The sequence below is a fragment of the Halomonas sp. hl-4 genome (assembly GCF_900215475.1).
GTDB lineage: Bacteria > Pseudomonadota > Gammaproteobacteria > Pseudomonadales > Halomonadaceae > Vreelandella.
In genome coordinates, this window is sequence record NZ_LT907845.1 from 51487 (window position 1) to 109157 (window position 57671).

Annotated in this window: 47 protein-coding genes, 4 tRNA genes and 1 rRNA gene (2 of these 52 only partly in view); 38 read left to right on the top strand and 14 right to left on the bottom strand. The window is 55.4% G+C overall.

Features of this window, described 5'->3' with window-relative positions:
* The 6 genes in view from CPH17_RS00385 to CPH17_RS00410 are tightly spaced (at most 17 nt apart) and all read left to right on the top strand, a layout consistent with a single transcriptional unit that may run on beyond the window.
* On the top strand, nt 1-242 hold the 3' end of the coding sequence (locus CPH17_RS00385; protein ID WP_096297779.1) for a hypothetical protein. The gene continues 247 nt to the left of window position 1, outside the view; the window shows 242 of its 489 coding nt (coding positions 248-489); the start codon falls outside the window, past its left edge; its stop codon occupies nt 240-242.
* A complete protein-coding gene (locus CPH17_RS00390; RefSeq protein ID WP_096297781.1) occupies nt 239-886 on the top strand; it encodes a hypothetical protein in 648 nt (215 codons plus the stop codon). Before CPH17_RS00385 ends, CPH17_RS00390 begins: the two co-directional genes overlap by 4 nt.
* Before the next feature lie 9 nt (nt 887-895).
* Nucleotides 896-1372, top strand: a complete 477-nt coding sequence (locus CPH17_RS00395; protein WP_096297783.1) for a hypothetical protein — start codon at nt 896-898, stop codon at nt 1370-1372.
* A complete protein-coding gene (locus CPH17_RS00400) occupies nt 1369-1629 on the top strand; it encodes a bacteriocin (protein WP_096297785.1) in 261 nt (86 codons plus the stop codon). Before CPH17_RS00395 ends, CPH17_RS00400 begins: the two co-directional genes overlap by 4 nt.
* 9 nt (nt 1630-1638) lie before the next feature.
* The gene (locus CPH17_RS00405) at nt 1639-2970 is read left to right on the top strand and encodes a hypothetical protein (RefSeq protein WP_096297787.1); all 1332 of its coding nucleotides are present in this window, start codon (nt 1639-1641) and stop codon (nt 2968-2970) included.
* Between the two features lie 17 nt (nt 2971-2987).
* A complete protein-coding gene (locus tag CPH17_RS00410) occupies nt 2988-9956 on the top strand; it encodes an LPD38 domain-containing protein (protein WP_096297789.1) in 6969 nt (2322 codons plus the stop codon).
* Here CPH17_RS00410 and CPH17_RS00415 read toward each other — a convergent pair.
* The 9 genes from CPH17_RS00415 to uvrY form a co-directional block, all read right to left on the bottom strand.
* A complete protein-coding gene (locus CPH17_RS00415) occupies nt 9935-10507 on the bottom strand; it encodes a hypothetical protein (RefSeq protein ID WP_096297791.1) in 573 nt (190 codons plus the stop codon). The genes CPH17_RS00410 and CPH17_RS00415 overlap by 22 nt on opposite strands.
* 104 nt (nt 10508-10611) lie before the next feature.
* Nucleotides 10612-11184, bottom strand: coding sequence for a hypothetical protein (locus CPH17_RS00420; RefSeq protein ID WP_157742933.1), 573 nt, complete (start codon nt 11182-11184; stop codon nt 10612-10614).
* 148 nt (nt 11185-11332) lie between these two features.
* The gene (locus CPH17_RS00425) at nt 11333-12568 is read right to left on the bottom strand and encodes a tyrosine-type recombinase/integrase (RefSeq protein ID WP_096297795.1); all 1236 of its coding nucleotides are present in this window, start codon (nt 12566-12568) and stop codon (nt 11333-11335) included.
* Between the two features lie 161 nt (nt 12569-12729).
* A tRNA-Leu gene (locus CPH17_RS00430) sits at nt 12730-12816 on the bottom strand.
* 32 nt (nt 12817-12848) lie between these two features.
* A tRNA-Cys gene (locus CPH17_RS00435) sits at nt 12849-12922 on the bottom strand.
* Nucleotides 12923-13010: 88 nt separating this feature from the next.
* Nucleotides 13011-13085: transfer RNA gene (locus CPH17_RS00440), tRNA-Gly, on the bottom strand.
* Between the two features lie 85 nt (nt 13086-13170).
* Nucleotides 13171-13719 carry a CDP-diacylglycerol--glycerol-3-phosphate 3-phosphatidyltransferase gene (gene pgsA / locus CPH17_RS00445; protein WP_074395922.1) on the bottom strand — a complete coding sequence of 183 codons (549 nt, stop codon included), beginning with the start codon at nt 13717-13719 and terminating at the stop codon, nt 13171-13173.
* Between the two features lie 95 nt (nt 13720-13814).
* Nucleotides 13815-15629 carry an excinuclease ABC subunit UvrC gene (gene uvrC / locus CPH17_RS00450; protein ID WP_096297798.1) on the bottom strand — a complete coding sequence of 605 codons (1815 nt, stop codon included), beginning with the start codon at nt 15627-15629 and terminating at the stop codon, nt 13815-13817.
* A gap of 46 nt (nt 15630-15675) precedes the next feature.
* A complete protein-coding gene (gene uvrY, locus CPH17_RS00455; RefSeq protein WP_074395924.1) occupies nt 15676-16326 on the bottom strand; it encodes a UvrY/SirA/GacA family response regulator transcription factor in 651 nt (216 codons plus the stop codon).
* A 244-nt stretch (nt 16327-16570) separates the two neighbouring features.
* Between uvrY and CPH17_RS00460 the strand changes: the two genes are divergently transcribed.
* Nucleotides 16571-16646, top strand: a tRNA-Ala gene (locus CPH17_RS00460).
* 93 nt (nt 16647-16739) lie between these two features.
* Here CPH17_RS00460 and argF read toward each other — a convergent pair.
* Entirely contained in the window at nt 16740-17660 is a 921-nt protein-coding gene (argF, locus tag CPH17_RS00465) for an ornithine carbamoyltransferase (protein ID WP_096297800.1), read from the bottom strand.
* A 181-nt stretch (nt 17661-17841) separates the two neighbouring features.
* Here argF and grxD point away from each other — a divergent pair, with 181 nt between their 5' ends.
* From grxD to CPH17_RS00505, 8 genes are read left to right on the top strand one after another with little or no spacing between them, the layout of a single operon-like run.
* Nucleotides 17842-18192, top strand: coding sequence for a Grx4 family monothiol glutaredoxin (grxD, locus tag CPH17_RS00470; protein ID WP_074395926.1), 351 nt, complete (start codon nt 17842-17844; stop codon nt 18190-18192).
* Nucleotides 18193-18249: 57 nt separating this feature from the next.
* Entirely contained in the window at nt 18250-20142 is a 1893-nt protein-coding gene (gene dnaX, locus CPH17_RS00475; protein ID WP_096297802.1) for a DNA polymerase III subunit gamma/tau, read from the top strand.
* A gap of 36 nt (nt 20143-20178) precedes the next feature.
* Nucleotides 20179-20505, top strand: coding sequence for a YbaB/EbfC family nucleoid-associated protein (locus tag CPH17_RS00480; protein WP_074395928.1), 327 nt, complete (start codon nt 20179-20181; stop codon nt 20503-20505).
* A 3-nt stretch (nt 20506-20508) separates the two neighbouring features.
* Nucleotides 20509-21114, top strand: a complete 606-nt coding sequence (recR, locus tag CPH17_RS00485; protein ID WP_096300867.1) for a recombination mediator RecR — start codon at nt 20509-20511, stop codon at nt 21112-21114.
* A 50-nt stretch (nt 21115-21164) separates the two neighbouring features.
* On the top strand, nt 21165-22298 hold the full coding sequence (gene rnd / locus CPH17_RS00490; protein ID WP_231898055.1) for a ribonuclease D: 1134 nt from the start codon (nt 21165-21167) through the stop codon (nt 22296-22298).
* Nucleotides 22295-22603 carry a YcgL domain-containing protein gene (locus CPH17_RS00495; protein WP_074395930.1) on the top strand — a complete coding sequence of 103 codons (309 nt, stop codon included), beginning with the start codon at nt 22295-22297 and terminating at the stop codon, nt 22601-22603. The genes rnd and CPH17_RS00495 overlap by 4 nt, the downstream gene beginning before the upstream one ends.
* Nucleotides 22600-23193: an acyl carrier protein phosphodiesterase gene (locus CPH17_RS00500; protein WP_096297806.1), complete on the top strand. Its 594-nt coding sequence runs from the start codon at nt 22600-22602 to the stop codon at nt 23191-23193. Before CPH17_RS00495 ends, CPH17_RS00500 begins: the two co-directional genes overlap by 4 nt.
* 10 nt (nt 23194-23203) lie before the next feature.
* On the top strand, nt 23204-23659 hold the full coding sequence (locus CPH17_RS00505) for a YcgN family cysteine cluster protein (RefSeq protein WP_074395932.1): 456 nt from the start codon (nt 23204-23206) through the stop codon (nt 23657-23659).
* A 46-nt stretch (nt 23660-23705) separates the two neighbouring features.
* Here the strand turns inward: CPH17_RS00505 and CPH17_RS20025 are convergent, their stop codons facing one another.
* Nucleotides 23706-23861: a hypothetical protein gene (locus tag CPH17_RS20025; RefSeq protein WP_172822094.1), complete on the bottom strand. Its 156-nt coding sequence runs from the start codon at nt 23859-23861 to the stop codon at nt 23706-23708.
* A 208-nt stretch (nt 23862-24069) separates the two neighbouring features.
* Nucleotides 24070-26151 (bottom strand): S9 family peptidase, encoded by a 2082-nt coding sequence (locus CPH17_RS00510; protein ID WP_074395933.1) that lies wholly within the window; start codon nt 26149-26151, stop codon nt 24070-24072.
* A 62-nt stretch (nt 26152-26213) separates the two neighbouring features.
* Between CPH17_RS00510 and CPH17_RS00515 the strand changes: the two genes are divergently transcribed.
* From CPH17_RS00515 to arsJ, 16 genes are all read left to right on the top strand, one after another.
* Nucleotides 26214-26639, top strand: coding sequence for a hypothetical protein (locus CPH17_RS00515; RefSeq protein ID WP_074395934.1), 426 nt, complete (start codon nt 26214-26216; stop codon nt 26637-26639).
* Nucleotides 26640-26658: 19 nt separating this feature from the next.
* Entirely contained in the window at nt 26659-27444 is a 786-nt protein-coding gene (locus tag CPH17_RS00520; RefSeq protein ID WP_074395935.1) for a class II glutamine amidotransferase, read from the top strand.
* Nucleotides 27445-27584: 140 nt separating this feature from the next.
* Nucleotides 27585-29261, top strand: a complete 1677-nt coding sequence (locus CPH17_RS00525; protein ID WP_096297808.1) for an AMP-binding protein — start codon at nt 27585-27587, stop codon at nt 29259-29261.
* Nucleotides 29262-29461: 200 nt separating this feature from the next.
* A complete protein-coding gene (gene hrpA, locus CPH17_RS00530; RefSeq protein WP_082934319.1) occupies nt 29462-33373 on the top strand; it encodes an ATP-dependent RNA helicase HrpA in 3912 nt (1303 codons plus the stop codon).
* Between the two features lie 96 nt (nt 33374-33469).
* The gene (locus CPH17_RS00535) at nt 33470-34591 is read left to right on the top strand and encodes a beta-ketoacyl-ACP synthase III (protein WP_096297811.1); all 1122 of its coding nucleotides are present in this window, start codon (nt 33470-33472) and stop codon (nt 34589-34591) included.
* 41 nt (nt 34592-34632) lie between these two features.
* A complete protein-coding gene (locus CPH17_RS00540; RefSeq protein WP_082934211.1) occupies nt 34633-35406 on the top strand; it encodes an MlaA family lipoprotein in 774 nt (257 codons plus the stop codon).
* An 8-nt stretch (nt 35407-35414) separates the two neighbouring features.
* Complete coding sequence (locus CPH17_RS00545; RefSeq protein WP_096297813.1) at nt 35415-36605, top strand: PP2C family protein-serine/threonine phosphatase; 1191 nt, start codon at nt 35415-35417, stop codon at nt 36603-36605.
* Nucleotides 36595-37110 carry an STAS domain-containing protein gene (locus CPH17_RS00550; RefSeq protein WP_074395939.1) on the top strand — a complete coding sequence of 172 codons (516 nt, stop codon included), beginning with the start codon at nt 36595-36597 and terminating at the stop codon, nt 37108-37110. The genes CPH17_RS00545 and CPH17_RS00550 overlap by 11 nt, the downstream gene beginning before the upstream one ends.
* A 170-nt stretch (nt 37111-37280) precedes the next feature.
* A complete protein-coding gene (locus CPH17_RS00555) occupies nt 37281-38474 on the top strand; it encodes a multidrug effflux MFS transporter (RefSeq protein ID WP_074395940.1) in 1194 nt (397 codons plus the stop codon).
* A complete protein-coding gene (locus CPH17_RS00560) occupies nt 38471-39205 on the top strand; it encodes a sulfite exporter TauE/SafE family protein (RefSeq protein WP_074395941.1) in 735 nt (244 codons plus the stop codon). The genes CPH17_RS00555 and CPH17_RS00560 overlap by 4 nt, the downstream gene beginning before the upstream one ends.
* Before the next feature lie 140 nt (nt 39206-39345).
* Nucleotides 39346-40356, top strand: coding sequence for a substrate-binding domain-containing protein (locus tag CPH17_RS00565; RefSeq protein WP_074395942.1), 1011 nt, complete (start codon nt 39346-39348; stop codon nt 40354-40356).
* Nucleotides 40357-40531: 175 nt separating this feature from the next.
* Nucleotides 40532-41782, top strand: coding sequence for a phosphate ABC transporter permease subunit PstC (pstC, locus tag CPH17_RS00570; RefSeq protein ID WP_074395943.1), 1251 nt, complete (start codon nt 40532-40534; stop codon nt 41780-41782).
* Between the two features lie 18 nt (nt 41783-41800).
* Nucleotides 41801-42967: a phosphate ABC transporter permease PstA gene (pstA, locus tag CPH17_RS00575; RefSeq protein WP_074395944.1), complete on the top strand. Its 1167-nt coding sequence runs from the start codon at nt 41801-41803 to the stop codon at nt 42965-42967.
* A gap of 26 nt (nt 42968-42993) precedes the next feature.
* Nucleotides 42994-43833, top strand: coding sequence for a phosphate ABC transporter ATP-binding protein PstB (gene pstB, locus CPH17_RS00580; RefSeq protein WP_074395945.1), 840 nt, complete (start codon nt 42994-42996; stop codon nt 43831-43833).
* Nucleotides 43834-43973: 140 nt separating this feature from the next.
* Nucleotides 43974-45005, top strand: a complete 1032-nt coding sequence (locus CPH17_RS00585; RefSeq protein WP_074395946.1) for an ArsJ-associated glyceraldehyde-3-phosphate dehydrogenase — start codon at nt 43974-43976, stop codon at nt 45003-45005.
* Complete coding sequence (gene arsJ, locus CPH17_RS00590; protein WP_074395947.1) at nt 44998-46233, top strand: organoarsenical effux MFS transporter ArsJ; 1236 nt, start codon at nt 44998-45000, stop codon at nt 46231-46233. Before CPH17_RS00585 ends, arsJ begins: the two co-directional genes overlap by 8 nt.
* Nucleotides 46234-46236: 3 nt before the next feature.
* Here the strand turns inward: arsJ and arsB are convergent, their stop codons facing one another.
* A complete protein-coding gene (gene arsB / locus CPH17_RS00595; protein WP_074395948.1) occupies nt 46237-47307 on the bottom strand; it encodes an ACR3 family arsenite efflux transporter in 1071 nt (356 codons plus the stop codon).
* 183 nt (nt 47308-47490) lie between these two features.
* Here arsB and CPH17_RS00600 point away from each other — a divergent pair, with 183 nt between their 5' ends.
* Together CPH17_RS00600 and CPH17_RS00605 are read left to right on the top strand one after the other, a co-directional pair.
* Nucleotides 47491-47904 (top strand): arsenate reductase ArsC, encoded by a 414-nt coding sequence (locus tag CPH17_RS00600; protein WP_074395949.1) that lies wholly within the window; start codon nt 47491-47493, stop codon nt 47902-47904.
* A gap of 25 nt (nt 47905-47929) precedes the next feature.
* Nucleotides 47930-49627, top strand: coding sequence for a methyl-accepting chemotaxis protein (locus CPH17_RS00605; RefSeq protein WP_074395950.1), 1698 nt, complete (start codon nt 47930-47932; stop codon nt 49625-49627).
* 84 nt (nt 49628-49711) lie between these two features.
* Here CPH17_RS00605 and CPH17_RS00610 read toward each other — a convergent pair whose 3' ends face one another.
* Entirely contained in the window at nt 49712-50899 is a 1188-nt protein-coding gene (locus tag CPH17_RS00610) for an acetyl-CoA C-acyltransferase (protein WP_074395951.1), read from the bottom strand.
* Nucleotides 50900-51024: 125 nt separating this feature from the next.
* Here CPH17_RS00610 and CPH17_RS00615 point away from each other — a divergent pair, with 125 nt between their 5' ends.
* The 5 genes from CPH17_RS00615 to CPH17_RS00635 form a co-directional block, all read left to right on the top strand.
* Nucleotides 51025-51588, top strand: a complete 564-nt coding sequence (locus CPH17_RS00615; RefSeq protein ID WP_074395952.1) for a TetR/AcrR family transcriptional regulator — start codon at nt 51025-51027, stop codon at nt 51586-51588.
* Nucleotides 51589-51777: 189 nt separating this feature from the next.
* A complete protein-coding gene (locus CPH17_RS00620) occupies nt 51778-53442 on the top strand; it encodes an AMP-binding protein (protein ID WP_074395953.1) in 1665 nt (554 codons plus the stop codon).
* 26 nt (nt 53443-53468) lie between these two features.
* Complete coding sequence (locus tag CPH17_RS00625) at nt 53469-54236, top strand: SDR family NAD(P)-dependent oxidoreductase (protein WP_074395954.1); 768 nt, start codon at nt 53469-53471, stop codon at nt 54234-54236.
* Between the two features lie 240 nt (nt 54237-54476).
* A complete protein-coding gene (locus tag CPH17_RS00630; protein WP_096297815.1) occupies nt 54477-56282 on the top strand; it encodes an acyl-CoA dehydrogenase C-terminal domain-containing protein in 1806 nt (601 codons plus the stop codon).
* A 557-nt stretch (nt 56283-56839) separates the two neighbouring features.
* A 16S ribosomal RNA gene (locus CPH17_RS00635) occupies nt 56840-57671 on the top strand; it runs 701 nt beyond the window's last position.

A 57671-nucleotide genomic window follows, 5' to 3' on the forward strand; every position in this document is an offset into this window, starting at 1 on the left:
ACTGGCGCGATAGCGTTTGCTTCGAGCGCACCGACAGCCATCACCTTCGCTCCGTCGCCTTTGTGTTGCGCGACCAGCTCGCCACGCTGCTCATTCAGTGCGCCTATCTGGTGGGCGGTTACCAGTGGATGAGCGAGGTCAGCGTGCCCGTGCGTCAGCATATCCACGAAGACACGCTCGGCGACTACATGGCATCGCTCAACACTCCACCCGAAAATGATAGCCAGGAGGTGAGCCAATGAGCGGCGGCGGTGGCGGCAGCAGTGATATCAAAGACACGCCCGAACAGCGCGAGCTGGCGGCCGTAGCGGCGGACAAGTGGAATTACGCCCAAGAAAACTTGGCGCCGCTCGAAGATGCGTACATGAAGCAGGTCGGTGACATGACCGGCGAAGGCAACATGCGCTACATCGCCGGCCGTACGATGCAAAGCCAGCAGCAGGCGGGCAGCGAGGTAAGTCAACAGGCAGGCCAGCAGCTTCAACAAGGCGGCATCAACCCTAATAGCGGGCGTTACCAGGGCGAAATGGAAGGCCTCAGCATGGATGTCGCCCAGGCAGGCGGCGAGACGCTGGGACGCGCCCAGTTCGAGCAGGAGAACCAGCAGATTCAGGGCCTGCAAAACATTGTCTCTATTGGCCAAGGCGAGTCTGGCCAGGCACAGCAAGGGCTGGCAGGCATCGCCGGCCAGTCAGCGGCAGACGCCCGCCAGTCGGCCACAAAGCAATTCAACCGGCGCAGCTCCAATCTTCAGTTGCTTGGCCAAGTGGCTGGTGCAGGCGCCTCGTACGGCATGAACGGATCGTCAGCTCCCGCGACGGGCGGGGCGGCTACGCCGGGTTACCAGCAAGGCCAAGGCCTGGACCTATATGGCAGCGGCATCTAAGGAGGCGTCATGCAATATCAACCCACCCTCGGCCAGGTGAATTACGCGCCGTCACAAGTGGCTCAGCAGCGGGTAAATCCAGGGCAGGCGTTCGAAGGCGACCAGGGCGCGTCCAAGCTGTTGGGTGATCTCAACCGCGCCCAATGGAATGACTGGAAAAGCCGGTTTTCGCCTTATGTTGACCGGCTGGCCGCCGTTGCTCAAGACGGCGACGCCTCACAGAAAGCGGCCGCCAACGCCAGCAGCGCGATGGGCCTTTCTTTTGATGCCAACCAACAAGCACAGGACCAAGACCGCCAGAGCTTTGGCGTTAACCTGTCGCCACAACAGGAAGCCGCGCAATCTCGCCGGAACAATGTTCAGCGCAGCGCATCGATGGTGAGCGCCGGTAACCAGGCCCGCATATCCGCACAAGATCGACAAGGCGCGATTCTTGCCGGCGGCATGGGCCTTTCCAATATCCCTGACCAGGTAATGAACCAATGAGCTACGGACTAATGGGGCTTCGTCAAGAAATGGAAGGCGAGGCCATGCAGGGCCTTTCGGACTTAGCTGGTCAGCAACGCGAAGCCGAGCGCCACGAAGATCGAATGGAGCAGGCTGAAAAGCAGCAGCAAATGAGCGCCGTCGGCACGGGCGCAGCCGTTGGCATGGCCGCCGGCGCGCAAGCCGGTAGCGTAGGCGGGCCCATGGGCGCCGCTATCGGTGCAGGCATCGGCTTGCTGGCCACGTCGGTATTCTAGGAGATCATCATGGCAGGACTTGATACGCGCGGACTGGCGAGCGGCTTTGCACAAGGCTTTGGCTTGATGAGCCAACACCAGCAGCAGCAAAAACAGAACGAACGTGCTGACCAGCAAATGGAAATGCAGGCTGAGCGCTTCGATATGCAAAAAGAACAATACGAAGGGCAGAAACAAGAGGCGGCGCGCGCCCAGGAAATGGAAGCCTTGCAGTTCACGCTCGGCAAGATAAGCAGCGGCATGGACGTTGACGAAAGCGAGATCGAGTTGCTGCGCAAAAACCCCAAGTATTGGCCCGCCCTGGACCCCGATACCGACGCCTCGATTGAGCAAGCACAGCAGGTCATCGACCCCAATACGGAGGTTGATGCCAACGACCCGAAAAGCCTGGCAGCGCTCAACCAGATGTTCGGCGCCGAGATCAACAAAGGCGACGGCGGGCAAAAGCGAGTGGTCGGCATGTACCCGGGCACCGATGGCGAGAGCGTGATGCTGGAGCTGGAAGTGCTCGGCGAAGACGGCAGTCGTTACAACGCGCCGATGACCAGAGGCCGCAGCAATACCGAAGACGACGATACGGTGATGCAGATTCCTGTTGAGCGCATGGTGGAGCAAACCCAAGGCATGCGCATGTTGCGCAATACCATGCAGGGGCCCGAAGCACAGCGCCAGGCCGCCAGCGTGCTCGGAATTTTACGCGGCGACAGCAATGAGTCGTGGGAGCTTGAAGAACACCCCCGCCTTGGCGCCATTCAGCGCAATACCAAGACCGGCGAGATCAAACCTATTCGCCCGGGGGCGGGTAGCCCGCATGACAAGAGTGGTGGTAGTGAAAATTATTGGAACCGGCCGACCGCGACACAAAAAGACATTGAATACATGGTAACGAACGGACTGGCGCCTGATCGTGAAGCTGCCTGGGAAATGCTGCGTCAGGGCAGCGGCGACAACAGCTATTCGCGCTCAGAAGATCGCATCGACGCACTAAGGAACCGCGCCGAAGACTTAACCGCTACGATTAACGGCGAGGGCGCGACCATCCCAAGCGAAGAAGAGCTGGAGCAGGCACAAGAAGAGCTTCGCTCGGTACAAAGCATGATAAGGGATACTGAAAACAGAACGTACGGAATCGACATGTCGAACGGTTCTGACCAGCAAGGCTCTACTTCGCAGCGACGCTCTGGGACAGAGGGAAGAGGCAACGGCGGAAATAGTAGTGAAGGTAATCGAGAGGCAGAAAGCAAGAGGAATGGCGAAAGAGGGCTGAGGCCCGGACCGAAGCCTGAAGAAGACAGAGACATCAACACCGATGCTGACGCCATCCTGAATAAGTACTTCTAAGCACAAAGGAGCCGCGTGTGAACGCCGCCGACCAAGAAAGCAAAACGCCCAAATGGACTGACGTCGCCCGCGATCCTGATTTCCAGGCATCTGATTGGCAAACCAAGCAGCGCGTTCGCGGCGAATTTTACCGCCGAGCCATTGAGCCCAATACGCCAAAAGAAATGCGCAGCAAGGTGCAGAGCGAGTTTTTCAACCGCACCGCGCGGGATGTTTTTGGGGAGCAAGAAAGTAACGAGCGCGAAAACCTGAAAGATAGCGAAAGCCTTAACGCGGGCTATGGCGGCGGGCTGACTGACCAGCGCGCACTTGAAGAAAAGCGAAAAGGCCGCGGCATAAAGCCTAGTGATGCCGGCTTGTCGATCCCGGATGAAATGATGGGGGAGGATGATTCGCCAGGATTGGCGGGCAACGCCATGCGCAATGCCGGCGAGCGCGGATTTGATCTTGCAGGCAATGCTCTCCAGTTCATCGGCAACATGGCCGAGATGGGCGAGGAAATGCTCACTGAGCACCTGGGCGGCATTAATCCAGGCGTTATCGGCGGGCAGTCCGAGGCCATGCGTGATCGCGGTTATGAGCCAGACGTTGAAGTGGCAGGGTATGGTCTTGATTTCACTACCCGAGCAAACCCACAAGACACCAATACCGGCATGGTCGAGGCAGGTCAGGCCGTCGAGGACGTCGAGCTTGGGTATCGGCCCAACTTTACGATTGACCGCGCGCTAGATAGCCCCAGTATTAAAAACCTAGCAGGCGCGGCGGCGGAGCAGGGTCCGGCGGCGCTTGCGGACATGGCGGGCCTTGCAATTAACCTGCCCGCTTATCTGGCCGCCCGCACCCAGGAGATTGGCGAAGGCCGGGTCGAAAGCGATAACCGTGAAGGCATGCCCGAAGGTCGGGATTACGCCGTTTCTGGGCCAACGGCGGCGGCGTCGGTCTTACTGGATCGTTTTGCGCTCGGGCGTTTGCTGCCAGGCGGGGAAAATGCAGTTAGCCGCGCGCGGGAAATTCCTGGCGCCGTTGGTCGCGCCGGGGTTACCGAGGCCACTACAGAGGCTATTCAGGAAGGCGGCATTGAATACGCGGGCGAATCAGTCGGTACCGAGCTAGGATGGAACGCCTCCGAGGCCGGGCGACGCTCTGCCGGGGGCGCTATTGTGGGCGGTCCGACAGGCGCCGCCGTTCGCGCGGGAACTGCCGCCGTCGAGGCAGGTGGTGATGGACAGCGAGCAACCGGCCAAGAGGAGGCAGGCGACACAGAAAGCGAGTCTCAGCCAACAGCCCAAGACGAGGCAGCCTCACCGGAGGCTGAAGCAGCTAATTACGAAGCAGTGGGCGCGGCGGCTGAGCTTATTGCCAAACCCAGGTTTGAGCTGTCATCAGCCGAAAGAGAAGTGCGCGACTCCATCAGTTATGGTGATGCCTTCAAAGCCCTGCGAGCTGAAGCCGAAGGGCGAGGCGATAATGACGCTGTGGCTGAGCTTGACGCAGTTAGTGGCGAAGTATCATCCGCACTAGAAGCAGAAACCATGGCGCGTGCGCGCAACGATAGCGAAGCTTTTGCGCCTATCCGTGAGCAGTTACAAAGCGCATCCGAGCGCTTCACGCGCGTAATGGATCGCCTTAATGCCCCCGAGACTGAAAGCGAAGCCACCGCGTCAAATGCTAACGAAGATGGCAACTCCCAGTGGGAAGAGGCGTGGCGCGACCAGGCGGCAGAAGACGGCATTGCAGATTACGATCCCAGCGTCGACCTTCCTGATACTGAGATTGATATTGATGGCGAGCAGCAAACGGCCGAACTGGCGCAAGGCTCAGAAGCGGTTGAAGCTGGCGTAATGGAAGGCAGCCTCAGTGAGGCCCCCGCCAATAACGACGATGGCGTTGGTGCGTCCGCCGATATTGATCGTGCTGCCATGGAGACCAACCCCGATCCCACTCCAGCACAGGCGGAAGCAGGCAACTACCGAAAAGGTAAGGTTCAGCTTAACGGCTTTGATATTGCCATTGAGAACCCCAAAGGATCTACGCGCCGCGGCACAGATCCTGAAGGGCGGCCATGGGAGAGCAGCATGGCTCACCACTACGGCGACATCAAAGGCACCAAGGCGGCAGATGGCGATAACCTCGATGTGTTTGTGGGCGACAATCCCGAATCTCAGCGCGCATACATCATTGATCAGGTCGATGCCGACGGAAACTACGACGAAGCCAAAATCATGCTGGGCTTTGACTCGCTTGAGCAGGCTCGTCAAGGCTATCTCGCCAACTATGATGAAGGCTGGAGCGGACTGGGTAGCATCAATGAAATGCCCGTGGACGAACTCAAAGTATGGACGCGGGAAGGCGCGACAGATAAGCCCTACGGAGATATCCAGGTCCGGCCCAATATCTCATCAGTGGAAGGCCGGCAGGAAGGCGAGGCCGTTGCCGCGAAGACGCCAGAGCCAATGCTAAAAACTGACGGCACGCCCTTTCAGACCCGCCGCGCCGTCGAGCTATCGCAGCGTTTCCGCAACACGCCCAACGCACAGCCCGTTGAAGTGGATGGCGGGTGGGGCTTTGCGGCGCAGCAGTCGCCCGAGCCGGGCTCTCAGGGAGAGGCGGAATCCGTCAGCGTGGACGACAGCACTCTTGACATGGAAGCCCAAACTGAAGAGAGCCTGGCGCAGCGCGAGCAGCAAACGCAGCAGGCCGAGCAATTCGAAGCCGAGCAGCGCCGCCAAGAAGAGCAGCGCGCCCAAGCCGACCGTGATGCCGATGACTTTGTGCTCAGCGGTAGCAGCCGGCCTAATGATATCGCCGAGGCACGCGGGCAGACGGATATTTTGGGCGCGCAGCCAGCAGAAAGCGCCCAGACAGAGCCTACGCCGACTCCATCACGGGCACGTAAGCCACGCAAGCCTGAAGCGTTAACGCCTCGTCAGCAGCGGGTAAGTGACGCGTTTGGAGGCGCGGCCACCGGTGACACGATCAGCCTTTTGACCGACGTTGGTTATTCTAAGCCCGGGAACACTTACACCATTGATTCGATCAACAAAGATGGCACGCTTCAGGCCACTAATGTTGAGCGCGGCAGCTCGGTATTGATCAGCCAAGGGGAATGGACGTCGGCAACTCGGCGCACCAAAGCCCCTGTAGCAGAGGTGGTTAGCAAAGCCGCCTCAGACGATACCCGCTATTCAATGGCCGGTGAGGGCGCCGCTGTGCCACAAGCGCCCCGCGCGGCTGACATAACAGCAGCGCTAAAAGGAAAGCCTGAGCTTGCAGATACTCAGGTGGTGCAATCTGCCTCTGAGCTTCCGCAAAACGCACTCATGGGTATGATGCTGCGCGGCATTGGCCTGGGCGATGTTCGCGGCATATTTGTTGGCGGCGAGCTGTACGTTGTTGCCGATAACATGGCTAGCGTTGACGAAGCTGTGCGCACGGCCGTTCATGAAGCAGTCGGACACAAAGGCATGCGTGGCGCGCTGGGTAGTGAGCTGGAACCTCTGATGCTTGAGGTATACAAAAGCCACACTCGATCACAGGCAGGGCGAGAAAATATCGCCGCTATCCAGGAAGCGTATCCGTTTATCGATGTAACGAACCAAAAAGGGAAAGTGACGCTTGCCGAAGAGCTCGTGGCTCACTATATCGAAGACAGCAATGGCAGCCCAGCGCTAAGCCAGCGCATCAAGTCCACTATTCGCCGCCTGCTTAGGAAGTTTTTCCCCAACATTGAATGGCGTACAAGTGACATCCTGGCATTAGGCGAGCAGTCCCGTCGCTGGCTGCGTCGCCAGCAGGCGAAGCAAGATATAGGGGAGCAGGATGGCGCGCTATACAGCCTAATGGAGCGGCAGTCCTCACTCAGTGCGCGCGATATTGCCAAACAGTTGCGCGACGAGTTTCCTGGACTAAAGCTGGATATGGCGGGGCGGAAAGATCGAGCCACGATTTCACGCATCGTCGCTCCTACGCAAAGCGAAGGCACCGGCTCAGCTGTTATGCGCAAAATTACTGACTGGGCAGATGCCTCCGGCAAGACGTTAGCGCTTACGCCATCCAGAGACTTTGGCGGTAGCGAAAAACGGTTAAGTGATTTTTATAAGCGCTTTGGCTTTGTTGAGAATAAGGGTAAAAACAAAGACTACGAGATCAGCGAGACCATGTATCGCGAGCCAGACCCGGGCGCCGGCGAGATGCGTTTTAGCATCAAGTCATCAAAAGGCACGCCTGGCGGCAAGTTTTCCTCGACCGATAGCACTAACTTCGGGATGCCTGATGAGTCTTTGGCAGATACTGCTCTCAGAAAGATGGCCGACAAAATGCGTCCGCTCAAAATTCTTGAAGACGCAATGCGCCGAAGTGGTCGTGAAATTGAAGAAGAGGCAGACGCCTATTTAGCTGAAGAATTGTTCCACGGCAAGGCTGAATACGACCTTCGACAGCTTCGCGAAAACTATGTTGAGCCGCTTGCTCGTGGTCTCGCCAGCTCTAAAATAAGTCAGTCCGAGCTGGATAATTACCTTTATGCGCGCCACGCCCCGGAGCGTAACGCAACCATCGCAGAGCGGAACCCTGATAAGCCCGACATGCAGGATGGCGGATCAGGTATGACCAATGCCCAAGCGGCTGAAATTATCGATAAGGTGGCTAATTCCGGCAAGCAGGCGGATTACGACCGCTTGGCCAAAATCGTTTACGACATGACGCGGTTGCGTCGCGACGCAATACGGGACGGCGGCCTAGAAGACGACTCAGTCGTGAACGCGTGGGAGTCCAGCTGGCAGTATTACGTTCCGCTCAAGGGAAATGCGGCTGACGAGCCAGGCCGGCCAAGGACGGGACGCGGCTTTGAGGTTAGTGGTCGCGAATCGCGCACTGCGGCAGGTCGCAAAAGCATTGCTGACTCACCCTCCTCTCAGGTAATTGTTGACGTAAACGAGTCGCTTATTCGCCGGCGCAAAAACGAAGTCGCGCAGTCGTTGCTTTCGCTGGTGACTGATCACCCAAATCCCTTGCTCTGGGAAATCTTTACTGACAGCAACCCAGACACGCAGCGCACGCCGGTAACCATTACTGACCCCGATACAGGCAAAAACCGTATTGAGGTGCAAGAGCGTCCCGTCAATATGCAGGGCAACGATAAGTACTTCAAAGTGAAGCGGGCAGGGCGCGCCTACTACCTCAAGATTCATGACGAACGATTGATGAATGCTATGCGTAACGTGGGGCCCGAAAGCAACGGCCTACTGATTCGCTCGGCTAGTGCGGCTACTCGCGCATTGTCAGCCATGATGACCAGCTATAACCCTGAGTTCATGCTGAGCAACTTCACCCGCGATGTTCAAACAGCACTACTGAACCTGACCGCCGAACAGACGCGCGACGACGGCAAGATCAAGGGTGAAGCCATTGTTCGCCAGACCGCACGCGACATTGGGCCTGCGATGAAAGCGGCATGGAGGGGCCTGCAGAATAAATCGAGCAAAAACGATACCGGGCGAGAATGGGACACCTGGTTTAAGGAATTCCAGGAAGACGGCGCCAAAACGGGCTACTTCGACATGAAGGATATTAGCTCTCAGGCCAAAGAGATCCAGTCCATGGTGCGTCGCGCTGACGGCACCACATTGTCCCACATGCTGAAGGCGCGAAAGAAAACCGCCGACTTTGTTGAGAACATGAACGGCGCGGTTGAAAACGCGGTGCGTCTTTCTGCCTATGCTAACGCGCGCCGCGCTGGCATATCTCGCAAGCAGGCGGCCAGTCTGGCCAAGAACATGACGGTCAACTTCAATCGCCGCGGCGAGGCCGGTACCGCCCTGAACGCCGCCTACATGTTTGCCAACGCCTCCATACAAGGCACCATGAATTTCGCCCGCACCATGGTGACAACCAAAAACACGCCTGAAGGCAAAAGCCCGATGAACGTATGGGCACGCGCTAACATGGCTCAAAAAATCGCTTTTGGCATGGCGTCAGGCGCTTTTGCTTTAGGCTTGCTCAATCGCTGGGCGTCAGAAGAAGACGAAGATGGCGTGCTGTTCTATGACAAAGTCCCTGATTACGTCAAGGAGCGCAATATTGTCATTATGAGCAGCCTATGGGGCGGGGAGCCTGACGACTACGTCTCGATACCACTGCCCTACGGGTATAATTTCTTCTCGGCCATCGGCACGCAGGCGGAATCAGTTGTTGCGGGCACGACGGACGCGACCGAGGCGGCCAAAAATTTAGGCCTAGCTATTATGGGTAGCTTTTCACCTATCGGATGGGAAGACTCAGATAGCGCCACCGGGCTGCTCATGAAGAACATTACGCCAACGCTTGTTCGGTCATTCGCCCAAGTAGGCTTTAATGAAGATTTCGCAGGCAGGTTGATCTACAAAGATGACTTGCCGTTTGGTACGCCAACGCCAGACAGCTCTCGCGCCATGCCGAGTACGCCAGAGCCTTACAAAGCGATCGCTGGCTTCCTTAATGAAGTGAGCGGAGGCAGCGAATACCGAACCGGTAGTGTAGATATAAACCCCGATGTCATGCAGCACTTGGTTAATTATTACGGGGGTGGCGCCTGGGGCTTTGTGGAGAAGACATCAAGCTTTGCGGCACGCACTTTCTCAGGAGAAGAAGTGGAGCGGTACCGGATACCGTTTGCCGGCCGATTTGCCAGCAGCACTTCGCCTTACCGCGATCAAGGGTTGTTTTATGATCGCCGTGATGAGCTAGGGCAAATCGCCAATGAAGCGGATGCGCTAAAAGGGCGAGAACGAATAGACTTCCGGCGCGACAATATCGAAAAGATACGGTTATTCAACCGAGCCAAGAATATCGAAAAGCAGCTGCAGGAGGATCGCAAGCGGAGAGACCGCGTCCAGGAAACCGAAACGCTCAGCGAAGAGGCTAAGAAAAACCGTATAGAGCTGATAGAAAGGCAGATGAAGCGACGTGTTGATGAGTTCAATCGGCGCTATAACGATCTTTCTGATTGACGCTTGCTTGCATATTCGTGGCCAAGGAAGGCTGCTATTAACCACCAGGAAAGCATCAGGAAAACAAATACCCATCTGGTGATGGCGTACTGCAACAACAAAGGCGAAAGCGAAAATATAGCGACATAGCCTGCAAGCATGAATATCAAGCTGCATGTCGTCGCATTGAGGTGGGCTATGTGTTTATCAACTCTATCTGAAAAGCGCATAGGCTCAACCAGCGGGTTTATATCAAAGTGGCCACCGCCAGATCGAGCGATTGCCGTGGGCAGCCACTTTTCTTCCCACTGCCGGAAATCTCGCCACTCGACCGCGTGCCAAGCGTAAAGCCCTGCGGCTATACCTGCTGGAAAGGCGCCGTATGCCGCATAGCTATGCATCCAAGACTGCTGCCCGCTCCATGGGTACTGGATAAAGAACACGGCTATCGTAGTCATAAGTCCAACGAGCACGCCCAGGCCAGTTCGATATTCAATGAGTGATCGGCTGAAAAGGATTTTTCTTTTTTCATGCTCATTGAACAAGAAGAGCGTGCACGGGTTTTGATACATACCATCCTCGGCGAGCGGCGTGAATTTGAATAATTCTCTTCATGCTAGCTGAAACGCAGAGAACAGCGAGGGCCTAATAGCAACCTTTTGATATTTAAACCGTTCTAGCACCCGGAAAGATTATCGAAGCAGCTATCGTTCGGCGCGGTGCGCAGATGGCCTTCCACTATCGTGCCGTCTTCCCTTAAGTAGGGCTTGATATACTGATGGCGAGGCGGCTGCCCATAATTGAGGCTACCGGAAGCAAGCCCCATTCCTATAGCGGCCTGTAGGCCGCGCATCCTTTCCTGGTGGTTGCTAAACCCTTGGGCCGCCACATGGTAATCCATAAGCTCTAGTCGATTCTGGCGAAGCCACTCCGACGTCTTCATCGGCTGTGCGGCTCCAGAGCTTTCCATCATAGCCCACATGCGCGCACCGTAACGCTTCGCGCAGTTCGCCAGCCAAGCCTCGGCATCCTCCATCTTGCGCTTAGCGGTCAAGATGGGCGCGGTGCTAGTGCCGCCCTCTGATAGTCTTCCATCCATTTCTTCAAGTACGTTGGCGCGAATCCTTATGAACCCACCTCCGCAATAGCTCATGGCGTCATCGGCCCCAGGGTGCTCAGATGGCGAGATAGATACGCTGTTAAGCTGGTATTGGCTCAACTCATCAAGCCTTTTTTTAGAGGCCTCCATGCTGTCTCTGAATTGCGCTCCGGCACACCCTGCCAATAAAACCGCTGAAGCTATCACTAAGGCCTTGCGCATCATTCCCTCGCTATTCGTGTTTTCTCCACGATAGCCGAATGAGGACGGGTGTGCGAGGGTCTGGGAGGGCTGGCCGCTAAGGCATGACCTGATCGCGGAAAGCTTGCCTAGCTTCTTCGTCCATGCCGTCCGCCAGCGCATCCAAGTAGTCGCAGTACCACTGCATCATCACTTGGCGCTGCGCAAAGTAGGCCGCTTGGTTGTAGACGCCAGCAAGCCCCGCTTCCTTGTGGGCGAGCTGCGCCTCGACATAATCGCGATTCCAGCCGTGCTCGCGCAGCAGCGTGGATGCTGTGTGACGTGATCCGTGGCCAACCATCCTATCCTTGTATCCCACCAGCTTGATCACCTTGTTAAAGGTGGCGTCGCTCATGATGGTATTGACGGCGCCCTGCCCGGGAAACACCCAGCGCTGCCGGCCTGTGACTTCATGCACTTCGTTTAAAAGCTGGATGACCTGGCGCGGAAGCGGCACCAGGTGATCGCGCCTGGCCTTCATTTTCTCGGCCTCGATCGTCCATACGCCGTTATCAATATCAACTTCCGACCATTCCATGTGCCGAACCATACCAGGGCGTGAAGCCGTATAAAGGATGATCCAAACCGCCTTCACCACAATGCCACGGCTTTTTGATTGCCTGAGTGCGCGCAGGAAGTCGGGCAGCTCCGGTTCAAGAAGGTGGGGGTAGTGCTTGGCCTTGGGCGGCTCGGCGGCAATGTGGCGAAGCTCACTGGCTGGGTTGAGCTCGCATTTCCCTTGCGCAACAGCGAGTGAAAATATCTGACTCAACCAGGAGCGCACTTTGCCGGCGATAATGTGAGCGCCGCGGTTCTCAAAAGAGGCCTGAACCGCGGCGCAGTCGCGCCGCGTGATCTCATCCAACGCCTTGCCGCCAAGGGCTGGCAGAATATCCTTGTCGAGGTAGAGGCGCATTTGTCGCGTGGTGCCATGGGCACGACCAGCATCTAGCTTACGCTGATACCAGTTTTCGGCCGCTTCAGAAAAAAGCGGCTTTTCTTGTATCCGGTCCGTGTATCCCTTGATGTCGTGACCATCGGCAAACAGCTCGAGCAATTCCTGCGCTTTCTTGCGTGCCAGCTTTCCTGAAACGTCAGGAAAGGCCCCGATGCCGTGCCAAGCCCACTTGCCATCAGGGCGCTTGTAGCGAAGGTTCCACGATTTTGAGCCATTGGCGCGCACGCGAAAGTAGAGCCCCTTGCTGTCCTTCTCCTGATAATCTTTATCTTCCGGTTCAAGCGATGCAAGAACGGTGTCCGCAAGCGGGCGGCGCTTTATCTGGGTGCGCTTCATTATTGTCTCCGTGTATCCAATATTCTGCAGGATACAACCGAGGATACACAATACAAGCTATTTATCTGGGTGTATTTGGTTAGATATGGGGAGAAGCAGAAGGGAAATAATAGCGCTTTCAGTCGCTTATGATGGATTTGGGTAGATATGGTTTGCTGGGATGGTGCCCGGAGCCGGACTTGAACCGGCACGGGGTTGCCCCCGAGAGATTTTAAGTCTCTTGCGTCTACCTATTTCGCCATCCGGGCAGCGCAGCGATGGGAATCGGTGCACTTAAAAATGGAGGCTGGAGTCGGAATCGAACCGGCGTACACGGAGTTGCAGTCCGCTGCATAACCACTCTGCCATCCAGCCTCATTGAGTCGTTGGAGCGGGGAAGTAGATTCGACCGGGCTGGCGTTCCAGCTCCCGACCCTCACCTGATTTTCCACACAATCCAAAATGGAGCGGGAAAGGAGATTCGAACTCCCGACCCTCGCCTTGGCAAGGCGATGCTCTACCACTGAGCTATTCCCGCTCGACTCGAGGGCGAATTATACGCAACGCATTTCGCTTGTCAATCAAACATTTCCGGCACTGAGGCGCGTTTAAGAATCAGCGACTTACATGGAGCGACTTAAATGCGGCCAAGCGGATTTGAGGTATTGAATCATCGACCAGAGCGTTAAGATAGCCGCTGCATAAAGTATCACCACACCTAGGTGTGCTAGGGGGTTGTCGGGGGGGAAGGCGAGCAGAACCAACAAGGCGACCATTTGTAGGGTCGTTTTTAGCTTACCTATCCAGGATACCGCCACCATACCTCGCTTGCCCATTTCCGCCATCCATTCGCGTAGCGCTGAAATGACGATTTCGCGTCCGATAATAACCAACGCGGGAAGCGTTAATAGTAGCGTATCAAAGCGCTCTATTAGCAGCGCTAGCGCGACGACCACCATCAGTTTGTCGGCGACCGGGTCTAGGAAGGCCCCGAACGGCGTGGATTGATTCCAGCGGCGTGCCAAATAGCCATCGAGCCAGTCTGTCACTGACGCAAGGCCAAACAAGCCAGCGGCGATGGGCATGCTCCAACTGAAGGGCAAATAAAATAGCACCACCAGCAGTGGAATAAACGCGATTCTAGCGAGCGTTAAGAGGTTGGGTATATTCATCGCGAACTGCGATCCTTGCCGTGGGGTCATGGAAACAAAATGGTAGGTGTCATTCTATCTGCCTTGGCCGATGGCATCTATGTTAACGATGCGTTTTATCGGTGAAGAGCGCTATAAATATTCTCGGCCAGTGCTTCGCTTATGCCTGGAACGCGGGCTAGCTCGGCGCGGCTGGCTTTTTGTACGCCTTGTAAGCCACCAAAAAAGCGCAGTAGTTCACGCCGCCGCTTGGGACCGACATTGGGGATATCCTGCAGCGTCGACGTACGTCGTGCCTTATCACGCTGGGCACGGTGGCCAGCGATGGCAAAACGGTGGGACTCGTCGCGAATATGCTGAATAAGATGCAGCGCTGGTGAGGCTGGGTCGAGCGGCAATGGATGATCTGGCGTATCGATAAAAACGCTTTCCAGGCCGGCTTTACGGGTGGTGCCTTTAGCCACACCGAGCAGCGTGATTGTGTCGATAGCCAGCGTGCTCAATACCTCACGGGCCATATTTAATTGTCCTTTACCACCGTCGACAATCAAAATATCCGGCGCTATGGCTTCGCCATTTTTAATCCGCTTGAGGCGGCGCGTTAGCGCTTGTTGCATGGCGGCGTAGTCGTCACCTGCTGCGACCCCTTCTATACGGAAGTGGCGGTAATCGCTTTTGCGAGGACCCTGCTGATCGAACACAACGCACGAGGCAACCGTTGCCTCGCCGTGACTGTGGCTGATATCAAAGCACTCCAGCCGCTGGGGAGTTTTCTCTAGCCCCAGTGCCTGTTGCAAGGCGCTGAAGCGCTCGCTCAGTTGGCTTTGATTAGCAAGCTGCGAGGCTAGCTGTTGTTCTGCATTGGTCATGGCCAAGTGCTGCCATTGGGCGCGGTGGCCGCGAACCTGACTGGTGACCCGGATGCGTTTGCCGGCGTGATGCGAGAGGGCATCCGCCAGCAGGGCAGTATCTTCGAGCGGGTGGCTGGTGATCACTTCGTTTGGAATGTTGTGCGGCTGGCCGAGATAGTACTGGCTGACCACCTCGGTGAGTAGCAGCTCCGGCGTCAGGTCGAGGTCGTTCTTGGGCATGTGGTGGCGCGCGCCGAGTAACCGCCCGTCGCGCACGCTTAGCACCGAAATGCCCAGTGCACCTGGGCGCTGGGCCAGTGCGAAGATGTCCGCATCACCGCTTTCGGTGTCGACAAACTGGCGCTGCTGGAGCTGGCGAAGCTGCTGTATCTGGTCGCGAAAGCGTCCGGCTTCTTCAAAATCCAACGCTTGGCTTGCCGCCTCCATCGATGCGGTCAGCTCCTGAGTGACGTGCTCGCTTTTGCCTTCCAGACACATCACGGCATGCTCAACGTCGCGACGGTAATCTTCAGCGGAGATGTAATCGACGCAGGGGGCGCTACAACGCTGAATCTGATACTGCAGGCAGGGGCGCGAGCGGTGAGCGAAAACGCTGTCTTCGCAGTTACGGATGCGAAAGATCTTTTGCATCAGGGCAAGGCTTTCGCGTACCGCGCCGCTGCTGGGGTAGGGGCCGAGGTAACGTCCATCGCCACGTCGTTGACGGGCGCGTTTGTATTCGAGAGCGGGGTAGGGGTGTCGGTCGCTGACAAACACGAAAGGGTATGATTTGTCGTCGCGCAACAATATGTTGTAAGGCGGGCGCAGTTCCTTGATCAGGGTCTGTTCGAGCAGCAGTGCTTCCGTTTCACTGCGCGTGACAGTAACTTGAACGTCCGCGATGCGCCCGACCATGGCCTGGGTTTTGGTGTTGAGTTGGCCACGGAAGTAACTGGCTAAGCGAGCTTTTAAACGCTTCGCCTTGCCGACATAGAGGGTGTTTCCTGAGCTGTCTAGCATGCGATAGACGCCAGGAGATGTACTAACCGTGCTTAAAAACTTTTTGGCATCAAAGGTCATAGTCAAGCGTTACTGCCTTTATTGCGGCTCAATGGCTAACGGGAAATTAACCTTCCGCTCGATCAAACCCTTCTACCAAGCCATGGCGTAATGCAAGGTGCGTTAGCTCCACGTCGGTGGCTACTTGGAGCTTTTCAAACAGGCGGTAACGATAGGTATTGACTGTTTTAGGGCTTAGATGCAATCGGTCGGAAATATCCTGAACCCGCTGGCAGTTAACAATCATTAGCGCTATTTGCAGCTCGCGGTGCGACAGTTGGGTGAAAGGGCTGTCTTCGGTGTGAAAGTGTAGCATGGCAAGACGCTGGGCAATCTCTTGGCTGATGTAGCGTCGGCCATGAAACACCTCGCGAATAGCGTTGACCATTTCAGTGGCGTCGGTGCCTTTGCTCAAGAACCCGGAAGCGCCCGCTTCCAACATGCGTCTGGCAACGTTATCTTCTAGATGGCCGGTTAGGATCAACACTTTGATATCTTCCATACCGCGATGAATGCGGCGGGTGGCTTCCAGGCCGCCAATCCCCGGCATGCGGATATCCATCAATACTATATCGGGTCTCAATTGGCGACACTTGGATACGGCACCTTCACCGTCGTCCACCTCACCTACAATATGAATATCACACTCATCATTCAGTAGGTGGGCAATACTTGTTCTCACCAGGTGGTGGTCATCGGCAATTAAAACGTTGATCAAGGGACTAGCTCCTGCATTGAAACGTCACAATACGTAAGCGGTGGGTTCAGAAGCCGGGTCGGTGTCGCGTACACCCCATCGTCCGCCAAACAAGCAGGCTAAATGTGACTATATGACCCTGTTAGTCCTATAGAGTGCCACAGCTATCGCCAAAGGAGAATTAGTAACCTGTGAAATACGTAAAACCTTGACCCGTAGCATATGGCATCGTAGTATGCGCCTCGCTGTTGCAACGACAGCATGTGGGGCCTTAGCTCAGCTGGGAGAGCGCAACACTGGCAGTGTTGAGGTCAGCGGTTCGATCCCGCTAGGCTCCACCAAGCATATTATAAAAAACGCCTGACCGATTTATCGGCCAGGCGTTTTTTTATGGCGGTTTGTCAAGGTGTTATGAACAAACAATGCGTCTGTTGTTAATCACTTACTTTGCCCAGCAGCAGGAATTCGATAAGCGCTTTTTGAGCATGAAGGCGATTGCCGGCTTCTTGCCATACGACGGCACGTGGGTCGTCTAAAAGGGTGTGGCTAATCTCTTCACCGCGATGGGCGGGCAGACAGTGCAGAAACAGTGCATCTGGCTTGGCGCTATCAAGTAAAGCTTCGGTGACCTGAAAGCTGGCAAAGTCAGCTGCACGTATGGCCTGTTCTTCCTCTTGCCCCATGGACGCCCAAACATCGGTGGTGATTAGATCGGCACCGTCGGCAGCCGCTTGCGGGTCGTGGAGTAACGTTACGTGGTCGCCAGCCGCTGCCATGATGTCAGCACGAGGCTCATAGCCCTTGGGGCAGCAAACTCTTAGATGAAAACCGAATTGACGCGCGGCATTGATCCAGGAGTGGCACATGTTGTTGCCATCGCCAATCCATACCGCAGTGCGGCCTTTTACGCTGCCGCGCAGCTCGGTCCAGGTCATGACGTCGGCGAGCAACTGGCAGGGATGGTAGTCGTCGCTCAGCGCATTGATCACGGGAACGTCGCTGGCCTTGGCGAAGGTTTCCAGCCCGGCGTGGGAGAAGGTGCGGATCATTACCGCATCGACCATCTCGGCCAGCACACGGGCGGTGTCTTCGATGGGCTCGCCGCGGCCCAACTGCGTATCACGGGGAGATAGAAACAGCGCATGGCCACCAAATTGTGCCATGGCAGTCTCGAACGACACGCGCGTACGCGTGGACGATTTTTCGAAAATCATCGCCAGTGTGCGGTTAGGCAACGGCGTGTAGCGCGGCCCTTGCGCCTTTAGGTTGCTCTTAATGGTGATGGCACGCTGGATTAAGTAGTGTAACTCGTCGGGCGTTAAGTCAAGTAACGTCAGGAAATGGCGTGTCGCCATGAAGGTAGTCTCCGCGCAAAAACCCTATCCTAGCGATGCCCTGGGGGATGCGCAACGTGGTTGGCACGCGTAGAATGACAAACACCGAATAAGGTTGAGCAGTACGCTCGGGTATTTCATTATGTCGCCGAATGCATGCTGCACGACGAATTAATCGCCTTGATCAAGACTAGGAGACTGTATGAGCACAACAGCCGAAAACATCCAGCGTCAAATCAGTGAAAATCCCATCCTGATTTATATGAAAGGCACGCCTCAACTGCCGCAGTGCGGCTTCTCGGCCCAGACCGTTCAGGCACTGATGAGCTGCGGCGAGCGGTTTGCGTTCGTCAATGTGCTGGATAACCCGGATATTCGTGCCGAACTGCCGAAAATTGCCAACTGGCCTACCTTCCCGCAGCTGTGGGTTGAAGGCGAGCTAGTGGGTGGCTGCGATATCGTTATCGAGATGCATCAGAACGGCGAGCTGGAAACGCTGGTAAAAGAGGCGGGGCAACGCGCCGCCGCCAATGAAAGCGGTGATAATGCCTAATCAGCTTGTTAAGCACGTTGGATAGACAAACCACTCCGCCTAAGGATGTTATGCTCAATGAGCTATCAGGTTCTGGCCCGTAAATGGCGGCCGCGTACATTCCACGAACTTGTGGGCCAGGCCCATGTTCAGCGCGCCCTGGTCAATGCGCTTGACCAGGGGCGCTTGCATCATGCGTACCTGTTTACCGGCACGCGGGGCGTGGGCAAGACCACGCTTGCGCGCATATTGGCCAAGTGCCTTAACTGTACGTCCAATGGGCGCGGCGATGAGGGTGTCACCTCAACGCCCTGTGGTCAGTGTGATAGTTGCCAAGCCATTGACGAAGGGCGTTTTGTCGATCTAATTGAAGTGGACGCTGCCTCGCGGACCAAGGTTGAAGACACCCGCGAACTGCTCGATAACGTGCAATATGCTCCTACTCAGGGGCGCTACAAGGTGTACCTCATTGATGAGGTGCATATGCTCTCGACGAGCAGCTTTAACGCGCTGCTGAAAACCCTTGAAGAGCCACCTCCCCACGTCAAGTTTCTGCTGGCTACCACCGACCCACAAAAGCTACCCGCCACAGTGCTCTCGCGCTGTCTGCAATTCACGCTAAAGCATATGCCGCCAGAGCGGGTGGTGACCCACCTGACGCATATCTTAACGAGTGAAGGTGTCGCGTTTGACGAAAGCGCGCTTTGGCTGTTGGGTAAGGCAGCTGAAGGCTCGATGCGCGATGCCATGAGCCTGACCGATCAGGCCATTGCTTTTGGCCAGGGAGCCGTAAGGCATGCTGATGTGGCAGCGATGCTGGGGACGCTGGATCACCGTCACGTGATTGCTCTTATCGAAGCGCTGGCCGAGGTCAATGTGCCGCGCTTGCTTTCAGAAATTGGCCAGTTGGCCGAGCAAAGCCCTGATTTTGCCGCTGTGCTGGACGATGTCACCGGAATGCTACACCGCCTGGCGGTGGCGCAGATGGTCCCCGATGCGGTGGACAACAGCCACGGTGATCGTGACGTCATCCTTCAGCTGGCTTCGCGCTTCAGCGCCGAGGATATCCAGCTGTACTACCAAATCGGTATTCAGGGCCGTGGTGATATGCAGCACGCCCCCGATTTACGCAGTGCGCTTGAAATGACGCTGCTCAGGATGCTGGCGTTTCGCCCGCAAGGCGTGCCTAAACCACCCACGACCAAGCTACCGCTTCAGCCTGAGGCCACGCCAACCGCTGAGGAAAGCGGGCAGCCCGAGGTAGAGGTAGCTAACTCAGCCTCGCCACCCCAGGCGTCGGTGAGCCAAGACGAAGAAGCGAATAGCGTAGAAATACCTGATAGCGAGGAAGCTTCCGTTAGTGAGGAGCCCTCTGCTAACGAAGAGGCAACAGTCGCCCCGCCTTGGGCGCTTGACGAGCCGCAAGAACCGCCAACACTGAGCTCAGAGCCAGAGCCAGAGCCAGAGCCAGAGCCAGAGCCAGAGCCAGAGCCAGAGCCAGAGCCAGAGCCAGAGCCAGAGCCAGAGCCAGAGCCAGTTGCGCAAGCCAGCGCCTCAGTGTCGCTGGTTGAGCGTTGGGATCATGGTCAATGGCTTGCGCAGTTCGATGCCCTGGGTCTTGGGGGGCTAACGCGCAGCCTAGCGGCCAACTGCCAGCTAGAGAGCGATGATGGGCATACGCTAACGCTGCGATTGGCGCCTAGCCAGGCGGCAATGCAGGCTGACATTCACCAAACGCGTATTCAAGATGCATTGGCTGAACTCGGGGTATCCCGACGTATTGTGTTTTTTGTAGACGATCTATCCGACGCGGTGGAAACGCCACGTCAGCGTGAAGTGCGTTGCCAGGCGGAGCGTCATGCCCAGGCGGTTGATGTCTTGCAGCGCGACCCCCATGTAGTAGAGTTAAAGCAGGCCTTCGGCGCACAGCTTGTCGAAACCAGTGTCAAACCCGTTGATGAGTCGCGCTAACGCTGTGCGATCAACTAATGAATGGAGAGTTCTACCATGATGAAAGGCGGCATGGGTAACTTGATGAAACAAGCCCAAGAAATGCAGGAAAAAATGCAGCAGGCCCAAGAAGAAGTCGCCGAAGCCGAAGTGCTGGGTGAGGCGGGGGCTGGCATGGTGAAAGTGACCATGAATGGCCGCCATGACGTGATTTCAGTCGATATCGATTCAAGCGTCATGCAAGAAGACAAAGAGTTGCTGGAAGATCTGCTGGCCGCCGCAGTAAATGACGCGGTTCGCAAAGTCGAGATCAATTCGAAAGCTAAAATGGAAGAAGCTACTGCCGGGCTGAACCTGCCCCCTGGCTTCAAAATGCCATTTTAAATGATGCGGTTTTCTCCGCTTGTCGAGCAGTTAATGGAAGCCTTTCGCGTCTTACCAGGGGTAGGGCCGAAAACCGCACAGCGTATGGCTATGCACTTGCTGGAGCGGGAGCGGCCTGGCGGTAAACGGCTGGCCTCCGTCATCCAGCAGGCAATAGAAGAAGTTGGTTATTGCCGTCGTTGTCGAACCCTTACCGAAGCCGATGTTTGCGCGTTATGTGAAAGCCCCCGTCGTCATGATCATTTGCTCTGTGTGGTGGAATCGCCTGCGGATCAACTGGCGATTGAAGAGGCCGGTGGCTTTCAGGGGCGCTATTTCGTGCTGCATGGCCACCTGTCGCCTTTGGATGGCATCGGGCCTGATGCCATCGGCCTTGATTTGCTCGAGGCTCGCGTTGCGGAAGGGCTAATAACAGAAGTAGTGCTTGCTACCAACCCAACGGTTGAAGGCGAGGCCACTGCACATTATATCGCAGCGTTGCTGGCTGACCACGGGGTGACGCTTTCGCGGCTTGCTTACGGCGTTCCGATGGGCGGCGAACTGGAATACGTAGACGGTGGTACGCTAAGCCGCGCATTCAACGGCCGCCAACCGTTTAGTAGCGAATAACTTATTTTAAGCAAGCGCTCAGGCGGTTGTCATAACAGGGAATTTGTCTTTTGTCCTCATTTCAACCCGCTGATATCAGTTGGATTGCTTCGCCTCAAGCGCTTGATCAAGCCTGTGCGCAGGTGGCTGATGCGTCTGTCATTGCGCTGGACACCGAGTTTTTCCGCGAAAATACCTTTTTCCCTGTACCGGCACTGATTCAGTTTAGTGCCGGTACACAGGCGTTCCTGGTAGACCCGTTGGCAACGCCTTGCACCGATGCTTTTCGTGATCTGCTGCAAAATCAGGCGATAAAATTGCTGCATGCCTGCAGTGAAGATCTGGAGGTTTTCCAGCTTTGGGCAGGCGTGCTGCCAAGCCCCTTGATCGATACCCAGTTGGCGCAAGGATTTCTCGGTGACAACCCTGGCATGGGGTATCAGAAACTTGTCGAGGCGTGGGTAGGGACATCGCTGCCCAAGGAAGAAACGCGCTCCAATTGGCTGGAGCGCCCGTTGACAGCCGCTCAGTGTGAGTATGCTGCGCTAGACGTTATTTACCTGTTAGAGGTGTGGGCTAAACAGCGCGAAGAGCTCCAGAGGCTTGATCGTTTGGATTGGCTGGAGAGCGACTGTCGCCAACTCATCGCTCAGGCAGGGCGTAGCGATGACAACGACACGCAGTGGTACACCCGCCAGCGCCAGCTATGGCGCCTCACAGCGCCTCAGTTAGCAGCGTATCAACTAATGACCACTTGGCGGGAAGGGGAGACGCGCCGTCGCGATTTGCCGCGTAACTGGCTAATCAGCGATAAACGCTTGATGGCAATTGCCGAAGCGATGCCGACTAACCGCTATGAACTTGCCCGCGTTGAAGGTATGACTCCACCGTTGGTCAAAAAAGAGGGTGATGCGTTGCTTGGGTTCGTCAAGCAGGCGACGCATCTGCCAGTCGAAGCGCTGCCTACGCCCTGGCCTGACCCGATGCAGCCAGCCTTCAAGCGTCGTTTCAAGGCGTTAAAGAAGGTCATCAACAGCCACGCTACCGAGTTGGGGGTTGCACCTGAGGTTCTAATGCGCCGCCGTGACGTGGAAGCGCTGGTCATGCAATCTCTGGCGGGGTCGCCCTTGACCTTGCCTCTAGGCTGGCGAGGCGAACGGCTTAATGTTGATCTAACCAAGGCGTTGGAGGAGCAGGCAGAGTGAGCGATAAACTGCTGTGTGAAATTTATAAAAGCCCGCGTAAAGAAGAAATGTACCTTTATGTTAATAAGCGTCAAGGGTTGGAGCATGTCCCCGAGGCGCTATTGGGGTCGTTTGGTAAACCCCAGCCATTGCTAACCATGATATTGACCGCTGATAAAAAGCTGGCGCGTGCTAATACTGCTGAGGTGATGGAAGCAATTGAAACGCAAGGATTTTATTTTCAGATGCCGCCTGGTAATGAAGCTGACCTGTTGACCGAACATCTCGCCCAACAGCGTTCGCGCAACAACTCGCCAGGCGAATGAACTTTCTTGCCCACGCTTGGCTTGCCCGCGACGGCAGCGATGATTTTCTTTATGGCAATCTGATTGCCGACGGCGTTAAGGGGAAAGATCTCTCAGCTTGGCCTGATGCAACCGCGCTGGGTATTCGTCATCATCGCCAGGTGGATGCCTGGGTGGACAGTCATCCGCTTGTCAAATCAGTGTTACGCCGGTCTCCTCCTGCGCAGCGACGTTTTGTTGGCATTGCGCTGGACATTGTCTGGGATCATTTTCTTGCCCTTGAGCACCATGCTGATCACTCGCAGCAAGTATTGATTGAGCGCTGTTATCGACTGTTGAGTGAACGCTCAGCGCCTAACCGCCTGGCGGCCATAGTAGAGCCGTTAGTTACTCATGATTGGCTGCGCCGCTATGCTGATTTTGACTTTACCTGCCAAGCGATTGCCGGTGTGGGCAGGCGGCTTTCAGGCCCCAATCGGTTGGCGGAGCTTGTTCCATGGCTACATGATGATTACGCTCATTTGAAGGACGATTTTGCGGAGCTATGGCCAGCGCTTTACGATGCGCTAGGTAGCGAGCGCCGTTTCCCAACGCACACAAGTAGCAAGTGAAGGTGATTTGATGACAAGCGCATTACGTGAGCGCTTTTGGGAGCGTTATACGCTGGAAGAGTTAACACCCGGCGAGTGGGAAGCGCTTTGCGATGGTTGCGGGCAGTGCTGCCTGCTAAAGCTTCACGATGAGGATAGCCAAGAGCTTGCTATTCTCAATGTAGCGTGTCGTCTTTTGGATACGCACAGTTGTCAATGTAGCGATTATGTGAATCGGTTTGATTTTGTCCCTGACTGTACCCAACTGACGCCAGCGCTGGTCAAGGAATTCACTTGGTTACCGCCTACCTGTGGCTACAGGCGAGTGGCAGAAGGACGCAAGCTTGCCGGTTGGCACCCTTTACTGAGCAACGACGCTGAGCGTGTCCATCGGAAAGGGGTCAGCGTGCGTGGCTATGCAATCTCTCAAGACGATGTGCCTGAACATCAACTGGAATCCCACATCATTGCGGTTTTGCCTATGTAGTGTGCCTTCCTTGGCCACGTGATGAGTCAGCAATCGCATGATTCAGTTAAGCCGCTTTACCCGTTGGCTTGTCCCAAATCGATAAAAACGCTTCTTTGACCGGTTTTGCTACTTGCGTCACAGCGTGCGCAGGCGACGCTTTGCGCTCGCGTGGCTGACGTGGGGTGTCCCAAATAGTGGGGAATTGATCACGGTATGACATGGTATCTCCTTGATGGTGTGTAGAGCTTGTCTGTACGACTAAGGGATAACATGCCATACAATTTTATTTTATGGAAATATTTTCCATAAAATAATTTGCTGCTTTTGCAGCTCGGGTATTTTCAACACATCCACTCTTGGCCCAAATCAGCCGCGCCTCGCACTTGCCGTGACTATGCCAATGCTTTAATCAGCAAGGGCGGTTTTAGTTAAGCCGTTAACCCAAGCGCCCAAAGAATAAAGGCATCTTGGCGGGCGGCGTCACGCCAGGCTTTAAAACGCCCGGATGCGCCTCCGTGGCCGCTGCTCATATCGGTGTGCAGCAATACCGGGGCGGTACCTTGCTGATGTTGGCAAACGCGAGCATAGAATTTCGCTGGCTCCCAATAGTTCACTCGGGTGTCAAACCAACTGCCTTCTAGCCATAGGGCGGGATAGTGTTGGGCGGTCACATTATCGATGGGCGAGTAGTGGCCAATTCGCTTGGCTACTTCTGGGTCGGCTGGGTTGCCCCATTCACTGTATTCGGCCGTCGTCAGCGGCAAGGACGGGTTTTGCATGGTGCGCAGCACGTCAAGGAACGGCACCTCCAAAACAGCGGCGCAAAAGGACTGAGGCGCGCGGTTAACGCAGGTACCGACCAAGAGCCCTCCGGCGCTGGCACCGCAGGCGACAATGCGTTGTGAGTCGCTCAGTCCTTGCTCCACGAGGGCGTCGCGGGCGGCTAGAAAGTCGTCAAAGCTGTGCTCTTTATAGGCCATTTTGCCGTTTAAATACCAAGGTTCGCCGCGTTCGCCGCCTCCTCGCACGTGCGCGACGGCAAAGGCGACACCCCGCTCAAGCAATTCCAAACGAGCAATGGAAAACCATGGGTCAAGGGGTTCACCGTAAGCGCCGTAGCCATACAGTAGGGTGGGTAGCGGTTGACCCGCTAAGTCGCTACGCGTGACCACCGATACCGGAACGCGTTCACCATCGGCGCTGGCAGCCCAAATCCGTTGGCTGACTAATTGCTCTGGGGGCAGGCTGCCATACACCGGTACGCGTTTTAGCAACGTACGCTCCCCAGTCGTTAAATCCAGGGCATACCAACTGGGCGGGCGGGTGAATGATTCTTCCCTTAGGCGCAGCACTTGCGTATCAAAATGAGGTGCGTCTTCAAGCAGTTGCGAGCAAAGTGCCTCGGGCTGGGCGAGGTAGTCGTCCTGGGTGATTTGTTGGCAGGCATCAATTTCGAGGCGGCGTAGCCTTACTTGCGCTTGATCATGATCGCGTTCAGCCAGCATTAGGCCCCATGAGAAGGCGTCTACACCCTCCAGGGTGGCGTCTTCCCGTGCCGCGACCAATGGCTGCCAAGCGGGCGAATCATTATCTAGGGCCTCAAGGGGGATAACATCCAACTGGAAGTGAGTGCTGGTTTGGTTGTGCAAACGATAAAACACGCCTGGTCGGTGGTCTATCGTATACTCCACGCCCGGTTGGCGGGGTTGAAGGCAGCGGGGTGTCTGTGTTGGTGTTCGGGCAGGCACCACATGGACTTCGCTGGTATCTTTTGAAGCGCTTTCAAGTATCAGCCATTCCCGGGAGCGGGTTTTGCCCATGCCCAGCCAAAATTCCGGATCGTTCTCACGCAGCAATAATGTTGCGGGTTGGGGTTGCGGTGTCTGGCTAAAGGCAATGGGCAGGCACCAAATGCTGTCAGGGCGTTGAGTGTCGTCAAAGCGTGTGAACAATAGCGATCCACTATCATGCGTTTGGTCTTCCGCCCAGCAGAGACTGGGGCCAATATCGCTCAGCAGGTGTATTGGCTGGCCGTCGGGTAGGCGTTTCAGCCACAGGTTAAAACGCTCGTCACCCTGGGTGTCGTCGGTCCAGGCGAGCCATGATTCATCAGGCGACAGGGCCATATCGCCCATGTCGTAAAATGCCTGTCCTGCGGCGAGGTCAGGCACCGCTAGTATGCATTCAGTGGCTTCGCTCTGCCCGTTAGGGTGTCGCCACCAGCGTGGGTATTCCTCGTCGGCGGCGGTTTCGCTCCAGAACGTAAAGTGGTCTAGCGTTGTCGCAAGGCTAGTGACCGACAGTTCGCGGCGACTAAGATGACTTTCATAAAGGGCATCGGCAAGCGGAGCCAATGGTTTGAACCAAGCGTCGTGCTGCTGATTGGCAGCGGCTAAAAATGTGCTGACATCCTTATCGTTGCGCTGCTCTAACCAGTGCCATTGGGGATCATCTGGGCGATAATAGGTGGTAACAGGGTGGCCATCGTGTAGGGCTGGCTGTGCTTTCATAAATTGATAGGTACCATAATGGGAAATCTAGACTGGGTGGGTTCACCCTCATAAGGAGTATTATGCTGTTTGCAGATTCAATGTCACTGTTGTGGTTGAGTTATTACGGGCTGTCGCTAGTGGTGTTTGTGGCAGTTTATTTTGCGTTTGCCTTTTTACCCAGGTTACCGCGCCTGCTGCTGACATGGTGCGTTGGCGGGGCGATGTGGGCGCCCGCGCCGTTTCGCTTGCCGCTGATAGAGGAAGGCGAGTTTTACGCAGGTTGGGCTCCTTCTGCCATGGTCGCTGCCGTAGGGTTTTTAGAAAGCAATGGCGGTGCACTGCGTAACGGCCTGCTGTGTGTGCTGCTTGGCGTGGCCATTGGGGGTGTTGTAGGGGTTGCGCTGTGGTGGCGGGGTCGTACCAAAGCCGACGACGCGCCTGAGGTGGATGAGCGCCCAGCCAACGACCCCGATGAAACGCGCCGCCGTGAACCGGTGATCGGCTAATCCCAACAGGAGGGCCGCGATGTGTGAGCTGTTGGGGATGAGCGCTAATGTGCCCACCGATATCTGTTTCAGCTTCGCAGGTTTTTTACACCGCGGGGGTGGAACGGGGCCTCACCGCGATGGTTGGGGCATCGCCTTCTATGAGGAAGGTGGTTATCGGGAGTTCCGCGACCCTCACCCCTCGGTTGACTCACCCATCGCACGGCTAATTTGTGATTATCCCATCAAGTCCACCGTGGTGATTAGCCATATTCGTCAGGCCAATGTGGGTGGCATTGGATTAGCCAATACTCACCCGTTCACACGTGAAATGTGGGGGCGTCCATGGTGCTATGCCCATAATGGCCAGCTTAGCGGCTGGCAAACGCTATCGCTTGGCTTTTATACCCCAGTGGGTAGTACCGACAGTGAGCACGCCTTTTGCTGGTTGATGAGCGAACTGAGGCGTGCGTTTCCAACGCCACCAGAGGCGCAAGCGCCCTTATGGCAAACCCTACACGGGTTATGCGAACAGTTACGAGCGCTGGGTGTATTTAATTTGTTGCTTTCTGACGGTACATATCTCTATACGTATTGTTCAACTAAGCTTGCTCATATTACCCGTGCCGCGCCTTTTGGTGAGGCGGAGCTGTCCGACGCCGAACTTACCGTCAATTTTGCCGAACACACTACGCCCAATGATGTAGTGTCGGTGATTGCCACCGAACCGTTAACTCACAACGAAAAATGGCAGCGGATGCAGCCGGGCGAGCTAGTGGTATGGCGGGATGGGTGTATTCAAGCACGTTATTTAAGCCATGCTTAATACAATGCTAGATCTAAAGTTGAAACGAAAGTTTCAATCGATCGTTTTACAGCGGTAAACCAGTCGTATATCGTTGCGTTTTCGTGACACGACAACAACAAGGTCGGTGACGACATCGACATGGAAACTGGAGATTGCCCATGAGCGAACAAGTTGATGCCCCCATTTTGCGTGGTCCTGCGCTTGAAGGGTTAGACCAGTACGCTGCCGTTACCGACGTGTTTCACGCGGCGGTGGCGCGTTTTAAAGACAAACCGGCGTTTAGCTGCATGGGTAAAACGCTCAGTTTCGCTGACCTGGACCGGTTATCGGCTAATTTCGCGGCCTGGTTACAGCATGAAACCGACCTGGAGCCCGGTGATCGTATCGCCATTCAACTACCTAATGTACTGCAGTTCCCCGTTGCCGTGTTTGGCGCGTTGCGCGCTGGATTAGTTGTGGTTAATACCAATCCGCTATATACCGAACGCGAAATGGCGCATCAATTCAAAGATGCCAATGCCAAGGCGATTTTGATTTTAGCCAACATGGCGGACAAGCTTGAACGGGTGCTTGATAAAACCGAGATCAAGCATGTCGTGGTCACCGAGCTTGCCGACCTGCACGACTTCCCCAAGCGATTGTTAATCAATAGCGTTGTCAAGTACATCAAGAAAATGGTGCCCCGCTATTCGCTGCCCCAGGCGGTGAGTTTGCGCGATGCTTTACATAAAGGGCAGGCATTGAGTCACCGTGAGGTCACTCGCCAGCAGGAAGATTTAGCCGCGCTTCAATATACCGGGGGGACCACTGGCATGCCCAAAGGGGCGATGCTGACCCACCGCAATCTTGTCGCCAATATGCTGCAGGCAAGACAGGCCATCGGCGGTAACTTAACCGATGGAAACGAGCTGGTGATTGCGCCGTTGCCCGTCTATCACATCTACACTTTTACCGTTAACTGTCTGTTTTTGATGGAAACCGGCAACCACTCAGTATTGATTACCAATCCGCGTGATCTGGATGGCTTTATCAAGACATTGAAGGGCATGCCGTTTACTGCCTTCATTGGCCTCAATACGCTGTTTAATGCCTTGTGCAACCGTGATGACTTCAAACAGCTGGATTTCTCAAAGCTGCACTTGACCATTTCCGGTGGTATGGCGCTGACCAAAACCTCTGCCAAGCGTTGGCAAGAGGTCACAGGTTGCCCCATTTCGGAGGGCTACGGGCTGACGGAAACATCACCGATTGTCAGCTTTAATCCAACGGATGCCATTCAGCTGGGTACTATTGGCAAACCCGTCGCGGGCACGGCGGTCAAAGTGGTCAATGCCGACGGCCAGGATCTACCGCTAGGTGAACCCGGCGAACTTTGTGTACAGGGGCCCCAGGTGATGAAGGGCTATTGGCAGCGCGAAGAGGAAACGCGCAACTCCATTGATGATGATGGTTGGTTCTATACGGGGGATATAGCCGTGCTGCAGGACGATTGCTATATCCGCATTGTGGACCGTAAGAAAGATATGATTTTGGTGTCTGGGTTTAACGTTTACCCAAATGAAGTGGAAGACGTGGTCGCTGGTCACCCCGACGTGCTGGAATCGGCCGCGGTGGGCGTTGCCGATGAAGCGGCGGGGGAGGCGATCAAGCTGTTTGTGGTCAGTAAAAACCCCGAGCTGGATGCCGAAACATTACGTCACTGGTGTAAAAGTGAGCTGACGGGCTATAAAGTGCCCAAGTACATTGAGTTTCGCGATGAGCTACCCAAAACCAACGTAGGTAAAGTACTGCGCCGTCAGCTGCGCGACGAAGATAGCGGTAACGCTGCTTCATAAGAGGTGGCGTGATTTATGCGCGTGATAAGTGAACGCGTTACAATGGTCTGCCCGTTCTGATGAGCGGGCAGATTTTTTTATACGTGCCACCCTGTAGGGACCAATAGGATTTGGATCATATCGTGACCAACGACACGCCACTCGCACCGGCCGCTGATGCACAACGCCTCAAGACGCTAACGTCCGCCGCAGGTAACATGATGCGGCGGGATGCTCAGCGTTTCGAACGGCGTTTATCAGGCCTGTCGCGTCGCCTGCATGAGGGCAAGCCGATTGGTCGTGGTCTGAACGAGCTGGAACCCGAGATGGTCCGTGCCCAGCAGCTACTTCTCAAGCGCCAGAACCAGTCGTTTGACTGGAATTATCCGTCCGAATTACCCGTTGTCGAGCGCCGCGAGGATATCCTTACAGCGCTGCGCGATCATCAGGTAGTGGTGGTCGCGGGGGAAACCGGCTCGGGGAAAACCACACAATTACCCAAAATGTGTTTGGAACTAGGTCGTGGGCGGCGTGGCCTGATTGGCCACACCCAGCCGCGACGGCTTGCCGCGCGCAGTGTCGCTAGCCGGCTTGCCGAAGAACTTACGGTGCCGCTGGGCGAGCAGGTGGGCTATCAGGTTCGTTTTGCCGACCAAAGCAACGAGAACACCCTGGTCAAGCTAATGACCGATGGGATCTTGCTGGCCGAAACCCAGCATGATCCGCTGCTGCTGCGCTACGACACGTTGATTATTGACGAGGCCCACGAGCGCAGCCTAAATATCGATTTCCTGCTGGGCTATCTGAAACGTCTGTTGCCCAAGCGGCCGGATCTGTCGATTATCATCACCTCCGCAACCATCGATGTGGCGCGATTTGCCGCCCACTTTGGCAGTGCCCAGCGGCCTGCGCCGACGGTCGAAGTCTCCGGTCGTGCCTATCCCGTTGAGGTGCATTATCGGCCGCTAGTGCGCGACGGCGAGGACGAAGAGGATCGTACGCTGCAAGAGGGCATTCTCCACGCCGTGGAGGAGATTGAGGGGCTTGAGCGTGAAAAAGGCTGGCAGCATGGCCCCCGTGATGTGCTGGTATTCCTACCCGGCGAGCGGGAAATCCGCGAAACGGCGGACACGCTGCGCCGTGCTGATTTGCGCGACTGCGAAGTACTGCCGCTGTACGCGCGGCTTTCCAATGCCGAACAAAACAGGGTGTTCGCGCCGCACCGTGGGCGGCGTATCGTGCTGGCAACCAACGTCGCCGAAACGTCGCTGACCGTCCCCGGTATCCGCTATGTGATCGACCCGGGACTGGTACGCATCAGCCGTTACAGCTACCGCTCAAAAATCCAACGCTTGCCGGTGGAGCCGGTGAGCCAGGCAAGCGCCAATCAGCGTAAGGGACGCTGCGGGCGTATTGCTGAAGGCGTATGTATTCGTTTATACGACGAGGACGATTTCCTGGCGCGCCCGGCGTTTACCGACCCCGAGATCCAGCGCACCAACCTTGCCTCAGTCATTTTATCCATGCTGGCGCTTAAGCTGGGTAATATTGAAGATTTTCCATTTGTCGACCCACCCGACAGCCGCTTTGTCAAAGACGGCTTCCGGCTTCTCTTTGAGCTTGGGGCTGTCGACGAAGGCCAGCGATTAACACCGCTTGGCCGCAAACTCGCGCGGTTGCCGATTGACCCCCGGCTGGCGCGTATGGTGCTGGCGGGTAACGAACAGGGCAGCTTGCGCGATGTATTGGTCGTGGTCTCCGCGCTGGCGATTCAAGACCCCCGTGACCGCCCGGCGGACAAACGCCAAGCCGCCGATCAGGCCCATCAGCGCTGGCACGATCCCGATTCCGATTTCGTGGCCCTTTTAAACCTTTGGCACGGTATCGATAACGCCCGTGAGGCGATGTCGGGCAATCATCTGCGCCGCTGGTGTCGCGACCGCTACATCAATTACCTACGGGTGCGTGAGTGGCACGATACGTTTCGTCAGCTACGTCAACTGCTGCGCGACATGGACATCGAAGTGCCGGCGCCCAAGCCCGCCACTGAGGATGAAAGTGAAGAACAGGCTCGCCAGACGCGGCGCAAAACCTCCGGCGCTCTGCACAAAGCCCTGCTGACTGGGTTGCTGTCCAACCTGGGCACGCTGCTCGAGAATCGCGAGTATTTGGGCGCGCGTAATCGTAAATTTATGATTCACCCCGGTTCGGGGCTGGCGAAAAAGACGCCTAAATGGTTGATGGCGTTTGAAATGGTGGAAACCTCCAAGCTGTTTGCCCGCACCGTAGCGAAGATTGACCCGCAGTGGATTGAGCCGCTGGCGTCACATCTCGTCAAGCGCAGTTACAGCGAGCCCCATTGGGAGATGAAACGTGCCCAGGTGGTGGCGTTTGAGCAGGTGACGCTGTTTGGTTTGCCTATCGTCACCCGGCGACGCGTACATTACGGCCCGATTGCCCCTGTCGAGTCGCGTGAGCTGTTTATTCGTCGTGGCCTGGTAGAAGGTGAGTTTCACACCAAAGGGGAATTTTTTGCCCACAATCGGGCGCTGATTGAAGAGGTCGAATCACTAGAAGATCGTGCCCGTCGGCGCGATATCCTGGTCGACGAAGACAGTTTATTTGCGTTTTACGACGAACGGCTTCCCAGCGACATTGTCAACGGCAAAGGGTTTGAGCACTGGCGCAAGCAGGCCGAGCAGCAAGACCCGGCGCTACTCAAGTTTGATATCGAGGCGCTCAAGGCCCGCGACGCCGAAGACGTTACCCAGGCGCAGTACCCGGATCACCTGACCCTGGCAGGGGTTGCCTACCCGTTGAGCTATCATTTTGACCCCGAGGCAGAGGACGACGGCGTGACGCTGACCGTCCCCGCGGCGATGCTGCCGCAATTGCCTGAATACGCCCTGGAATGGTTGGTACCGGGTTTGCTGCGGGAAAAATGTATTGCCTTGATGAAAGCCTTGCCCAAGAGCATACGCCGCCAGGTAGTACCGATTCCCGACTGGGTCGACGCGGCGTTGGAAACGCTGGTGCCTGACCAGCGGCCGTTGACCGAGGCATTGGGCGAATTTATTCGTCAGCGCACGGGAACGCGTGTGCACCCCGATGATTGGCGCCTCGATACGCTGCCTGATCATTTGGTGATGAACATCCGGGTTGTCGATCATGCCGGTAAGACGTTGGGGCAGGGCCGCTCGCTGCGTGCTCTGGAGGCGCAGTTTGAAGCGGCGGCCAAAGCGGGGGCTCAAGCGCTTGCCGCTCAGGTAAGCGAAGCACCTGACTTATCGGGCCTACCCGATGAGCCTTTGCCGGATTCCCGCGTGACTACACAGGCAGGCATACGGGTAGAGGCTTATCCAGCGCTAATCAACGAGGGTAATGCCTTCAAGGTGATGCTGTTTGATCATGCAGCAAAAGCCCAGGCGGCTCATCAAATGGGTGTGGCGCGTTTAGCGATGCAGCAATGCCCCGCCCAGGTCAAAACAATCAAGGCACTGCCCGCGTTGGAGAAATGCGCGTTGCTGTTTGCCAACGTGGGTAGTAAGCAGGCGTTAATTGATGATGTGTTAGTGGCAGTGTTTACCCAAACGGCGGCACAAGCGCCTTTGCCGCGCTCGGCAGCCGCACTGAACGACCGACTGACAGCGGTTAAAGGCGATCTTGTACCCCATGCCGAGCAGTTGCTGGATCAGGTAGCAACTGCCCTGAAAGGCCACTTGGCGGTCAGCAAGGTATTAAAAGGCAAGCTCAATTTCGCGTTGGCGCTGGTGTATAGCGATGTGAAAGCGCAAATGCAGCGCCTTGTATATCCAGGATTTATCACCCAGGCAGGAGAGTGGCTAACTGAATACCCGCGTTATACCGAGGCGGCGTTGATTCGGTTGGAAAAAGCGGCTCGAGAGCGGGGCCGCGATCAAATGCTCATGCAAGACGTCCAGGCGATGGAGGAAAAATTCGATACCCGTCGCGACAACGAACGTCGCGGACGCGTTGAGGACCCATCGCTGGTCGAATTTGGCTGGTGGCTGCAGGAGCTGCGCGTGTCGTTATTTGCCCAGCAACTTGGCACGCGGATGCCTGTTTCGGTAAAACGGTTGGAAAAACGCTGGCAAGAGATAATTAACGTTTAGACGCAGGCTGGAAAAAAGCGCTTTAAACGCACACAGTAATGGTATCGGCGGGCTTTATTAGCTTTCTGGCGCAAGCAGCCGAACAAGGAGATTTGCATGACACATGTGGTGATTACCGGCACGGGACTCTATACACCGGAACACGCCATTGATAATGCGTCGTTAGTTGCCGCATTCAACGCCTGGGTGGACCAAGAGAACGCCCGTCATGCCGATGCGATTGAGCAGGGCCAGCGTGAACCGCTTGCTCACTCAAGCAGTGAGTTTATTGAAAAAGCGTCAGGTATCAAAAGTCGCTATGTGTTAAACGCTGACGGAATTCTTGATCCGACGCGCATGCGGCCCAAATTGCCCCAACGCGAAAATGATGAGCCGTCGATCCAGTGCAGTATGGCATTAAGTGCTGCGCGTGATGCATTGGAGCGCGCCCAAGTGGACGCTCGCGATATTGAACTGGTAATCGTCGCTTGCTCTAATTTAGAACGAGCTTATCCAGCCGTTGCGGTTGAACTTCAGCACGCGCTAGGCGCAGGGGGCTATGGTTTTGATATGAATGTGGCCTGTAGTTCGGCCACATTTGCGATCGAAACCGCCGCCAACGCCATCGCCTCGGGTAGCGTTAAACGTGCGCTAGTGGTTAATCCTGAGATATGCTCGGCACACCTTAACTTTACCGACCGCGACAGCCACTTTATTTTTGGCGATGCATGTACTGCAGTGGTGCTGGAAAGTGCAGCCTGTGCGACCGCTGACGAGGCCTACGAGATACTGGGTACCCGATTAGCAACCACTTTTTCCAACGCGATTCGAAACAACGCAGGATTTTTGAACCGTGTGACCGATAGCGATCCGCTGGCGGTGGATAAATTGTTTGTACAGGAAGGTCGTCGTGTTTTCCGCGAGGTGTGCCCTATGGTGGCCTCCCTGATTACCCAGCATTTGGCATCGTTAGAATTACAGGGGAGCGATGTGAAGCGCTTGTGGCTGCATCAGGCAAACCGTCATATGAATGATCTGATTGCCCGTAAAGTGTTGGGGTATGACCCTAGCGAAGCGCAGGCTCCGATTATTCTTGACCGCTATGCGAATACGAGTTCGGCGGGGTCTATTATTGCGTTTCATTTGCACCGTGAGTCGCTGGCGTCAGGAGACATTGGCGTTATTTGCTCATTCGGTGCAGGCTACAGCGCAGGCAGTGTGATCGTCAGGCGTCAATAACCGCCTGCAAAAAATCAAAATGCATAAACGAGGAATGCAGTATGCCTAGTATAGGGACATGCCTCTTTAAGAATTGCACTGCTGGGGGGCTCGCTTTTGTGGTGGCGTTAGCGCTTAGCGGCTGTGCAAGCACTGGTTCGCAAACATCACAGGAGCCACATCCGGACGATCCTTGGGAAGGCTTCAACCGTAAGGTGTTCGTGTTTAACGATGTGCTCGATCGTTATGCACTGAAGCCAGTAGCGACGGGATACCGCACCATTACGCCTGAGCCACTACAGCTGGGTGTGGGCAATTTCTTCAGCAATTTGGGTGAGCTTCGCACTACGGTAAACAGCTTGCTCCAGGGCAAGCCAGCCAATGCCGGACGTTCAACCTCGCGGTTTTTAGTCAATACAACCATGGGGCTGGGGGGGCTATTTGATATGGCCTCGCATATGAACGTTGACGCCGATCAAGAAGACTTTGGCCAAACGTTGGCGATTTGGGGATGGGAAGACTCTCGCTATCTAATGTTACCGCTATTGGGGCCGAGTACGCTGCGTGATACGTCGGGAATGCCCGCCGATATGGCGGCTTATCCAGTGACGTACGTAGAAGACGATGCGGTGCGGGCGGGTCTGACGGCGCTTAATATCGTCGATACTCGTGCAGGCCTGTTGGATCAGGAAGATATGATCCAGGGGGACCGCTATCGGTTTATCCGTGATGCCTATCTTCAGAGTCGTCAGTTTGAAATTAGTGACGGTGAGCTAGGCGATGATCCCTTTGCAACAGACGATTTTGAATACGATGATGCCGACTTCGCCGACTGAGGCTTGCCATGGCGCATAAGCAGCTGATTGCGGTGATCGATGAGCCTGGGCAAGAGCGTGATGCTCTGGCCGAGGCGATTACCTGCGATGGTATGTGGGTATATGCAGCGGACAATATCGAGCATTTGCCGGCGGACACGGCATTGATCGTGGCTCACGCCAGGTCGGTTCCCCGCCAGCAGTGGTCGCAACTAACTCATCGGCTACCCACGGTGGTAGTGAGTGACTCGCGCCAGGATGCCGATTTGATCAAAGCCGTGGACGTAGGGCTGGTCGATTACATTGTTCATCCCTTGCGTCATGCTGAATTACTGAGGCGTATGATTCGCAAGGCGATCGAACTGGATGCGCTTGAAAAAGCCCGTGCCCGCGACCATGAGCGCTTAGCCGAGCTCAACGAGAGTTTAGAGACTCATCTTGCATTGCTGCGCATGGACCAACAAAGCGGGGGGCATATCCAGCGGAGATTGTTACCGGCGCACCCCAAAGTCATCAATGGGGTTTACTATGATTACTGGTTTGCGCCTTCGCTTTACTTGTCGGGGGATTTTCTCGATTATCAACGCTACAATGCGCGTTACAGCGCCTTCTATTTTGCTGATGTCTCAGGCCACGGTGCCTCCTCGGCCTTCGTTACTGTTTTGTTAAAATATCTTTGTAACCGCTGGCTTGGAGAATGGGACGGTACTTCGCCCGATCAGCTTCCCCAGCAATGGTTAGCTGCAATGAACCGTGAGTTACAGGGAACCGATATAGGCAAACACGCCACGTTATTTGTTGGCGTTATTGACCATGAAGCGCATACTCTGCACTATTCGCTCGGAGCACAGCTGCCGATGCCGCTATTAGTCTCGGGTGACCAACTGACAAGGTTGCCAGGCGAGGGCATGCCGGTGGGGTTATTTCCCGATGTAGAGTACCCCGTACTCAGTTGTGAATTACCCACTGAATTTCGGCTGTGGCTGTGCTCAGACGGCGTATTGGAGTGCTTGCCGGGTGATTCGCTCGACACGCGGCTCAGGGAACTTGAGCAACTTATAAGCGTGAGTGTCACGCTTGAACAGCTTTGTGATCGGTTGACCAACAACAACGCACTGTTAAGTAAACAGCGCGCTGAGGATGAGGCCAGCTCCGATCGCGATGCTTTGCCCGACGACCTGACAATCATGATGGTGAGCGGATTTGGTCATGCTGATTGAAGAAGGCCGCTTAAAAGCGGCGTTCGACTCTGGTGTTTTTGTTTTAAAATTGTGTGGCGACGTACGCTTAACACTTTGCGCCACCTTGGATACCCAGGCCCAGCGCTTGGCCGAAACGCCGGGCTTGCGGGCGGTGATGATCGACCTGCGTGAGGCGACGAATGTCGACTCAACGGCGCTCGGTTTTCTCGCCAAAGTGGCCATGGCGGTTAAAGGGCGTTTGGAACAACCGCCTACGATAATCGTGGATAACCAAGATGTACGCCAAATGCTTGACGTCATGGGGTTTGCACGTTTTTTTACCCTCATGGAGGCGCCACTCCAGCCGACGGCAGGACTGAATCGTGCCTTGAAAGAACTGCCCGAAGTGCCGGCAGATGAGCAAGGCCTGCGCGAGCGGATTTTAGAAGCCCACCGCATTTTAATGCATATGAACGAGCATAACCGCGAGCAGTTTCAGCCGCTGGTGGACATGCTTGAATCGCAAGAGGCGGCCCATCATTAACGGCTCCCCGCGTTTGTTTTAGTCGCTATTTATCTCTCCTATTGTCAGAGTTTTATTAGCTCTTTGACGGTTTGCAAGTCGCCATGGCCGACAACTCAGCGTAAAAGGCATATAATTAGCCGCCTACCTTTTATGCTGCTGGTGTAACTGTGGCCACCTTAAGGAGAGACATGGAACTGAATCCCCGTCGCGTCGCCATTCTGGTGGCTGCTAATACCGCTTTGGCCCCTTTTGCGATTGATGCCTATTTGCCCGCAATGGGCGCCATTGCCGAAACGGTTAATGCCAGTATCCACCGCACTGAGCTATCAATTAGTATCTTCTTGTTCGGTTTTGCATTGGGACAGCTGTGTTTTGGGCCTTTGTCCGACCGACTAGGACGCAAACCGGTGCTGATGAGTGGTCTGGTGGTGTTCTTATGCGCCAGCTTGATGATCACGACGGCTGATAGCCTTCCTTCGCTGCTTATTTGGCGATTTGTTCAAGCCTTGGGAGGAGGCGCGTGCGTGGTCAATTCGGCTGCCATAGTGCGTGATTGTTTCAGTGGTCGAGAAGCAGCGAAAGTCATGTCGACCATGGCTATGATTATGATGCTTGCGCCTTTGGTTGCACCGGCAGTGGGGAGCCTGCTGTTGCATTTGGCTGACTGGTGGTTAATTTTTGTGTTTCTCGCCGTTTATGCCGGATTTCTCCTCTGGTTGTTGGGCTCACGTTTGCCCGAAACCCGCGACATGTCGTTGCCAGCCGCGTCGCCACGTCAGGTGATTCGCAACTATGCCAGTGTGTTGCGACACCGCGAGGGGATGGGGTATATCTGCGCAGTGGCCGCTTCATTCGCTGGCCTGTTTGCGTTTGTGACGGCCTCGCCTTTCCTCTACCTCGATTACTTTTCGCTAAGCCCAGGGGTATATCCCTTTGTCTTCGGCGTCAACGTGGTGATGATCGCTTTTTCAAACCGGGTGAATATTTATTTATTGCGTAAACGCACTCCCCAGCAGAATTTACGCTTTGGCCTGGCCGTGCAGCTAGTAGCCGCTCTGGGTTTAGTCGCTGCTACGGCGCTCAATATCGCCTCTCTAGCAGTGGTCGTGCCGCTGATTATGCTATTTACCGGCATGATCGGTTTGATTACGCCTAACGCCATTTCTTCTCTGCTTGATCATTTTGGTCATATCAGTGCGACGGCAACCGCCCTGTTAGGCGGGATTCAATTTAGCTGTGGCGCGCTGGCGGGTGCCATAGTGGGCTTTTTTGAAGTCGAACACCTTTGGCCGATGGTGCTGACCATGTTAGCGGTAGCCCTATTGGGTAATGTCGGGGTGCGCTTATTAACGCCCGCAGCGAAGGACGCGCCTACCGCATGATAGATGCCGCCTTCACATGGTTGGACATGCCGCTTACCACTTGGACGGGGTGTGCACTGATCTTAGCGCTGGGCGCCTTTGTGCAGCGTGCCACCGGTTTTGGCTTGGCGGTTATCGGTGCGCCACTATTGCTGATGATAGAGCCGCGTCTGGTGCCTGTGGTGTTGGTGCTGTTTGGGCTCACCGTTTCACTGATGATGGTGCGTGCCTATTGGCACGAGGTCCGCTTGGGGGCAATGGGCATGGCGTTGGTGGGGCGTTTGCCCGGCAATGCGCTGGGGCTGTGGCTGTTGGTAGCGGCCCCCATGGCGGTGTTGGAAAAGTTAATTGCCGCGATTGTGCTGTTTGCAGTGCTCGTCACGCTATGCCGCGTACGGTTGCCGGTAAATCGCGTGTCGCTATTTGGCGCTGGGGTGCTATCGGGTATTTTCGGTACTGTTGCCGCCATTGGCGGGCCGCCGATGGTATTACTGATGCACGGCTTTGCACCTGATCGTCTGCGGGGTAATTTAGCCGCTTTCTTTATTATCACGTCATTGTTGACGCTTGTCACGCTGGCGTTGGCCGGGCGGGTGGGGCTATGGCAACTGGGTGTGGCGGCGACCCTTTTGCCTGCCGTGCTGCTGGGGAATGCACTGGCGGATGTCGTCGCGCACCGTATCGACAGGCAATGGTTGCAGGCGGCGTCGCTGTCCCTGTGTACCTTGGCAGCGGTAGGGCTATTGCTGTAATGCCTTTAGCTTTATGCGAGACGTGCTAAAAAAACCAAAAAAATTATTGCATGACTTTGCTTGTCATGAAGTTGTCATTGAAGCGATGCAAAGTAACTCCTGCGAAGGCCAGATACCTTATACCAACAGGAGTAATTCGCATGAACCGTATTCTTAAAACCACCGTCATCGCAGCTGCAGTAATGAGCGTTGCTGGTGTTGCACAAGCGCGTGACCAAATCCGCATTGTCGGTTCCAGCACGGTTTATCCGTTTGCCAGCTACGTAACCGAAGAATTCGGTGCGGTAAGCGATTATCCAACGCCGGTAATTGAGTCTACGGGGTCAGGCGGCGGTTTGCGTCTGTTCTGTAACGGCATTGGCGACGGCACCCCAGACATTACCAACGCATCGCGTCGTATGAAGCCCTCTGAGTTCGAGCGTTGTGAAGAAAACGGCGTTAACGATATCACTGAAGCCAAGATCGGCTCTGACGGTATCGTAATGGGTCAGTCTAACGAAAATGACGAGCTTGATCTGACCCTCGAACAGATCTTCCTGGCGGTAGCCGCCCAGGTGCCTGAAGACGGCGAACTGGTCGATAACCCCTACGAAAACTGGAGCGACATCGATTCCGATTTACCGGATCGTGAAATCTCCATCTACGGACCGCCCACTACTTCGGGTACCCGCGATGCCTTTGAAGAGCTGGTCATGGAAGCTGCTTCAAGCGAGATGGACGAATACGAAGAAGCTTACTCCGATATTCGTGACGACGGCGCTTACATCGATGCCGGTGAAAACGACAACCTGATTGTTCAGCGCCTGCAGGAAGACACCGGTGCTTTCGGTATCTTCGGCTATTCCTTCCTGGCGGAAAATACTGACACCTTGAACGCAGCGAGCATTGAGGGCGTCGAGCCTGAGCCAGAAGCCATCAGCGCTGGCGACTACCCGGTTGCACGTTCACTGTGGTTCTATGTGAAGAACCAGCACGCTGACGAAGTGCCGCCTATGTACGATTACACCGAAATGTTCATGGAAGAGCAGATGATTGGCGAAGATGGCTACCTGAAGGATATCGGCCTGATCGTGCTGCCGGAAGAAGAGCGTGAAGAGTGGCGCCAGAAGATGGCTGACCGCACACAGTTGGAACTCTCTGATCTGGAATAACAGAGATACTGGTTGATATTTAGATGATGGCCGACAGCGTAAGCTGTCGGCCTTTTGCTTTGTGATTGTCGTTGCCACACCGGCTTTTTGATTTGGTGCTTGTCACATAGCTGTAATGTTTCTGATGCAAAGTACTTCCAAACCCGATTTCATTAGGTAATGCGAGAGAGATCAAATGCAGACCAACCAGCTTGTTTTGATTTTCTGCAGTGCGTTATTGCTGCTTGGGCTGTTGGCCTTTTATGTGGGCCGCGCCAAAGCTGCACGCGTGCGCAGCGCTGGTGGCAGCATGTTTGCCCAGCCCGATCAGTATGCTTGGTTTGCCGTGCTTTCTACGGCAGGTCCGGCAATATTGGTGGGTGCAGTAGGTGCTTTCGTGATGCTGCTGTTAGGGGCGGATATCCCCACTTTTTACCTCTTGGCCGCGAGCCTGGTGGTGGCCGCAGCAGGGCTTGTGGTTGGCTTGGCGCAGGTGCGGCCTAACTTCCATGCCCGTCAGGCGATTGAGCGGGTGATTCGAATGGCGCTGGCCTCGGCAGCGTTGATTTCGATCTTTACCACTTTCGGCATTTTATTTTCGATCATTTCCGAGGCGGTGAGTTTTTTCCAGATGCACAGCTTCTGGGAGTTTATCACCGGTACCACCTGGAGCCCCGGGGACAGTTTCTTGGCCTCTGCTGGTCGCGGCGATGGGGAAGGTGCGCAATTTGGCTCGGTACCGCTATTTGCCGGCACCTTTATGATCACCGCGATTGCGCTGTTTGTTGCGGTGCCTGTCGGGCTGCTGTCGGCAATTTATATGTCCGAGTATGCACCACAGAAAGTACGCACTGTAGCGAAACCGATACTCGAGATTCTCGCCGGTATTCCCACCGTGGTGTACGGCTTTTTCGCGGCGATTACCGTGGCGCCTATCATCGTTAATGTTGCCGGTTTTTTCGGTCTTGAAGCGTCCTACAACAATGCGGTAGCCCCGGGTGTTGTGATGGGTATCATGATCATTCCGTTTATTTCCTCGCTTTCCGACGATGTGATCAATTCAGTACCCGATACCATGCGCCAAGGGTCGCTGGCGCTTGGCATGACCAAAGGCGAAACCATTCGCGACGTAGTGATTCCCGCTGCGCTACCGGGCATCATCTCAGCCGCGCTATTAGGGATGTCTCGGGCGCTGGGAGAAACCATGATTGTGGTCATGGCCGCCGGTATGCGCCCCAATCTTACCGCTAATCCGTTAGAGGACATGACGACCGTGACAGTGCGCATTGTCGCGGCGCTTACCGGTGACCAAGAGTTTGAAAGTGCCGAAACGTTGTCGGCTTTCGCGCTTGGCTTGGTGCTGTTTGCGGTAACGCTGACGCTTAATCTGGTCTCGGTGCTGATGATCCGCCGATTCCGTGAAAAATACCGCGTGAACAATCTGTAACGCCGAGGAACTGATTCGATGAGCCACTCTTTTGATGACATCAGCCAGCAGCTCAGGCGGCGTCACCGCAAGTCCGCACGCTTAAAGTGGATTTCCATGGGCGCGCTAGGCCTTGCTGGGCTATTTCTAGTACTGTTCTTTGCCGACATGCTGAACAAGGGGTTGCCCGCGTTTCAGCAGGCGTATATCAACACCGAAGTGACTTACACCGAGGAGGCTGCCACCGACGCCCGTCAGGCCATTGCGGAAGATTTAGTGCCTATCGTCAGCCGTACTGAAATTCGTGAAATACCCAAGGAAATCCGCAACGACGAAGACTTGATTGGCACCTCCGAACAGAAGTGGTTGTTGGTCAATGGTGAGGTCGATCAATACCTGAAAGGCAATCGCAACAAGCTTACCGAAGAGGAGCGTGAGGCGATTGACGAACGGGTAGAGTCCGGCCAGGTGGAGCTTGCGTTCAACCGCACCTTCTTCAGCCAGGGCGATTCCAAAACCTCCGAACGTTCGGGCATCTTGGCTGCTGTAGTGGGCACTGTCATGACGATGATCGTGACCCTTGCGATCTCATTCCCGATTGGTGTGATGACGGCGATTTACCTGGAAGAGTTTGCCCCGGATAACCGTTTGACCCAGGCGATTGAAATCAACATTAATAATCTCGCCGCCATCCCATCGATTTTGTTTGGTTTGTTGGGCCTGGCGATTTTTATTAATTTCTTTGGCGTACCCCGTTCATCGCCACTTGCCGGTGGTATGACCCTGGCGTTGATGACATTGCCGGTGATTATTATCTCGACCCGCGCAGCACTGCGGAGCGTGCCGGACTCGATACGTCACGCTGCTTTCGGTGTCGGCTGCTCGCGGTGGCAGGTAGTGCGTGACCACGTACTGCCGTTGGCTATGCCGGGCATCATGACGGGTTCGATCATTGGTCTTGCTCAGGCGATGGGCGAAACGGCCCCGCTGATCATTGTCGGCATGGTTGCCTTTATTCCCGATGTTGGAGCATCGTTTACCGAGGCGGCAACGGTCATGCCTGCGCAAATATTCACTTGGTCCGGCGAGCCAGAACATGCGTTTGTCGAAAAAACGGCGGGCGGCATTTTAGTCCTCCTTGCCGTGTTGATCTCGTTAAACGCCTTTGCCGTGTTACTGCGAAAGAAATTTGAACGTCGCTGGTAAGCCAGCGCGTCATATAGGATACCGTTATGAATAGCCAAGCACCTGTAGCGACTGAACAAAACATCCCGAATGTAGGCCAGCCGTACACGCGCAATGAAAAAGCCTGTCACGATCTGAGCATTCGGGTGCGCGACTTAAACCTCTGGTACGGTAAAAACCAAGCATTGAACGGTTTGAATATCGACCTGTTTCAGAAAAACGTGACGGCCCTAATCGGGCCTTCCGGCTGCGGCAAGTCGACATTTCTACGCTGTTTAAATCGTATGAACGACCTGATTCCTGGCGTTCGTACAGAAGGACTGGTAGAGATGGACGGCCATGACGTAAATACTGCAAAGATGGACGAAGTAGCGCTGCGTCGTCGCGTAGGGATGGTCTTCCAGAAACCCAATCCGTTTCCCAAATCGATTTTTGAAAACGTTGCTTACGCGCCCCGTATGCACGATATGGTGAGTCGTAAGGCCGACCAGGATGAACTGGTAGAGCAGGCGTTGCGCGACGCGGGCCTTTGGAACGAAGTAAAAGATAAGCTGCAAGAGCCGGGCACGTCACTATCCGGTGGTCAGCAACAGCGTTTGTGTATTGCTCGGGCGATTGCCGTGCAGCCTGATGTGATCCTAATGGATGAGCCCACATCGGCACTTGATCCGATTTCTACGGCAACCATTGAAGACTTAATGGATCGCTTGAAAGAGAAATTTACCATCGTCACGGTAACGCACAATATGCAGCAGGCGGCCCGCGTGGCTGATTACACGGCGTTTTTCCACCTGGGGGAAATCATTGAGTATAACGATACGAAAGTGATGTTCTCAACCCCGGCAAAAAAGAAAACCGAAGACTATATCTCAGGCCGGTACGGCTAAATACTGCTAGCCAACCAGGCTCACCATCGCGGTGGTGGGCCTGGACGGTAGTAGTAGGCAGTGTTTTTTTGGCTATTCATATATGTTTTAACGCATATGATTATTTTGTTTTCATGCACCAGATTACTTAGGAGACCCCCATGACACTGCGTATTGGTATAAACGGTTTCGGTCGCATTGGTCGATTGGCAGTGCGGAGTTTATGGGCGCAGGTAGAAGCAGGTGAGGCTGAGGTGGCGCGCATTAATGATCCAGGCGGTGACGCCGCGACCTTCGCACACTTGCTCGAGTTTGATTCCGTTCATGGGCATTGGTCACCGGGTGGAGGGATTTCTGCGAGTCAAGATGCCGTGTTGATCGACGGCGATGCCATCGCGTTTAGTGCCAACAAGGAGATTATGGATAGCGATTGGTCGGGTTGTGACGTGGTTATTGAGTGTTCGGGCAAAATGAAAACCAGCGCTAAACTTCAGGCGTATTTTGACCAAGGTGTTCAGCGCGTAGTGGTTAGTGCTCCGGTGAAAGAAGAGGGGGTGCTAAACGTGGTCGTCGGCGTGAACGATCATCTGTATGATCCTGAGCTGCACAAAATCGTAACCGCCGCCAGCTGTACGACCAACTGTCTGGCGCCGGTGGTTAAAGTCATTCAGGAAACCTTCGGTATCCGGCATGGTTCCATGACCACGGTGCACGATATCACCAACACGCAAACCATTCTGGACGCGCCACACAAGGACCTGCGCCGGGCGCGCGCCTGCGGCATGAGCCTGATTCCCACCACCACCGGTTCGGCAAAAGCCATCACCGCGATATTTCCCGAGCTGGAAGGCAAGCTGAACGGCCACGCGATTCGCGTGCCGCTGGCCAACGCCTCGCTCACCGATATGGTCTTCGAGCTTGAGCGCGAGGTCACCGTCGAGGAAGTCAATCAGGCATTGAAGCATGCCGCCGATGGTGCTCTTGCGGGCATTCTGGGCTATGAGGAACGCCCGCTGGTGTCGATCGATTACCGTACCGACCCGCGCAGCTCGATTATCGATGCGCTTTCCACCATGGTGATCAACGGTACACAGCTCAAACTCTACGCTTGGTACGACAACGAGTGGGGCTACGCCAACCGCACGGCCGAGCTGGCCCTGAAGGTAGGTGGCGAGCAGGTGGAGCGTGGCTGATTCACTGCTTGCGCGCGTAAAGGCGCTCCCTTTCGAGGTGCGCCAGTACATGCTGATCACCGGCAACTACTGGGCGTTCACGATTACTGACGGCGCTTTGCGCATGCTGGTGGTGATGCACTTTCATCAGCTGGGCTATTCGCCGTTTGAAATAGCCATGCTGTTTTTGTTTTACGAAGCCTTTGGCGTGGTGACCAACCTGGTAGGCGGCTGGCTGGGTGCTCGGCTGGGACTCAACCGCACGATGAATGTGGGCCTGGGGCTGCAGATCATTGCCCTTGCCATGCTGATGGTACCTGCGAGCCTACTGACCGTTGCCTGGGTGATGGCCGCCCAGGCGTTATCGGGCATCGCCAAAGATCTCAACAAGATGAGCGCCAAGAGTGCCGTCAAGGTGCTCGTGCCCAGCGATAGCGCCAACGCCAATAGCGCGCTTTACCGATGGGTGGCGATGCTAACCGGTTCCAAGAACGCCCTGAAAGGGCTGGGCTTCTTTGTCGGTGGTCTGCTGTTGACCTTGATTGGTTTTCAGGCGGCGGTATTGGTGATGGCGGTCATGCTGGGGGGTGTGCTGGCGCTTTCGCTATGGCGACTGAAGGCGGACCTGGGGCGCCAAAAGGTAAAACCTAAGTTTTCCGAGATTTTCTCCAAATCGCGCGCCATCAACGTGCTGTCCGCGGCACGATTTTGCCTGTTTGCCTCCCGCGACGTGTGGTTCGTCGTGGCGCTGCCGGTGTTTTTATACGATCAACATGGCTGGTCACACTGGACGGTGGGCGGCTTGCTGGCGGTATGGATCATAGGCTACGGCGGAGTGCAAACCCAGGCGCCCAAGCTAACCCGGCTGATCAAAGGCGATGCGCGCTCGCTTACCGCAGGCTGGGCAGCGACGCTGGCGGGGCTCGCGATCCTGCTGGCGTTGCTACCCCTGGCAGAGGTTGAATGGCTGGTCGTCGGCCTGCTCGCCTTTGGTGTCCTGTTCGCGATCAATTCCAGCTGGCACAGCTACCTGATTGTGCATTATGCCCGCGCCGATGGCGTTTCCATGGACGTCGGCTTTTACTATATGGCCAATGCCATGGGGCGTTTAATTGGCACGCTGCTGTCAGGCTGGCTGTATATGGCATACGGGCTAAGTGCTTGCCTTTGGGTATCGGCGGCCTTGGTGGCTTCCAGTGCATTGATGGCGTTGGCACTGCCACTAGGCAGCTATCTAGCACGTCCATGAAACTCATCCTACATGGAACTGATTTCGCGTGTTATTGGCAATTCTCACCAGCGCAAGCATAAGCGGTACTTCGACCAATACACCCACCACCGTGGCCAGTGCCGCGCCAGACTGCATGCCGAATAGCGCAATGGCGGCCGCGACCGCGAGTTCAAAAAAGTTGCTCGCGCCAATCATCGCCCCGGGTGCGGCGATGTTATGAGGGACTCGCCAGGCTTTCGCCCAGCCGTAAGCGATGAAGAAGATAAAGAAGGTCTGAATAATCAGCGGTATCGCGATCAAGACAATATGCAGCGGGTTGTTCAGAATCACCTCGCCCTGGAAGGCAAACAGCAGCACCAGGGTAATGATCAGGCCGATCGGGGTGATCGGGCCGACGCGCTTCATAAAGACATTGTCGTACCACTCGGCGCCGTGTTTTTTGATCAAGCTTTGCCGCGTGACGTAGCCTGCCGCCAGGGGAATCACGATATACAGCAAGACCGATAGCGCGACGGTGTCCCAGGGCACCTGAATGTTGGAGATGCCCAGAAGAAAGACCACGATAGGAGCGAAGGCGAACAGCATGATCAGATCATTGAGAGCGACTTGTACCAGCGTATAAGCCGCGTCACCACGTGTCAGGTAGCTCCATACAAATACCATGGCGGTGCAGGGGGCGGCGCCTAGCAGGATCGCGCCCGCTAGATATTCGCTGGCTAGTTCGTGAGGAATAAAGGGGCGAAAAATCACCATAAAAAACAGCCAGGCAATGGCAAACATGGAGAAGGGCTTGATCAGCCAATTGACGGCCGTGGTGATGGTCAGCCCTTTGGGCTGGCGGCGGACTCCCGCAATGGCGGTGAAGTCAATTTGCGCCATCATGGGGAAAATCATGGCCCAGATGAGTACCGCGATAGGGATAGAGACCTGGGCCACCTCAAAGCGTGACAGGGCCTGCGGTACTGCCGGGGCGAGTTGCCCGAGCAAGATACCCGCGACAATGGCAAAGGCGACCCACAGCGAGAGATAGCGCTCGAAAAGGCCCATGCCGTCGGCGGTGGAGGGCGACGCTTTATCCTGCAGCGATGACATATAGAACTCCTTGATCGAAGGGCGCGTGAATGCATCCGTTGGGAGCGTGCTGCTGCAACGCGCATTGTTTTCCATAATATATGGTTTTCCGTATATTTCTAGTGCCGCGCCATGCATGAAATATTGCCGTCATGAACCCGGCGTAGAGTAACAGCCACTAACTACATAAGAGGCTGTTTATTTATGGCGAAGCGCCGCGTGTTGTTCCTTTGCAATGCTAACTCTGCACGGTCTCTGATGGGGGAGGCGCTGCTTCGCCATTTGGCAGATGATCGTTTTGAAGCCTTTAGTGCCGGTTCTGAACCCGATGAGCCCCATGCGTTGACACTTGAGGCGTTACACAAGCATGGGCTTCCTACCGAAGGCTTACGCAGTAAGCCGTTGGATGTATTTGAAAGCGAGACCTTCGACTTTGTCATTGTGCTGTGTGATAAGGCCCAGCAAGCCTGCCGCGATTGGCAAGGAAAGGCGGGCGATGTGCTGTTCTGGGATATTCGAGATCCTCGCCTGATTGGCAAGGCAGATGCTTATGAGCAGGCGTTATTAGAGATTCGCCGGCGCCTTCAGCTTTGGCTACCCCTCCATAAGTATAATTAAACTTAGCTAAAAGGTGCGGGTAGAGATGAAATGGATTAATAACTTAAGCGTCAAAGCAAGCTGGACGTTTGTGCTGGTTGCGTTCAGTGGTTTAGTTCTCGTCATTGGCACGCTGGGGCTGTTCGCCAACCATTTTGGTCGTGAGGCATTCACGTCGCTGCATGAAGGGGACATGGCGCAAATTAGCAACCTCGATAGCGCCTACTCCCAGCTATTGCGTTCGCGTATTCAGATGAACCGTGCGGCGGAGTTAATCCGTAGTCCTTCATTTGATCGGCCTGACCCCTTGATAGAAGAAGCCCAGCGGTTGCTGGACTCGGCCTCTGAGAATTTCTCTCAATTTACAGCGAGTGATTTTGAGCCCAATCAGCAGGCGTTGGTGGATCAATTAGCATCGAACTTTCAGTCATTCGTTAACAATAATCTCAATCTTCAGATGATGATGCTGGAAGAGCGCGATATCTCCGGTTTCTTCTCAGGCGAGTCGCGGGTGGATGATAGTAGTCAACAGTTTGTGGAGAGTACCGAAGCATTTTTTGAAGCCTCAACCCAGCGTGGTAACGTGCTGTTCGCGCGCTTTGAGCAGGTTTCGTCGCTGCTTTTTTGGGGCGTGATTGCGGCGCTAGGTACTGCGTTGCTGGTAGTGGCGGTAGTGGTATGGGGCGTGCGTAAAAACGTGCTTCGCCCGTTGAAGAAAATCACTGGGCACTTCCAGCGCATTGCTAATGGTGACCTGTCGGCGCCGGTAAAAGCGCACTCAAATAACGAAATTGGTCAGCTGTTTAGTGAGCTGGATAAGATGCAGCACTCGCTGACGGCCACGGTTAATCGGCTTAATGCGAGCAGCCAGCAGGTATATAGCAATAGTCAGGAGATGACCGAACAGAACCAGCTGTTGGCGAGCCAAACCGACACTCAAGTCTCGGCCTTGCAGCAAATGGCCGCGAGCTTGGAGCAACTGACCGCCACGGTGAATCAAAATGCTGAAAGCGCGGCGCATGTTAGTCAGTCAACGGCGGATGTGTCCCATAAAGCGCAGCAGGGTGATGAGGTGATTAGCCAGTTTATCGCCACTATGGAGGCGATAAATAGTCACTCCGAAGAGATTCAAAGCATTATTCGCATGATTGAGAGTATTGCTTTCCAAACCAATATTTTAGCACTCAATGCATCGGTTGAAGCGGCGCGTGCCGGTGAGCACGGGCGTGGGTTCGCGGTGGTTGCCAGTGAAGTACGTGCACTGGCAACGCGCAGTGCTAATGCCGCAAGCGAGATTCGAACTCGCATTGAAGCATCGAGTGCGAGTGTCCAGGAGGGTAGCGTTCTGTCCCAGCAGGCCGGTGAACATACGCGGGCGATTATGCAGGCAGCGAGTAATGTGAACACGCAGATGACGCAAATTACTCATGCTTCTGAGGAGCAGCGGCGTGGCATTGAAGAGGTCAATCAAGCGGTTACCCAAATCGATACCACGACCCAAGACACCATGCGCTTAGTCAATCAGGCGGCCCAGAGCGCAGAGGTGTTGTCCCAGGAAGCCTTGCAGATGCGTGAATATGCCGGCCAATTCAGTGTTGTCGAGGAAGTAACTGATGCAGGCCGAAATCATGCCAATGGGGAGGACGCTGAATATCCCGGATGGGAGCAGCTTAGCCAGGATGAATCAGCTATAGCAAGCCGCCAACAGGATGACCATAAAGCCCGTTTGCTTGCCGCCTCGTAGTGCCAAATCACTGGTTGTCAAAAGCGCCCTGGCTGACATTCTGCCAGGGTGCTAATCGGTGTGATTTAGCCTTGAAATTGCTGGTTAATCGATTAGCTCTACGGCGATGGCCGTTGCTTCGCCACCGCCAATGCATAAGCTAGCAATGCCACGTTTGCCACCTTTAGTACGCAATGCATGGATCAAGGTCGCGATAATGCGTGAGCCGGTAGAGCCAATCGGGTGGCCTTGGGCGCAGGCACCGCCAAAAACGTTGACCTTGTCGTGGGGCAGCCCCAAATCATCCATTGCCATCAGTGTCACCACGGCAAAGGCTTCGTTGATTTCAAATAGATCAACGTCATTGACGCCCCAGCTTAGCTTTTTCATCAGCTTTTCAATCGCGCCCACAGGGGCGATCGTGAATTCACTCGGGTGGCGTGAGTGGGTCGTGTGCCCCAACATGCGTGCTAGTGGTTTAATGCCGTGTTGATCTGCCGCTGCCTGACTCGCTAAAAGAAGTGCCGAAGCGCCGTCCGAAATTGAGCTTGAGTTGGCGGCGGTTATCGTGCCCTCTTTGGCAAAGGCAGGGCGCAGCTGGCGAATTTTATCCAGCTTGGCCTGGAACGGCTGCTCGTCATGTTCAACCAAGGAGTCGCCCTGGCGAGAGGTGACGGTTACAGGTGCCATCTCAGCTGCTAAGTGGCCTGCATTGGTAGCCGCCATGGCTCGCTCGAGCGAGGCAATGGCAAAATCGTCCAGCCGCTCGCGGGTGTAGCCACGTTGAGACGCGACATCCTGGGCGAAGACGCCCATCAACTTACCTGTTTCAGCATCTTCCAGGCCATCCAGGAACATGTGATCTTTCAGCTCACCATGGCCTAGCCGATAACCGCTGCGTGCCTTGGTGAGCACGTGCGGGGCATTGGACATGGATTCCATACCGCCTGCAAGGATTATATCGCCACTGCCTGCTTTGATCAGATCGTGAGCCAGCATAGTGGCTTTCATTCCCGAGCCGCACAGCTTGTTAATAGTGGTGGCGCCGTTGGCATCGGGGATGCCCGCCTGACGCATAGCTTGCCGGGCCGGCCCTTGCTTGACGCCAGCAGGTAATACACAGCCCATAATGCCTTCTTCGACCGTTGCAGGGTCGATGCCTGCACGCTCAATCGCAGCGCGGATGGCCGTCGCGCCCAGCTCAGGTGCACTCAGGCTTGACAGGCTGCCCATCATGCCGCCCATGGGGGTGCGCGCAGCCGACAGAAATACAATGTCTGTGGCGTTACTCATGGTGTACTCCTTAAAGGTTATTGTGATTATCTCGCTGAGTGGCGCGCTATGCGTTGACCCGTTGCCGGTGCTGTGGTCTTCTCCTGGGTAACCAAGCAAGCGCTAGTGTGAACAACATGAATGTAATGAATGCCTCTCCACGTCGCAAGGAATTAACACGCCTTGCGGCTCAGCTTTTTGTCCAAGAAGGTTTCGACCGCACCACGGTCCGTATGCTGGCGCAGGAAATGGGCATTAAGTCCGGTAGCTTGTTTCATCATTTCAAAGATAAGCAAGAAATCCTGGCGGCGGTAATCGAAGAAGGAACTCACAATGCCCTTTTTATCGCACGCCGGGCTCTCGAAAGCTGTGGAGAAACCCCCGAAGCACGCCTCCGTGCGATGGCGCGAGCTCATCTGGAAACACTATTTACCGACCGCAATGCCCACGTGGTAGCGCTGTTTGAATGGCGACGTTTAACCCCGGCTGCCAGTGCTCACCTCAGTCATCTACGCGATGCTTATGAGGCGCAATGGGTCGCCGTAATCGATGATGCGTTGGCCGCTGGGCTGATTCATGGGGACCGTTTTTTGGTCTCCCGCTTTATCTTGGGCGCGTTAAACTGGACGGTACGTTGGTATGATCCCGACGGGCCTAGGACACCAGATGATTTAGCCGATGAACTGGTTGCGATGATTATGGCCCGCTAAGCATACGTCAGTCATTGGCCTCTCTCGACTAACGTATAACCATCAAACGCGGCTACTCGCTTGCGCTTCACCGCGTTTGCTTTTAGCTTGGGTTTTATTCAAAGGGTTCCGTTAACGTAAACTGATAATTACAACGCTCGCGACTGCGTAGCCCGATGCTCACTACCAACAATATTTAAGAGAGCTATCATGACAGCGACATCACAACCCAATTATTCGGATTACCTTGATACGTTTTCCATCGGAGAGGTGATTGCCAAGCTTGATGACCATCAGGACGGCCAATTAAACGCTTTCGAAGCATGTTGTGGGCGCCATGTTCGTGCAGGTCGGGGCCATGTGTTGGCTCTGGTGCAAGAAGATGTAGACGGGGCGACGCACACGTTGAGCTACGCAGAGCTTGATCAACAAAGCGCTAAACTGGCGGGTTGGTTTCAAGGTCAAGGGTTGGGCGAGGGGGACCGCATCGCGTGTATGCTCCCCCGCTCGCTACCGTTGCTGGTGGCGGTACTGGCGGCTTGGCGTATTGGCGCGGTTTACCAACCGTTGTTTACCGCCTTTGGCCCTGATGCGGTGGATTATCGCCTTGGACGGGCTGATACCAAGCTAGTGATCACGGACCATGTGAATCGTTACAAGTTTGATGGCTTAAGCCAGTGCCCGCCCGTATTGGCGGTGGGTGGTTCAACAAGCGAGCATCCAGACGACCACGATTGGCACGCAGCGTTGACGCATGCGTCAATGGAGGGTGAGCCGCCGCGCTTGGCACCTGAAAAGCCCTTTTTGCAGATGTTTACCTCTGGAACGGTCGGTAAGCCTAAAGGCGTTGCCGTACCGCTTTCCGGTATGACGGCGTTTGCCCTCTATATGGAGCTTGCGGTTGACCTTCGGGAAGATGATCGTTTCTGGAATATGGCGGATCCGGGCTGGGCTTATGGCCTTTACTATGCGATCGCCGGCCCGCTGCTACTAGGGGTAACGACTCACTTTTGCGAAGCCGGATTTACTGCTGACGGTGCGCTTGAGTTTATGAAGCGCCACCGAATTACCAACTTTGCCGCAGCGCCAACGGCCTATCGATTGATGAAAGCGTCCGGTCTATTTGATGATGCTCATCAGACCTTGGAGCTTCGCGCCGCGAGCTCTGCCGGCGAGCCCCTTAACACCGAGGTCGTTACCTGGGTAGAAAAGTCGCTGGGATGCTCTGTCATGGATCACTACGGTCAAACCGAAACCGGGATGACGTGTAACAACCATCATGCCCTTGATCATCCCAAACATGTCGGTGCCATGGGTGTGCCCATGCCAGGGTACCGCTTGGCGATTCTGGACGCTGAGTATAATGAGTTGCCGCCTGGCGAGCCGGGCGTTTTGGCCGTGGATATTGAGCAATCCCCGGCGCACTTTTTTCAGGGCTATACCTGGCAAGAGAAAGACCCTTTTGTGAAGGGTTATTACCTGACTGGTGACGTGGTGATTCGTAACGAGGATGGCTCGTTTCAGTTCGCCGGTCGCGATGATGACATCATTACCACCTCTGGCTATCGGGTTGGCCCGACCGATGTCGAAAACAGCGTCATGGCGCACCCCGCGGTGGCGGAATCGGCGGCGGTCGGCCAGCCTGATGAAATCCGTGGCGAGGTGATCAAGTCGTATATTGTGTTGCGTGATGGCTATGAGCCTAGTGAGGCGCTTGCGGAGGAAATTCGCCAGCAAGTGCGCGAGCGATTATCGACCCACGCATTTCCTCGTGTCATCGAGTTTGTCGACGAGCTGCCCAAAACGCCCAGTGGCAAGATCCAGCGCTTCAAATTGCGTGCCCAGGCGGCTGAAGACGCCAACCTGAGTCAGTAACGCTTTAATAACAGGGAAACATCATCATGCAAGTGAAGGATCATACGTTTTTAATCACCGGAGCCGCTTCCGGGTTGGGGGCCGCCACCGCCGAGCGCCTGGTCGCCGGAGGGGCCCGCGTGATGCTCTGCGACTTAAACGAAAGCGTAAACGCCCATGCCCAGACGCTGGGGGAGGGTGCTCAAGCATGCCTGGCCGATATCACCTCTGCAGAGCAAATGCAGCAAGCGGTTGATAAGGCGGTTGCGTTAGGAGGCGAGCTTGGGCTATCTGGGGTTATACACTGTGCAGGCGTGGTGAGCGTAGCCAAACTGGTCGACCGTGAAGGCACGCCGGCTGATCTGGACAGCTATGCGAAGACGATCAATATCAACCTGGTGGGCACTTTCAATGTAATGCGCTTGGCCGCTGCGGCGATGGCTAAAAATGCTCCTGATGAAAGCGGCGAGCGCGGTATCATTATCAATACTGCATCTATCGCTGCGTTCGATGGCCAAGTAGGTCAGTGCGCCTACAGTGCATCTAAAGCTGGCGTTATTAGTATGAGTCTTCCCGCCGCGCGCGAACTATCGCGTCATGCTATCCGGGTGATGGCCATTGCCCCTGGCGTATTTGAAACGCCCATGATGAGCGAGATACCTGACGATGCAGCCCAGGCGTTGGCTGCCGCGGTGCCTTTCCCCAAACGGCTGGGCAAGCCTGAAGAATTTGCCCAGCTAGCCGAGCAGATTATCGCTAACCCCATGCTGAACGGTGAGGTGATCCGGTTGGACGGAGGGATTCGAATGCAGTGATTAAGCAATACAGCGTATTGATTGCTTAAAAACAAGACCTGCCAGCGCTATTGTTGGCAGGTTTTTTCTTTTTAGTCAGCTGTTTATTATTACTTCTACCAAAGTAGTGGCAAGTTGAGTCGATTAATTCAAACGAGCGCTTGACTCGCTGTTGGCTGCACGTTAATTTCAAACATGTGTTTGAAAGCCGTTCCCTATAAGCGTTTGTTGCTTTCAGCCCCCTGTTTTAGGAGAAGTGCCATGCCCAGCTACCAGGCCCCCTTACGTGACATGCGTTTCGTTATGGACGAAATGTTTGACTACCCCAGTCATTACGCATCGCTACCCAACGGTGATGAGGCTTCTCCAGATGTGGTTAGTGCCATTTTGGAGGAAGGTGCCCGCTTTGCTCGCGAGGTGTTGCTGCCTATCAATCAAAGCGGCGATGAAGAGGGGTGCCTGTTAGAAGGAGGAGAGGTTAAAGCGCCTAAAGGCTTTAAAGAGGCCTACCAGCAGTACGTGGAAGGGGGCTGGCCGAGTCTGGCCGCGGACCTTGAGCAAGGTGGTCAGGGCTTGCCGCCTTCGTTGGCGATGATGCTCTCCGAAATGATCTGCGCAACTAACTTGGCATGGGGGATGTATCCGGGGCTTTCCCATGGCGCAGCCGATGCGCTGAAGCATCATGGTACTGAAGAGCAAAAGGCGGCCTATCTTACCAAGCTGGTTGAAGGCGTCTGGACGGGGACCATGTGTCTCACCGAGCCGCACTGCGGAACCGACCTCGGGCTCATCAAAACCCGCGCGGTGCCCGTTGAGGGCGATGCGTATGCAATTACCGGTACCAAGATTTTTATCTCGGCGGGTGAGCACAACCTTGCCGAGAACATCGTGCACTTGGTGCTGGCAAAGCTCCCCGATGCGCCTGAAGGCTCCAAGGGTATTTCACTATTTGTCGTCCCCAAATTCCTGCCGAATGCTGAAGGCAATCCTGGCGAACGCAATGGCGTGGCCTGTGGCTCTTTAGAGCACAAGATGGGTATTCATGGTAATGCCACCTGTGTCATGAATTTTGACGATGCGACCGGCTACTTGGTGGGGCCGCCCAACAAAGGGCTGGCGTGTATGTTCACCATGATGAATGCCGCACGTCTCGGCGTCGGTATTCAGGGGCTGGGGTTGATCGAGGCCAGCTTCCAGAACTCACTCAGCTACGCCCGCGACCGGCTGCAGATGCGCGGTCTGTCAGGTAAGCAGGCCCCTGAAAAGCCGGCAGATCCGATCATCGTTCATCCCGATGTGCGCCGCATGCTGCTAACGCAGAAAGCCTTTGCTGAAGGCGGGCGCATGTTGGTGCTGTATACCGCGCAAATGCTAGACGTGGTCGAGCATGGGCAGGCCGGTGAAGAGCGAGATCACGCTGAAACCCTGCTTGGTTTGCTAACGCCTATCGTTAAGGCTTTCCTGACCGAAGTTGGTTTTGAAAGTACCAACGAGGGCGTACAGATCTACGGAGGCCATGGGTTTATCAAAGAGTGGGGCATGGAGCAGTTGGTACGTGATGCGCGTATCACCCGCCTTTATGAAGGCACGACCGGTATTCAGGCGCTGGATCTGCTGGGCCGTAAGGTGCTCATGAGTCAGGGTGAATCGCTAAAAGTGTTCACCAAAGAGATTCACAAGTTCTGCAAGGCAGAAGCCGATAACCCTGACCTTAAAGAGTTTGTTGAGCCGCTGGCCAAGCTGAACGCTGAGTGGGGTGAGCTGACCATGGGCGTGGGCATGAAAGCTATGCAGGACCGTGAAGAAGTCGGTGCAGCGAGCGTTGATTACCTTATGTACTCCGGCTACGTCACGTTGGCTTACCTGTTTGCTCGCGCCGCCAAACAAGCCTCCCTCTCTCTGACGGGCGATGAAAAGGCCTTCTATGCTGCCAAGTTGAATACGGCACGTTTCTATTACCAGCGGTTATTGCCGCGCACCAAAGCGCATGCGCAGATGATCCAATCGGGTGCGGGTAGTCTGATGGCGATCTCCAGTGAAGACTTTGGCCTAGGGTTTGAAATTTGATTAACGGTTGACGCGGCCACAGGCCGCGAGTGGGCACTCTCTGATCAGGTGTTCTGGTCGGTGGTTTGCGGCAGGCTTGGTTCTTTGAACCAGACCTGCCGCTTTTTTATTTTTAGCATCCTCTTGCCAGCCCGGCGGTGAAGCCGTAAAGTACGCATCCGCTGCCGGGGACGCCAAGCGTTGCTGGCGGTGGGAGGGGTTAAAAATCCTCGGTTTGTCAGTGAGTTAGGTTGCTGATGGTGACAGTGGGTTTGCATCACCTCGCGCCAATTAGTCATTGACAACCACCCGGAAGTGCGTAGAATACGCCTTCCTCGCTGAGGCCAAGCCGTTCACCGGTTGGCCGGTTTTGTAAAGCGAAACGCTCTTTAATAATTTGATCAGGTAATTCATGTGGGCGCTTGCCGATGAGGGTGATAAATCACCTATTATCAAGGCAAGCGACTCAAGCACTACGGCTTTTCGAAGCCGATACTGAATGAATTCGTTTGACCCTTGAGCCAAGTTTGGTTCGCTTCTGTCGCTTTTGGGTGGCAGGTAAGAACCGCAACGATCTTAAACTGAAGAGTTTGATCATGGCTCAGATTGAACGCTGGCGGCAGGCCTAACACATGCAAGTCGAGCGGTAACAGATCTAGCTTGCTAGATGCTGACGAGCGGCGGACGGGTGAGTAATGCATAGGAATCTACCCGGTAGTGGGGGATAACCTGGGGAAACCCAGGCTAATACCGCATACGTCCTACGGGAGAAAGGGGGCTTTGGCTCCCGCTATCGGATGAGCCTATGCCGGATTAGCTGGTTGGTGAGGTAACGGCTCACCAAGGCGACGATCCGTAGCTGGTCTGAGAGGATGATCAGCCACATCGGGACTGAGACACGGCCCGAACTCCTACGGGAGGCAGCAGTGGGGAATATTGGACAATGGGGGCAACCCTGATCCAGCCATGCCGCGTGTGTGAAGAAGGCCCTCGGGTTGTAAAGCACTTTCAGCGAGGAAGAACGCCTGGTGGTTAATACCCGCCAGGAAAGACATCACTCGCAGAAGAAGCACCGGCTAACTCCGTGCCAGCAGCCGCGGTAATACGGAGGGTGCAAGCGTTAATCGGAATTACTGGGCGTAAAGCGCGCGTAGGTGGCTTGATAAGCCGGTTGTGAAAGCCCCGGGCTCAACCTGGGAACGGCATCCGGAACTATCAGGCTAGAGTGCAGGAGAGGAAGGTAGAATTCCCGGTGTAGCGGTGAAATGCGTAGAGATCGGGAGGAATACCAGTGGCGAAGGCGGCCTTCTGGACTGACACTGACACTGAGGTGCGAAAGCGTGGGTAGCAAACAGGATTAGATACCCTGGTAGTCCACGCCGTAAACGATGTCGACCAGCCGTTGGGTGC

Bases quoted from the DNA above. Each gene is read 5' to 3' on its own strand.
- CPH17_RS00390 (WP_096297781.1), top strand. From the start codon at position 239: ATGAGCGGCGGCGGTGGCGGCAGCAGTGATATCAAAGACACGCCCGAA.
- CPH17_RS00395 (WP_096297783.1), top strand. From the start codon at position 896: ATGCAATATCAACCCACCCTCGGCCAGGTGAATTACGCGCCGTCACAA.
- CPH17_RS00400 (WP_096297785.1), top strand. From the start codon at position 1,369: ATGAGCTACGGACTAATGGGGCTTCGTCAAGAAATGGAAGGCGAGGCC.
- CPH17_RS00405 (WP_096297787.1), top strand. From the start codon at position 1,639: ATGGCAGGACTTGATACGCGCGGACTGGCGAGCGGCTTTGCACAAGGC.
- CPH17_RS00415 (WP_096297791.1), bottom strand. From the start codon at position 10,507: ATGTATCAAAACCCGTGCACGCTCTTCTTGTTCAATGAGCATGAAAAA.
- CPH17_RS00420 (WP_157742933.1), bottom strand. From the start codon at position 11,184: ATGGAGGCCTCTAAAAAAAGGCTTGATGAGTTGAGCCAATACCAGCTT.
- CPH17_RS00425 (WP_096297795.1), bottom strand. From the start codon at position 12,568: ATGAAGCGCACCCAGATAAAGCGCCGCCCGCTTGCGGACACCGTTCTT.
- pgsA (WP_074395922.1), bottom strand. From the start codon at position 13,719: ATGAATATACCCAACCTCTTAACGCTCGCTAGAATCGCGTTTATTCCA.
- uvrC (WP_096297798.1), bottom strand. From the start codon at position 15,629: ATGACCTTTGATGCCAAAAAGTTTTTAAGCACGGTTAGTACATCTCCT.
- argF (WP_096297800.1), bottom strand. From the start codon at position 17,660: ATGGCGACACGCCATTTCCTGACGTTACTTGACTTAACGCCCGACGAG.
- grxD (WP_074395926.1), top strand. From the start codon at position 17,842: ATGAGCACAACAGCCGAAAACATCCAGCGTCAAATCAGTGAAAATCCC.
- dnaX (WP_096297802.1), top strand. From the start codon at position 18,250: ATGAGCTATCAGGTTCTGGCCCGTAAATGGCGGCCGCGTACATTCCAC.
- CPH17_RS00480 (WP_074395928.1), top strand. From the start codon at position 20,179: ATGATGAAAGGCGGCATGGGTAACTTGATGAAACAAGCCCAAGAAATG.
- recR (WP_096300867.1), top strand. From the start codon at position 20,509: ATGCGGTTTTCTCCGCTTGTCGAGCAGTTAATGGAAGCCTTTCGCGTC.
- CPH17_RS00500 (WP_096297806.1), top strand. From the start codon at position 22,600: ATGAACTTTCTTGCCCACGCTTGGCTTGCCCGCGACGGCAGCGATGAT.
- CPH17_RS00505 (WP_074395932.1), top strand. From the start codon at position 23,204: ATGACAAGCGCATTACGTGAGCGCTTTTGGGAGCGTTATACGCTGGAA.
- CPH17_RS20025 (WP_172822094.1), bottom strand. From the start codon at position 23,861: ATGTCATACCGTGATCAATTCCCCACTATTTGGGACACCCCACGTCAG.
- CPH17_RS00510 (WP_074395933.1), bottom strand. From the start codon at position 26,151: ATGAAAGCACAGCCAGCCCTACACGATGGCCACCCTGTTACCACCTAT.
- CPH17_RS00515 (WP_074395934.1), top strand. From the start codon at position 26,214: ATGCTGTTTGCAGATTCAATGTCACTGTTGTGGTTGAGTTATTACGGG.
- CPH17_RS00520 (WP_074395935.1), top strand. From the start codon at position 26,659: ATGTGTGAGCTGTTGGGGATGAGCGCTAATGTGCCCACCGATATCTGT.
- CPH17_RS00525 (WP_096297808.1), top strand. From the start codon at position 27,585: ATGAGCGAACAAGTTGATGCCCCCATTTTGCGTGGTCCTGCGCTTGAA.
- hrpA (WP_082934319.1), top strand. From the start codon at position 29,462: ATGCGGCGGGATGCTCAGCGTTTCGAACGGCGTTTATCAGGCCTGTCG.
- CPH17_RS00535 (WP_096297811.1), top strand. From the start codon at position 33,470: ATGACACATGTGGTGATTACCGGCACGGGACTCTATACACCGGAACAC.
- CPH17_RS00540 (WP_082934211.1), top strand. From the start codon at position 34,633: ATGCCTAGTATAGGGACATGCCTCTTTAAGAATTGCACTGCTGGGGGG.
- CPH17_RS00545 (WP_096297813.1), top strand. From the start codon at position 35,415: ATGGCGCATAAGCAGCTGATTGCGGTGATCGATGAGCCTGGGCAAGAG.
- CPH17_RS00550 (WP_074395939.1), top strand. From the start codon at position 36,595: ATGCTGATTGAAGAAGGCCGCTTAAAAGCGGCGTTCGACTCTGGTGTT.
- CPH17_RS00555 (WP_074395940.1), top strand. From the start codon at position 37,281: ATGGAACTGAATCCCCGTCGCGTCGCCATTCTGGTGGCTGCTAATACC.
- CPH17_RS00560 (WP_074395941.1), top strand. From the start codon at position 38,471: ATGATAGATGCCGCCTTCACATGGTTGGACATGCCGCTTACCACTTGG.
- CPH17_RS00565 (WP_074395942.1), top strand. From the start codon at position 39,346: ATGAACCGTATTCTTAAAACCACCGTCATCGCAGCTGCAGTAATGAGC.
- pstC (WP_074395943.1), top strand. From the start codon at position 40,532: ATGCAGACCAACCAGCTTGTTTTGATTTTCTGCAGTGCGTTATTGCTG.
- pstA (WP_074395944.1), top strand. From the start codon at position 41,801: ATGAGCCACTCTTTTGATGACATCAGCCAGCAGCTCAGGCGGCGTCAC.
- pstB (WP_074395945.1), top strand. From the start codon at position 42,994: ATGAATAGCCAAGCACCTGTAGCGACTGAACAAAACATCCCGAATGTA.
- CPH17_RS00585 (WP_074395946.1), top strand. From the start codon at position 43,974: ATGACACTGCGTATTGGTATAAACGGTTTCGGTCGCATTGGTCGATTG.
- arsB (WP_074395948.1), bottom strand. From the start codon at position 47,307: ATGTCATCGCTGCAGGATAAAGCGTCGCCCTCCACCGCCGACGGCATG.
- CPH17_RS00600 (WP_074395949.1), top strand. From the start codon at position 47,491: ATGGCGAAGCGCCGCGTGTTGTTCCTTTGCAATGCTAACTCTGCACGG.
- CPH17_RS00605 (WP_074395950.1), top strand. From the start codon at position 47,930: ATGAAATGGATTAATAACTTAAGCGTCAAAGCAAGCTGGACGTTTGTG.
- CPH17_RS00610 (WP_074395951.1), bottom strand. From the start codon at position 50,899: ATGAGTAACGCCACAGACATTGTATTTCTGTCGGCTGCGCGCACCCCC.
- CPH17_RS00615 (WP_074395952.1), top strand. From the start codon at position 51,025: ATGAATGCCTCTCCACGTCGCAAGGAATTAACACGCCTTGCGGCTCAG.
- CPH17_RS00620 (WP_074395953.1), top strand. From the start codon at position 51,778: ATGACAGCGACATCACAACCCAATTATTCGGATTACCTTGATACGTTT.
- CPH17_RS00625 (WP_074395954.1), top strand. From the start codon at position 53,469: ATGCAAGTGAAGGATCATACGTTTTTAATCACCGGAGCCGCTTCCGGG.
- CPH17_RS00630 (WP_096297815.1), top strand. From the start codon at position 54,477: ATGCCCAGCTACCAGGCCCCCTTACGTGACATGCGTTTCGTTATGGAC.